Below are 57017 nucleotides of genomic sequence, written 5' to 3'. Positions count from 1 at the left end.
ACGGCATGCCGGTCCTGTCCGATGCGCAGGCGGCGTTTGTCTGCAAGCTAAAAGATGTCGTTCACGTTGGAACGCATGATGTTGTGCTCGGAGAAGTGCTCGAAGCACGGTTCATCGAGTCAATCGCGCCGCTTCTCTACGAAAACGGTCAACTCGTCAGGTCGTCGTCCATCAGTGGATCGGCCGCATAGTAGGTGGCTTTAACCACCAATCACATCACTCATCGAAAGCCCAAGGGCGGCAAGGAGAAAAGCGTGAGCAATATGGCACCCGCAAGAGAAATTCATGGACGTGAAGTCACAGAGCGCTTTGAGCGCGGACTAAAGACCCGGCGCGAAGTCTTGGGGGGGGCCTATGTTGATGCGTCGGTCAGCAAAGCCACCGACTTCAATTGGCCGATGCAAACCCTCGTCACGGAATACTGCTGGGACGCGATTTGGAATCGGCCGGGCCTGGAGCGCAAGCAGCGCAGCATCCTCAATCTCGGGATGATTTCGGCCCTCAATCGTCCGCATGAGCTGAAACTGCATGTTCGCGGAGCAATCAACAACGGTCTTACCAAAGAGGAAATTCGGGAGGTTTTCCTCCAGGTTTCGATTTACTGCGGTGTTCCTGCGGCCATCGACAGCTTCCGCGTGGCAGCGGAAGTTTTCGACGAGATGGGCATCTAGTTATTCAACGCATTTGAGTGGGCTGAGCATCATCCGTTGCCAGCCCGAGGAGGGACTACAGTGACCGCACAAGACGATTTCCGCGCTGCCGGAAACCCAATGTTCAATGATAACAAGCTCAAGCTCGGCGTATTTGGCACGAATTGCTCGAATGCATGCGCGATTACGCTCGCTGAGACAACGTTCGAACCTACCTTCGACCACAACGTCGAGATTGCAAAGAAGCTTGAGGCAGCCGGTTGGGAATGCATGGTGCCGATTGCACGCTGGCGTGGTTTTGGCGGTCCTTCAAACTTCAATGGCGTGAACATGGATACGTTCACCTGGGCGGCCGCTCTCGCGGCGGTCACCACGAAGCTCCAGTTCTTCTCAACGACTCACATTCCGACGCTAAACCCGATTGTTGCAACCAAGATGGCGACAACAATCGATCACATCTCGAAGGGTCGATACGGCCTCAATCTCGTTACCGGCTGGTTCACTCCCGAAATGGAAATGTTCGGAGTTCCTATGATGGAGCACGACACCCGCTATGAATACGCCACTGAATGGATGGATATCGTCGAGACGCTCTGGAAACGCAATGGCGTTACCTTCGAAGGCGAGTTCCTCAAAGTCAAAGACGCCTTCAGTGAACCCAAACCCTACAACAAGGCGGGTCGCCCGCTCCTGATCTGCGCCGGCGCCTCGGGCAAGGGACTGCATTTCACCGCCAAGTTCTGCGACTTCAACTTCGGCTTCATGCAAGACATGGAATCGGGCGCTGCCTGGGTCAAAAAGGTGAAGGACCTGGCGCGTACTGAATATAACCGTGATCTTGGCACATTCACAGCTTGCCCCGTTATCGTTCGCGAAACGGAGAAGGAAGCAAAGGAATACTACGACTACTACGTCAACCAGAAGGGTGACTGGGAGGCATGCGAGAACATCTGTGAAGTTCTGCAGGTGCAATCTCAAAACCATTCTGCCGAAATGTATCAAAAATTCAAGGAACGCTTCGTCGCTGGCTGGGGTGGATACCCGATCGTCGGCAATCCAGAACAAGTCGCCGACAAGCTCGTGGATCTCAGCAATACAGGCGTCAACGGCGCCTTGCTGACAATGGTCGATTACAACGAGGAACTTCCCTTCTTTAACGACCGTGTCATGCCGCTGCTCAAGCAAGCCGGTCTGCGCAACTGAACCAGTCCTCGGGACGGCGATTGCCGTCCCGACACGAACTCTGCCAGATTCTGGCAGGATTTTCGCGGCTGGCGGCCAAAGGGGCCGGCGGTTGAGCGGAACCACAAGGGGAGGAGGCCCTGAATGCTGAAGAAAATCGTTGCAGCGCTTTTTACGCTGTCGAGCCTTTATCACATGAACGGCGTGGCGAAGGCTGACGGCCTCGATTCGTTGCCGCCGGACCAAAAGGCGCTTTACGAGAATATCGATCCCGCCATTCCGCTCGGGGGGACGGTGTACAAAGATTTTGTTCCAAAACGTCCACCGCCGTGGAAAATTGGTTATGCATCCACATATGCCGGTAATACCTGGCGCGCGAACATCCTGGACGAATTCACCAACGTATTGCTTCCGAAATATAAGGAAGCAGGCCTAGTCTCCGATCTTATCGTCACGCAGTCTGACCTCAAAGACGCTGTCCAAATCCAGCAGATGCGGCAGATGGTTGACGACGGTGTTGATGCGATCGTCATTTGCTGCTCGAACATTACCGCACTTAACAAGACCATAGAGTATGCTCATTCGAAAGGCGTGCCAGTCTTCTCAGTCTCGGGCTATGTCACATCACCCTACGCAATCAATGCCACAGAGAATAACACCGACGGTGGCTACAAGGCTGCTGAATGGCTTGCCAAGGAAATCGGTGAAAAAGGCAACGTCCTGATGGTATCGGGCATCCCCGGTTTCGCATCATCGGACAGCTTCGACATCGGCGCGAAGAACGCGTTCGATAAATTCCCCGGTATCAAAATTGTAGGCACGATAGCTGGCAAATGGACCGACCAGGTCGCCCAGGTTGAGGTTCAGAAGTTTCTTGCCACCAATCTTGCTGAGGTTAATGGCATTCTCGTTCAGTCCGCTTCAGAAAACGGTGTCGTGAACGCAGTACAGCAATCCGGCCGCGACATGATGCCTATCGTGCTCGGGGGTGAGGCTTCCGCAGCCTGCTACTGGCGTAAGAACCCTGATTTCATAAGCAAGAGCTTCCATTTCTGGCCGCCGCGGTCTGATGCCCGCCTTGTGTGGGACGTCATGATGCGAACGCTCGAAGGCCAGGGACCAAAGATCCAGTCGATTCTTCGTCCTGCGCTTCCTTACACCATTGATGACGTGAAGGAAGTGCTGAAGGAAGATTGCGATCCCAATTCTACGGATTGGATCGAGCCGAAGAACAACGGCTGGTGGCCTGCAGACGTCGCTGCAAACTACTTCGAACGTCCTGAAGATCCGTTAGCTTGGCGGCCGAAGAAGTAATGAATGTTCTCCGGAAGGAGACCTCCCAGCCTCCCGCGTCGGTTTCTATAATCGGCGCGGGAGGTATCTGCGATTTGATTGGAAATAGTGTGCTGGACTTTCACAGAATTCAACGTTTGCCGCCTTATGTTTTCGAACAGGTCAACCGTTTGAAAGCAAGCGCGCGAGCGGGCGGCGCCGATATCATTGATCTCGGCATGGGAAACCCCGACCTTCCGACTCCCCAATCGATCGTCGACAAGCTGTGCGAGGTCGTGCAGGATCCGCGCACCCACCGTTATTCCTCCTCCAAGGGCATTCCGGGGCTGCGCCGCGCCCAGGCCGCCTATTATGCCCGCCGCTTCGGCGTCAAGCTCAACCCGGATACCCAGGTGGTTGCCACCTTGGGCTCCAAGGAAGGCTTCGCCAACATGGCGCAGGCGATCACCGCGCCCGGCGACGTGATCCTCTGCCCGAACCCGACCTATCCGATCCACGCCTTCGGTTTCCTGATGGCGGGCGGCGTGATCCGCTCGATGTCGGTTGAGCCGGATGAGAGCTTTTTCCCGCCGCTGGAGCGGGCGGTCCGACATTCGATCCCGAAGCCGTTGGCGCTGATCCTCAACTACCCCTCGAACCCGACGGCCCTCGTCGCGACGCTCGATTTCTATAAGGACGTCGTCGCCTTCGCCAAGAAGCATGACATCATCGTGCTTTCCGACCTTGCCTATTCCGAGATCTACTTCGACGGCGCTCCGCCGCCATCGGTTCTCGAAGTGCCTGGTGCAATGGATGTGACCGTCGAATTCACCTCGATGTCGAAGACCTTTTCCATGCCCGGCTGGCGCATGGGCTTTGCCGTCGGCAACGAGCGGCTGATCGCGGCGCTCACCCGCGTCAAGTCCTATCTCGACTACGGCGCCTTCACGCCGATCCAGGTGGCCGCGACCCATGCGCTGAACGGCGACGGTTCCGACATTGCGGAGGTTCGCAACGTCTACAAGCGTCGCCGCGACGTCATGGTCGAAAGCTTCGGCAAGGCCGGCTTCGACGTGCCGCCGCCGGCTGCCACCATGTTCGCCTGGGCGAAGATCCCCGAAAAGTTCCGTCATCTCGGTTCGCTGGAGTTTTCCAAGCTGCTGGTCGAGAAGGCCGACGTCGCCGTTGCACCGGGTATCGGCTTCGGCGAAATGGGCGACGACTACGTCCGTCTGGCGCTCGTCGAGAACGAACACCGCATCCGCCAGGCTGCGCGCAACATCAAACGCTGGCTTAGCGGCGACGAGAAATTTGAAATCAACGTAATGAATCAGTGAAAGGATACCCGATGCCAATCTTCGGATCATGCCAATGCAAAGCCGTTACGTACCAGGTTCAGGAAATTGATGGACCCATGTGGAATTGCTTCTGTCAAACATGCCGGAAGTCCCACGCCGCTGATCACAATACCGCTGCGAAGGTGAAAAGCGAGCACTTCAAGATCCTTACAGGCCAAGATACGCTTCATAGCTTCGAATCGACGCCTGGAAAGCTGCGGTGGTTTTGTTCGGTATGTGGCTCGCACGTTTATGCGGAGCGGCCGGCCAGCCCGGAGCTCAAAGTCGTTAGAGCCGGCACGTTCGATACCGATCCTGGAAGTGTGCCGATGTCAAACGTATGGGTATCGCATGCGAAACCTTGGCTCGCCCATGATCCATCGAAGGCAAGCTCACCAGAGTTCCCGTAAGTGACCGGGATACTACCTGTCGTAACTGAGGTGGAGTCACGGCGACCGTATATCAAGCGGCAACGCCTCATTCCTGTCCAGGAGGTTCTAACGCAAACGTGCTGGGTCGGTAAAAGCGGCAGGGATTGGAGACAATAGGTTCGCTTGCACGGCGAGCCCACCCATTGAGAGAATAAAGTCGTACGAGACAGAAGACTTCTGCGAAGCAATCCAGCCTTCGAGGTTCGGAAATTACGGGTTGTGAGGGCTCAGGACACCGCAGGACTATTTTTGCCCCCACGGGTCCTCAACGACCTCCATTGCGGTGTGAGTGAAAATTGTAAGATTGTCTTATGCGAGAATGTTGGGAGTCCTGTGACATGAAAGTTGTTGTAATAACGGGGAATTTATCGCGCCCCTCGAAAACCCGGGCCGTAGCAGACTTCATGGTGGATCGGGTGCGCGCGTCCGGCAACGAAGCAAGCTGCTGGGACCTTGTCGACCTTCATCCGCACCTTGGGGCAACAGTGTTGCCCTCCAGCGCCGCTGAGATTGTTAAAGCGGCACTCAACGATATTTTGGCTAGTGACGTGCTAGTTGTTGGTAGTCCGGTCTACAAAGCATCTTACACTGGGTTGCTGAAGCATTTATTCGACCTTGTCGACATGAAAGCGCTTAAGGGCCGCTATGTGATCCCTTTTGCAACCGGTAAAGCATCGAGTCACAAGCCGCTCGTCGAAGCCTCGATGGAAGCCTTATTCGACTTTTTCGAAGCGCAAATACATAGCCGTTTCATTTTCGCTCTCGATGAAGATTTTCAGAACGATGCTCTTTCTGAGAACCTGCGCGCGCTTGTCGACAGAGAGCTCGATGCCGCGCGTCGCGCCGTCAGCCCATAATAAGGAGGAGGATTCCATGTCTTTTTCGAGCATAGATGAGGCGATCGAGGCGATCGAAGCGGGCGAGATGGTTATCGTGGTCGACGACGAAAATCGGGAGAATGAAGGCGACCTAGTCGTTGCTGCCGAAAAAATAACAGCTGAGCACATCGCTTTCATGATGAAATATGCGAGAGGCCTTATCTGCGTGCCACTTCCAGCCGAACGTCTCGACAAACTCGAGATCCCCCTGATGGTCACACGTAATTCGGACTCACTGCAGACGGCATTTACCGTTTCCGTCGATTGCAAACACGGCACAACGACAGGGATTTCAGCCGAAGATCGAGCAGCAACCGTCAAGTCGCTCATCGATCCGCAGACGCGGCCGGAAGACCTATCGCGGCCGGGTCACATTTTTCCTTTGCGTGCAAATCGTCTCGGTGTCCTGGGCCGTCCTGGCCACACCGAAGCTGCCGTGGATCTTGCACGACTGGCCGGCCTGGCGCCGGCTGGCGTAATCTGCGAGATCGCCAATGACGACGGAACCATGTCTCGACTGCCAGATCTCGAGAAGTTCGCAATCGAACATGGCCTGCACATAGTAACGATCGACGCTTTGATTGAGTACTGCAGGAGTCGTGATACGAGGGTAAAGCGTTACGCGCAGTCCTTTATGCCAACGCGGTTTGGGGATTTCAAGGCAATTGCTTATCGCGATAGTTTGACGGGAACGGAACACTTAGCTTTGACACTTGGCGAGTTGTGCGAGAAGGAAGACGTTCTGGTACGGGTGCATTCTGAATGTCTGACAGGTGAGGCGTTCCGGTCCATGCGATGCGACTGCGGTCAACAGCTCGAAATGGCTCTTCGGGCGGTCCAGTTAGCGGGCGCTGGTTGCGTGATCTACATGCGTGGGCAAGAGGGGCGTGGCATTGGCTTAGGAAACAAAATTGCGGCTTACGGCCTGCAGGATCATGGTCGTGATACTCTTGAGGCAAATCGGGAACTCGGCTTCGCATCTGATTCCCGCGAATATAACGCAGCGGCGGATATCATCCGCGACCTCGGTATCGGCAGCGTTCGGCTTCTGACCAACAATCTTGCAAAAATAGAGGCGCTGCGAACGTCAGGCGTCATCGTGTCGTCTCGCCAGAGTCTGATCGCCGCATCTAGCGCGTCCAACATCACTTATCTTAAGACAAAGCGCGATCGGTTTGGCCACCTGTTGGACCAGGACACGTCAGCTGAACACGTCGGCCGGAACAACGTCTTTTCAGTGTTTGGCGCGCAGGTGTTCTCTGGACCCCTTGGGTAGCGGAGCCGCCCTCGCCACTTACCTGCCGGTGATTGTAGGGGGCCGCCTTTGACCGGCAGAGTCCTAGAGCTTTTGCGTCGGCCCTGCCAGCACATCATTCGTGCAGGCGTATCGGAGTGATGTGGCCCGCGATTGCATCGAAAGCAGCGTTCGACCATATCTCGTCTTGAGCACGGCTGTTCCGACGGATCGCATTTAATCGCGGTCCGTCTTGTCTTTCGAAAAGTCTCGCAAACTAATGCTTCATGCGAAGGATCGGCTTAATGACTTTGCCGCTCTCGGAATCAGCCATCGCCTCGTTGATCTGGTCGAGGTCATAGAACTGAACCAGTTTGTCGAACGGGAAAAGTCCCTGCTGCCAATACTCGATCAACTGCGGGACGAACTCGGACGGAATGCTTTGTCCTTCGACAACGCCGATCAATGTGCGGCCGAAAAGGAAGTTCCCGATATCGATCGTGCCTTCAGTGCCGAGAGCGGACGAGCCAACGAGACCGCATGTTCCCGGCGTACCAAGGCAGTCGACTGCCTGACGGAAAACTCGTGGCGAACTCGTGCATTCCAAGCTGAAATCAACGCCTGCGGGGACGATCTTCCTGATCGCGGCAACGCTGTCCAATTTGCGGGCATTTATCGTGTGCGTCGCCCCGAGTTCGCGCGAAAGTTCCAGCCGTTCATCGTTCAAGTCGATCACGATGATGGTCGCGCATCCGGCGATTTTCGCGGCCATCGTAGCCGCCATGCCAACCGCACCAGCACCGAACACTGCTATTGACGAGCCGGGCTTCGGCTTGAGGCAATTCAGTACCGCGCCAGCACCGGTCTGAAGCCCGCACCCGAGCGGTCCAATCAACTCGAGTGGAACATCCTTTGCAACCTTCACGGCGTTTCGTTCGCTGGCGATGGCGTAGGTTGCAAATGACGACTGCTCGAAGAAGCAGCCACTAATCTGTTTCCCGTGAGAATCATGGATCGGGCAGGTGCCATCCGGACGAGTGCCGCGGAAATTGCGACCGAAGAAGTCCTCGCAGTAGAAAGGTGTACCGGAAAGGCACTTTTCGCACTTGCCGCAATAGGCGTAGCTCAAAGCAACGTGATCACCGGGCACAAGATCTTTAACTGCGCTCCCGACGGCCTCGACGACGCCAGAGCCTTCGTGTCCCAACACAACAGGTTGAGGTACGTCATATCCCTGGTCCCTGACCACCAGGTCGGTATGACATACCCCCGATGCGACGATGCGGACCAAAATCTCGTCTGCACGAGGTTCCTCAATCCCTATGCACTCCAAGATCAAGGGCTTCGCCTTTTCGCGCGAGACCGCCGCATATGCCTGCTTCATGTAACTGTTCCTCCAAGGCTCACAACGCAATTCGCGCGAACGTACTCATCGTCAGACAATCAGTCAATAATTACTCTGTTAAATTAGATCAGTTCAACCGGAGCAGGGCTGCATTTTTGCAAAGTCACGAGTGAACGCTGATTTGAAGTGATCAAAGGGTTCCGTGCATGTTCGAAAGGGAGCATGCGTCTTGTCCCGCTTTGGGCTGAAAGATCGGCAGACGAAAATTTAGTAGCAACGTGTGAGGCGAGCCGGATGGCGTCGCTTGCCGACGTCGAGCCGGTTCTGAAGGCTATCGACAGCTTCGAGACACCGGTATTGCCAAGTTTAACCGACTACAAACGATGCTACTGCCAGCCAGGCTTAACAGACAGTACCAACCAGGACGTTAGTCTTCTCGATGATCGAGAGGTCCGACGCAATCCGGTATACAGTTGGCGCGGCGGTCGGTGACTCAATAGCGAGCGTATCCTGGATCGTGAGGCGTTCGATGCCCTGCTTTAGTGACCTGATCGTATTCCCGTGGGCCACCACAAGAACCGATTTCCCTCTCAACAAGGGGGGGAACACTTCGCTTATCAAAAAGGGCAGAACCCTCGCGCTTATGTCCCGTATGCTTTCTCCCCCAGGTGGTGGAGTGCTGTACGAGCGGCGCCAAACCTGGACAACATCCTGGCCCCACCGCTCACGTGCCACGTTCTTGTTGATGCCGGTGAGCTGTCCGTAGTCGCGTTCGTTCAACTCGGTTCTCCTGATTGGCTCCAGCAGATCGCCGTTGGTTTCGTTCAAAATCGCTCTGCAAGTGTCAACTGTGCGCAAGAGGGCAGAGCTAAACGCAATATCGAACGAGATGCCGAGGTTCGCGAGCAGTGAGCCGGCTCGCCTGCTCTCAGACCAGCCCTCCTGTGTGAGCGGAACGTCGCTCGTACCCGAGAACTCCCCGCGCGCGTTCCCTTCGCTTTGGCCATGCCGGACAATCACCAGAGTGGACATTCATAACCCTCCCATCGATTTAGCGAACACGAATATTGTCGCACTATCGGACAATCCGTCAAGTGCGACTATGTGCAAGTGAAAACAAAACGATGCCGAAAAAATAAACGTCGAAGTATATATTTATTGACAGATTGTCTGATAGCTCATACCAATGCACTCCGCCGTATTGAGGAGAGTCCGGCACGGCTTGGGAAGGCAAGGCTCTCGCCTTAACAGACAATGCCGCCCAGAGCGGCCGGAGGAGGAATTTTCATGAAGAGACGTACATTTCTACAAGCGAGCGGGGCAATTGCTGTAGCCGGCACGTTCGGAATGCCGGGGATTCTTCGCGCCGACGACGCGATCAGTCTCCTACCTGACACTTGGCCCTCCGAAGGCGCCAACCCAATTGTCGACGCGGGTAAGTTCAAGAAGTCAGGCCCGTGGAAGATCGGACACAGCCACTACGGCCTCGCTGGTTCAACGCATACCTACCAGACGGCGTTTGAAGCCGAATATGAAATAAAAAAGAACAAGGATCGGATCGCTGATTACCAGTTCCGGAGCGCTGATCTCAATGCCTCCAAACAAGTTGCCGATATCGAGGATCTGATCGCCCAGAAGGTCGATGCGATCATCATCGCACCGCTAACCACCGGTTCCGCCGTCGAGGGCATCAAGAAGGCAAAGGCTGCTGGCATTCCAACCGTAGTCTATCTCGGACGCGTCGACACCGAGGAGTTTACGGTTCAGGTCCAGGGCGACGACTTCTATTTCGGGCGCGTGATGGCTCAGTTCCTCGTCGACAAGCTTGGCAACAAGGGCAAGGTATGGGTTCTGCGTGGCGTCGCCGGGCATCCCATCGATGCAGATCGTTATGCAGGCGCCATGGAAGTCTTCAGCAAGTCTGGACTTCAGATCACGTCGACCCAGCACGGAAGCTGGTCTTATGAGGACTCAAAGAAGATCGCCGAAAGCCTGTATCTCTCCGACCCCGATGTCGCGGGCATCTGGACCGATGGAGCCAACATGTCTCTTGGCGTTTTGGATGCCTTGCAGGAGGCTGGCGCCTCAACGATCCCGCCAATCACGGGCGAAGCACTTAACGGCTGGATGCGTCGTTGGAATGACGAAAAACTTTCCTCGATCGGTCCGATTTGCCCACCCGCTCTGTCTACTGCCGCGCTGCGGGCCGCCTTCGCCTTGCTGGATGGGAAGCCGATTCAGCGTAACTGGACGAACCGCCCCAAGCCGATCACCGACGAGACGCTCTCCCAGTTCTATCGCGCAGATCTCACTGATGCGTACTGGGCGCCGACCGAAATGCCGAACGAAAAGCTCCTTGATTATTTCAAGGCTTGATGAACTACGGGCACGATCACTCGTGCCCGTATCCCTGTCGAAGATGGAAATTCCCATGAGCACGCTTGTCGAGATGGTCGGCATCAACAAATCGTTTGGTTTCACGAAAGTCCTTTCGGACGTTCGCTTTTCCCTGGAACGTGGCTCCGTGCACGCTCTGATGGGGGAAAACGGCGCGGGGAAGTCCACCCTGATGCGTATTCTGGCGGGGGTATATCAGCCGGGCGCAGGAAGTGTTCGGCTCCGCGGGGAGGAAGTCAATTTCCGTTCCCCTAAGGAGGCACGGTTGGCGGGAGTGTCGACGGTGTTTCAGGAGTTTACCCTGATCCCCAATCTCACCGTTGCTGAGAACATGTTCCTGGGCCATGAACCTCGTCGCATTGACGGTTCGATCGATAGCGTCGAGGTAGTGAAACGCGCTCGCGCTTTGCTGGCTGACGTATTTCCACAGCTCGACGCAACTGCGATCGTCGAGACACTGACTGTCGCGCAGCAGCAGGCAGTAGAGATCGCGAAGGGACTTACGTCGAACGCGGACGTATTCATCTTCGACGAGCCAACGGCGGCGTTGAACTCGACCGATGTCGCGCATCTTTTCAAGGTTATCCGCGACCTTAAGGCTCAACATAAGGCTGTCGTCTACATCTCTCATCGCATGAATGAAGTCTTCGAACTATGCGACACCATCACCGTCATGAAAGATGGCGCTTGGGTAAGGACTGCAAGAGCGCAGGACTTCAACTTGCAAACGCTGGTAGCGACAATGGTTGGTCGCGAACTTCAGAACTTCTTTCCGCCGCGCTCGCAGGCCACCGGAGCGGCAATGCTGGAGGTTTCGGACTTGCGCCTCGACGACAGCAGCTCGACAGTCACTTTCGTTGTCAGAAAAGGTGAAATCATCGGGCTGGCAGGGCTCGAAGGACAGGGCCAGCGAGAGATAATGCGTGCCATTGTGGGCGTTGAATCGCCAAAGGCCATCGCCGTGTGGCGTGCCGGCCTCGACAACAGCATGCACGTGGTGAATGTAGGGTCAGGGTTCGCTCGCGCGGTCGCATCAGGAATCGGTTTTATCCCTGAAGACAGGAAGCAGGAAGGGCTGTTCCTGCGCCTGCCTATCTACGACAACATCGCGCTGGGAAAACAGCTCAATCGGAATATGGCAAGCGTTGCGTGGCGATCGGTGTCGAGGGTCCGCGAGGTGATCAAGTCGCTACGAGTTGCGGCCGCCGATCCCAATGCGCCCGTAGGTAAACTCTCGGGCGGGAATCAGCAGAAGGTGCTGCTGGGCCGCTGGTTGCTCTCCGGAGTGGACATCCTCGTTATTGAGGAGCCCACGCGCGGCGTCGACGTCGGTGCAAAGGCAGAGATTTACAGATTGCTGCGGGACTTCAGTGATCGTGGCGGTGCGGTCGTGGTTTCGTCGCGCGAGCACGCTGAGCTTATAGGGCTCTGCGACAGCATTTTGGTCGTTCATGACAGGAAGATCGTCGGGCAGATGTCCGCAGAGGGGGCGACCGAGGAAAGAATCCTCGAGACTGCGCTGGGGGCGAGTGCGTCACCGGATCCCCGTGCTGCGGTGCATTGAGGAGGATAACTTATGAATTCATTTGCCAGTCGCCTGAAGCTCCCTTATCGCGCGGGAGCGATCGGGCTTTCCATTGGAACGCTCCTGGTGATGGTTGTCGCCTCGGTAATATTATTGCCGGACTTCATGGATCCGGAGAATTTGTCTAATCTCCTGGCGCAATCGACGGTGCTCGTCATCTCGGCTCTCGGTCAGACGTTCGTCATTCTCACTGGCGGCCTCGACGTGTCGGTTGGGTCCGTCATCAGTCTAACGACGACGATCATGACGCTTGATCTTCCTGAGATAACCCGCGTGCTTATCTGCATCGCGGTGGCGATGGGGTTCGGAGTAGCGAACGGTTACGGTGTCGCGCGCCTCAATGTACATCCAATCATCATGACGCTGACAACAATGGGCATCGGCCAAGGTATCGCGTTGATCATTTTGCCAATCCCAGGTGGGCGCGTTCCGGAGTGGCTTTCCGGCTCGGTAGCCGGATCCATCGGCCCCGTACCTAACTCATTGTTTTGGTTGATCACGGCATCGCTCTTCGCATCCTGGATTCTCTATCGTCGTCCCTTCGGCCTCTACCTCTTCGCTTCCGGCGGCAATGACTTCAACGCACGGATGAACGGTGTTCCCGTCGAGCGCACCATCATCAAAGCGTATGTTCTTTCCGCTCTATTCGCATGCGCTGCGGGGATGTTTCTTGCAGGTCGCCTTGCATCGGGTGATCCTAAGGGCGGCGCTTCATTCGGGATTGAGTCTGTAACGGCTGCAGCATTGGGTGGGGTCCACCTCGCCGGGGGCATCGGAAGCATTGTGGGAACCGTCGTTGGCGCGGCGATCCTCGGGACAGTGAATAATGTGATGAATCTGGCCAACGTCTCTGCATTTCTTCAGTCGGTCGTCAAGGGTGTGTTGCTTCTCGTACTCGTCGTTTCGCAGCGACGCAAAACAATCGGACTTTGAAAGAGATGGACTTCTCGATGACCACATCAGACTCGAAAACTGAAGCACCATCTCGCTCATTGAGGGGTAAGAGCGCCATTTCGTGGATACTCGGGCTACCGCCCGCATACTATGTGCTCGCAATCCTGGTTGCGGTTGCTCCAGCAGTGAGCGCCACGCTCATAAATCCCAACTACTGGTTTGTAATCCTCAAGCAGTCAGCGCCGCTCGGGATCGCGGTGCTCGCCCAGTCGCTTGTCATGCGGGTGCGATCCATCGATCTCTCTGTCAGCGGTATTTTCGCCTTCGCGATCTATCTGGCCAGCTCGGGCCAGCTCAACAACTATCCACCGCTAATGACCGTCCTCATGCCTGTTGTGATTGGGCTAGCTGTGGGGGGTGTAAACGGAATACTCGTAGCATACGTGCGCGCTTCTGCCGTTATCTCCACACTAAGTGTTTCGGCCATTCTGATTGGGATCGTCCAATACATGAGCGCCGGCCGCGCGCCCGGTTCAACGCCAAGCTGGCTTCGAATACTTACGAGCGGCAATATCCACGGCCTTTCCTATTCCGTGGTCCTGTGGATCGTCATCGCCGCCCTGATTTCTATCGCATTTCGCTTTCTCATCGTCGGGCGTTACTTCAGGGCCGTCGGCGACAATCCGAGGGCGGCGGAAACTACAGGAATTCCGTTGGCACGTACGATTTTTGTCTCGCACACGCTCGCGGGCGCCCTGACAGGCATCGCGGCCCTGGTCCAGGTATCCGCGTTGGCGGTCGGCACCATCAAGCCAGGCTTCGACACCTTCATGAATGCGCTCGCCGCCACGATCCTCGGCGGTGTGACGTTCGGCGTCGACCGGGGCGGCGTCGCCGGGCCGTTCGTTGCCGTCGTTGCCTTCAGCTTCCTGTTCGCGATGCTGACCGTCTTCGGCATCCAGGAGCCGGGCAAGCTTATCGTCCAGGGCGTGATCATTGCATTTGCCGCAATCATCTACGGTGCGCGCGCGGGTCGCGTCTAGTCCGTCGGACCGATCAAGTCATTCCCGTAGCAATTGCGGGAGAACGCAGGAGAATATAATGGTGAAGATCACTGCGGCTGTCGCCGTGAAGCCAAAGAGCCCGCTGGAATTCCGTGAACTCGAACTGGCTGACCCCGAAGGCAACGAGATCCTGGTTCGCACGGTTGCGAGCGGGATCTGCCACACGGACTTGCTGCTTCGCGACGGTATTTTTGGCCCGCCGGCACCGGTGATCCCGGGGCACGAAGGCGTCGGCGTCGTCGAGGCGGTCGGACCAGAAGTTCAGAGCCTCAAAGTGGGTGATCACGTCGCACTGAGCCAGAGCTCATGCGGATTCTGCGCCGACTGCCGCCGTTCTCACCCAATGAACTGCCAAAACTATACCCAGTACAATCTTACGGGGCTTCGTCCGAATGGTAAGAAGGCATTGCTCTGCGATGAAGTTGGCATTGGCAGCAATTTCGTGGGCCAGTCGTCCTTTGCGACGCATATCCTTGCGACTGAAAACAATGCAGCGCTTTTGCCGAAAACAGACCTCGACCTTACCGACGCTGCGCCACTCGGGTGCGGCATGGCAACAGGTGCAGGAACAGTGATAAACGCGATGAAGCCGGAAATAGGGTCGACGATAGCCGTTTTCGGCGCAGGTGCTGTCGGCATGGCCGCCGTGATGGCCGCCAAAGTTCGTCGGTGCAGCAAGATTATCATCATAGATCTGAATCAGCAGAGGCTAGACATGGCCATGGGGCTTGGTGCCACACATGCGATCAACGGCAAAGATCCCGACGTAGTCAACCAGATCCATGCGCTGACGGGCGGCGGTGCCGACTTCGCGATCGACGCAGTTGGCATCATTCCGGTTATTCTGAACTCGATCAAGTGCACCCGTGCCGGCGGGCACGTTGTCTTGCTCGGCCTCGACGCGCTCGGGAACGACATTCCCATCCCCCTCGATCTAATGGTGTTCAATCGCAAGATCCAGGGTGCGATCCTTGGTGATCAGATTCCACAGCTGTTCATTCCGCAGATGATGGATCTTAATCAGGCTGGGCTTTTCCCCTTCCAAAAATTGATCACCAAGTATCCCTTCGAGAAGATCAACGAAGCGATCGCGGACGCCGAAGCCGGGCGAGTGATCAAGCCGGTCGTCGTTTTCAACTAGGAGCCAGCGCAAATGACATCGAAGAAGTCAGAGGAACAGCACCTTGTCGTGGAATTCAAAACCACGTCCCAAAATCGAAACCGCGTAAAAGAACTCCTTCAGGAATTCATTGGACCCGCCCGCGAAGAGTCTGGTTGTCTCTACTACGACCTCTACCAGCGGTCGGACGATCCGAACACTTTCATCATCTTAGACGGCTGGCAGAATGAGGCGGCTGTCGTTGGCCATGGCGAACATCCTAATGTCAAGCGGGTGCTGGAGCCTCTTCTTCCACTGTTGGTGAGTCCACCGTCGATTAATGTAAATACCCGTATCAGCGACTGATCGGGCGCAATGGCCATTTCTACGAGGCGCGCGCCCCGAGCGCGCAGGTTTGAGGGAGACGAAATGGATACGCATCGAGTTGTCGTAGTCGGCGGTGGCTTTGCCGGACTCCAGTTAGCGAAGGACCTCGAGTGTCCCGACACTTCCATAACGATCGTCGACAGGCGCAACCATCACCTCTTTCAACCGCTCCTCTACCAAGTTGCCACGACTGTATTGGCAACCTCGGAGATAGCTTGGCCCATCAGAGCATTGTTCAGAGGACGAAAGGATGTATCGACGCTGCTGGGCGAGGTTGTTGGCGTTGATACCGAGGCACGCGTAGTATCGCTCAAGGATGGGAATGCTATTCCCTATGACACGCTCGTTCTCGCGACAGGTGCAAGGCACGCCTATTTTGGCCGGGACGAGTGGGAGCCGTTTGCGCCCGGGCTAAAGGCACTCGAAGACGCGACGACCATCCGGCGGCGGCTTCTTCTCGCGTTTGAGAAGGCCGAATTGGAGGCTGATCCCGAACGGCGGAAGGCAATGCTCACGTTCAGCATAATCGGAGCAGGCCCGACAGGCGTGGAGATGGCTGGGATTATAGCGCAACTGGCCCAACGAACCCTTGTTGAGGAGTTCCGTAGCATCGACACCAGATCGGCGCGCATCCTTCTCATCGAGGCAGGTCCACGTGTCCTACCCGTGTTCCCGGAAGCACTTTCGAGATATGCCGAGCAGTCGCTAATCAAGATGGGCGTCGAAGTGAGAACAGGCATTCCCGTGACGGCATGCAACGAGAACGGCATCGCGATCGGAGATGAGTTCGTTTCAAGCCGGACCGTCATCTGGGCTGCGGGGGTGCAAGCGTCGAACGCCGCCGCCTGGGTCGGTGCTGAAAAGGACAGGGCGGGTAGGGCGGTCGTGCAGCCAGATCTGACTGTTGGCGGTAAGCCCGAGATTTTTATTATTGGAGATACTGCCTCCGTGAAGGCCGCTGATGGAACACCCGTCCCCGGAGTGGCTCCCGCCGCCAAACAGCAAGGCAAATATGTCGCTTCGGTAATTGAAGCACGACGTCTGGGTACACCCACTCCAAGTGCGTTCAGATATAGGCATCTGGGAAACCTGGCTACCATCGGGCCGAATTCGGCTGTTATCGACTTCGGGAAGATCCGGCTCAAGGGCGGAATTGCATGGTGGATTTGGGGGCTTGCCCATATCTACTTCCTGATAGGTACGAGGAGCAGATTGGCAGTTGGACTAAGCTGGCTATGGATCTTTGTTTCCGGCCATCACTCCGCACGTTTGATCACGCAAAAAGAAACCTTAAAGGATGAGGTTTAGTCGCTAGCGCGAGCACGCCCGAGTCTGCTGGGCCGTGAATGGAGACCATCAAAGGCCAGACATTTGGGAATCGGTTGCGAAGCGATGGTTGGCAGCAGGTAACAATTCTGTCGGAGTTCCATATATAACAATGATTGATCTTCGCACTATCAACTTAGGCGACTTCGACTGCGTCGAATTCACGGCGAGGACTGGCCGCGACAAGTCAATTGCCCTGTCCGCCTGTCGTTAGCGATAGGCGGGCCTCATGCTTGAATACCGTTTCGGGAAGGAAGTGATGATGTGGAGAGTTGAGAGTGTCCCCCTCTAAGATTGACCATTTCTCGCTCAAAGGTACCTGCAGCGAGGAACTCGCGGCAGCGCTTTCGAGGCTTTCCCCGCAATCTGAAGCGCATGTACATGGCGATAAGACGATCGCCTACGATGTACATGCGATTACCAATGGTCCGATTGCAGTTATTGCCGCGCACTACGAGGGCGACCTAACGGTCCAGCACCGGGGACCGGCGGAGGCAAACATCATCATGCTTCCACTACATGGGCGATCGGTCGTTACCGTTGACGGCAGACAAATCCCGTCAGAGGGAACGCGGGGCGTTTTCGTGAACAGTATGTCGGCGAGTACGACCCAATTCATTGGGCCCAGGAAACATTTGGGGCTTAGGATCGCCCATGATGAGCTGACGCGCCGTTTGGGATGTCGGCTCAATACGCCAATAAGAGGCAGCCTCGATTTCTCGCCAGAAATCGACCTATCGGTCGGGTTCGGCTCCCTTTTGGTTCAACTGGTACCAGTGCTGTATGCTGGATTACGAGACGGAACCCTCCTTCAATCACCGATAGCACTTCATCACCTCACTGAAACGACGATGGAGCTTTTGATCGAAGCTGCGCAGCATCGCTACTCATCTGAGTTATGCCGCGTTGCTGAATCACCCTTACCCAAGGCCGTTAAGCGGGCGGTCGACTATATGCGTGCCAATATTACTCGGCCGCTATCTCTTGAGGAAATCGCAACGGCTTGTGGCGTAAGCCGACGCACTCTTCAAAGCGGTTTTCGCAACTTTCGGAATACGACCCCTCTGGCATTCCTGCAGCACCTACGGTTGGAATTAGTGCATCAGGAACTGATGACAGGCGAACCTGGCCTCTCGGTCACGCAGGTCGCTCTGAAATGGGGCTTCGTGCATAGAGGCAGATTTTCTGCGGACTATCGCAAGCGCTATGGGGTACTTCCCTCGGAAACATTGCGTATATCATAAGCAGATTGCGCCGACCGAGCTACGATCAGCCGGCACGCTCGACCGTCCTCAAGGCTTGTAGCAACAGCACTCTCCAGAAAAGCCGACTGCCTCGGCCCAAGATCTGTCTTGCAGATGATCCCCTGAACGCGACGATGTTCCGATCTGCGCAACGCAGTTCAAGACCACTACAGGGGTTAATCTTATAGTAATTATGCCGAGGTCATCTCACACATAGCGGTCAATGTCGCAATGTTCTGGACCGCGTCGCTAATGGAAGCCGGTGTAATTTATAGTCGTCTATGAGGAACATATGTCGAGACTGCCGCTATCTCTACTTTTAATGATTTTGGCAATTATCCCGTTGACGGCGTTCGTAATCATCGGAGTATCAACATCACTGGGATATTACCGAGAATACTCTACCTTCCGCAGCGCACAAACAACGCAGCGACTTGGGCGGGAAGGCGGATTCCTCGCCCAAGCTATAGCGGCGGAAGCGTTTGCAGGCGCCGACGTGCGTCGGGCAAAGCAAGCTGCATCGGACAGGGCTTTTACAGCGGTCTTTTCCGCTTACGACTCTTGGAAAAAGGCATTCGACGATCCGGCCATAGAACGGGCGGTACAGATCATTCGTGAAAGGCGGGACAATATCGATAGCTTCCGCCGGCGCGTCGATGACGGAACGGCTAGCGAGGCGGAGGGAGCTGTTGCTTTGCGCCCAGCTGCCCTTGCGGGCTTGGAGCTCGTCCGTCGCACTGGGGCGACTGTCAATGATTTGGATTTAGCACGCCAAATTACCGGTTTTCACGCGCTCATGCAGATCACGGAAGCTAGTTTGCTGGAGATCAGGCCCGGCCGAGCCTACGTCAAAAATTCAGCCATGTCCGTCGATCTATTTTCGTCCCTCTTACAGTCAAAAAATCTAAAGCAGCTTTATGTGCCTGCGATGCAGGAATTTCTCCCCGCCGATCTCGTCAAATCTTATGACGACTTCGAGGCCAGCGCCGCAGGCAAGTTCATCGCGGGCGTTCGCGATCAGATGTATGCAAACCAGCCGGGCGTTTCCTTCCCCCCCGAGACGTTGGATCGATGGAATGAAATCACCCAACAGCGGGCTGCTTTGTTGACCGCACTCATTATGCGCACCGGCGACGAGTTGGACGAGATGGCATTTCAGCGTTACGCCGATCTTCGCAATGCCTTTATCGGCTACTCCGGCGCCACGCTTCTGATCATGTCTACGGTACTCATTTTGTGCATTTCGGTCGTTCGGAGAATTTCAAGCTCCATTCGGACTCTGACAAGCCGAATGAAGGCACTCGCAGAAGGCGATACGTCGGCGCCGGTGCCCTTGACGATCCGACGCGACGAGATCGGGGACATGGCGCGTTGCCTTGAGTTTTTCCGCGGCGCGGCCATACAGAAAAGTAACCTGGAGACATCCGCGGAAGCTGAGCGCATTCGTTCTGACCAAGAGAAGCTGGATATTCAGGTAAGGGCGGAAAAAGAAGCAGAAGAGCGCCTCATCCGAGCGACGACGGCATTGGCAACCGGGTTGAAGCGGATGGCGGATGGAGACTTGATTTATGAGATTGAGGAGCCGTTAGCGCCACAGTTTGAAAGTTTGCGCAGGGATTTCAACGCTTCCATTCGTCAGCTCCGGGACGTGCTTGTTACCGTCGGCCATTCAGTTGAAACGGTCACGAATGGCAGCTCGGGCGTCTCGGCCGCATCTGAAAATCTTTCAAGACTCACGGAGCAGCAGGCGGCTTCGCTCGAGGAAACTGCAGCGGCGTTGGAGGAGATAACCGTCAACGTTGCGTCGACCACGAAGAGGACGGCTGAGGCGCGCGGAGCCGTCCAACAGATGCGAGATCATGCGGAAATGTCCGGTCGGGTTGTACGCGATGCTATCGGCGCCATGAATCGCATTGAAAACTCCTCCAAGCAGATTTCCCAGATCATCAGCGTCATCGACGCGATCGCCTTCCAAACGAACCTCCTGGCGCTGAACGCCGGCGTCGAAGCAGCGCGTGCTGGCGACGCGGGAAAAGGCTTTGCGGTTGTTGCCCAGGAGGTCAGGGAGCTTGCACAGCGCTCAGCGACAGCGGCAAAAGAAATCAAGGATCTCATCGGCAATTCAGCTCTTGCCGTCGACGAAGGCGTAAGGCTCGTGAGTGAAACCGGATCGGGCCTGAGAACGATTGAAGAGCTTGTGCAGGATGTAAATCTTCATATGGACGCAATCGCAACGGCCTCCCAGGAACAATCGTCGGGCCTGCGCGAGATCAACGGCGCGGTTAACCATATGGACCATGCCACTCAAGAAAATGCGAGCATGGTCGCGGAGATGAATACTGCAGGATCGCACCTCGCTCAAGAGAGCCAAAGCCTAGCCGCACTGTTGAAACATTTCCACTTCAAAGACGAGAGCGGGAAGCCACAGAAGGTCACGGGCGAACTTGGGAAGAGCTTCCCGCCCGGTCAGACAATGGTTGACCGCGGAGACTATCCGATGCGCCGTGGTAACCTGGTGCTCGCGCCTTCGAATGATGATTGGCAAGCGTTCTAAATGATATGGGCGGCGTCGCCGACCACATGCAAATACACGTCTTTGATGATTCTGAATGAGAGCGATATCCCGGTGGGGTAGCGGCATGGTACTCCGCCAAATGACTTGTGCGGTCCTAACAAAATGCTGGCTTGACGCATGATTGCTCAGCCACGTGACAAAGCAGGACAGGCACATGAAACACGTACGTCAATCGGAACGCACATCCCGCCCCGAACAGCCTGTGGAAGTGCAGATGGCGACTGATGCTCAAATCGACCAGGGGCGTGGAGCCTTCCGCAACGCGGTCAATGCCAGCCCTCCGCTTGCCACGGGCACGGCCCCGCCATTTTCGGAAGCCTCCGTTGTCCGGCCATCGGACGGTCACGACGCAGATGTCGCAAGTCTGAAGCAACCGTTTGAGAAGGCTTTCCGGGCGAATCCCCGGCATCCTGCGACAAACGTCGACTTGCCATTCAACGCCGAAGAGATGTCCAGTGCCGTCGTACTCGACGCGATCCCGTTACCCGTCTTCTTCAAAAACAGAGATGGGATACACCTTGGTTGCAACAGGGCCTTCGAAAGCTTCTCCGGCCGCTCAAAGGGAGATATTATCGGAAAAACCGTTTTCGATTTGGTGCCCGCACCCATAGCCGAGACGTATGCCGCGTTGGACGAGGCGCTTTTTGCAAATGGCGGTGTTCAGCAATATGAAGCAAAGGCCACCACCGAGAATGGTGGTGTCGTTGATCTTTTACTCAGCAAGACCGCAATCACTGATATCGCTGGTAACAGGATCGGCTTGGTTGGCGCGATGTTGGACATCACAGAGCGAAAACGTGCGGAGCATGATCTCAAAGAGGCTCTTGAATTCGCAGAGGGAATTATTGCCGCCATTCCTGACGTTCTGTTCGAGGTAAATGCCGACGGTCGCTACCTGCAGGTCTGGGCAAGGAATCAGGAGATCCTGGCGCAGCGAAAAGAAGTGCTGCTCGGCAAGCTTGTCCGCGATGTGCTCCCTCCAGATCAGGCCGACATCGCTATGCTGGCTCTTGAAGAAGCCGATGAAACCGGCGCCTCCTACGGTCGTTGTGTCCGTATAGCCCTACCAAACGGCGAATCCCGTTGGTTTGAACTGTCGGTCGCAAGGCGACCAAGCAGCAATCACTCAACCGTCACTTTTCTGGTGTTATCTCGCGATATTACCGAACGAAAGCACGCCGAGGGCACGACTATTGAAGCTCGGGCTCGCCTCCTAAGTGTCCTGCAGACCATTCCGGATATGGTATGGCTGAAAGACGTAACAGGCAAATATCTGTTGTGCAATCATGCCTTCGAAGAATTGGTCGGCAAGGCAGAAGCGGAAATCGTCGGGAAAACGGATTATGACCTGTTTACTCCCGAACTCGCCCAATTTTTTCGTGACAAGGATGAGGAGGCCATGCAAGCCGGCCGTATTCTCATCAATGAGGAACGGTTTACCGCTCACGAGGACGGTCGATCAACGCTTTTGGAGACTCGTAAGGTTCCGGTATTCACGGGGGGAAAGCTGATGGGGATCCTCGGCGTCGCCCGCGATATCACCGAACTGGACACGTCCCGTAAGAAAATCCATCAGATGGCATTCTACGATTCTCTGACCGGCCTGCCTAACCGGACACTTTTCAATGAACGGCTACGCGAGATGATCGGGGACGCGGCTTCGGCGGGCCAGCGAGCCGGGGTGATGCTGATCGACATGGACCATTTCAAAGCGATCAATGACACTATGGGACATCCCGTTGGTGACGAGTTGCTGCGGCAGGTGGCGACACGCATGAAAAAAGGCGTCCGTGCCAGCGACACCGTGGCGAGACTCGGTGGAGATGAATTTGCAGTCTTGCTGCCCAATGTTCAGGACAATGACGATTTGGCTCAAATTGCCAGCAGAATGCTTGCCGCATTCGGCGAACGCTTCATGCTTTCCGACAGGGAGATCTTTGTATCCTGCAGCATCGGGATATCGGTATTTCCAAATGACGGCGACGCTCCCGACGATTTGGTGAAATATGCGGATTCTGCGATGTATTTGGCGAAGCGCTCGGGGCGTAGCAACTTCCGCTTCTACTCAAAGGATCTCACGATTGGGGCTGAAAAGCGCCTAGCGCTAGAATCAGACCTACGCCTAGCTTTGAAACATGAGCAACTTGAACTCCATTATCAGCCAAAGGTCCTATTGGACAACGGAAAGGTGATCGGTTCAGAAGCACTGCTACGATGGCATCATCCGAAGATGGGAATGATCCCTCCGGGAGAATTCATAGGTGTCGCCGAGGAAACGGGATTGATCATCGATCTTGGACGATGGGTGCTGCATGAGGCGTGTTGCACGGCTGCCGTCATGAATGCAGATGGACTGCCCCCGCACAAGATTGCGATAAATTTGTCTCCTAAGCAGTTTCAATGCCCGCGTTTGTCGCAAACGGTGGCGGACGTATTGCAGGAAACCGGTTGTCGTGCGGAGTGGATCGAGGTTGAAATAACTGAGAGTCTCCTGCTCCATAACTGCGAGGGCGTTTCGACGACACTCTCTCAATTGCATGCGAGCGGAATTTCCATAGCGATCGATGATTTCGGCACCGGCTACTCATCTCTGAGCTATTTGGCTAACTTTCCCATTGATACCCTCAAAATTGACCGGTCATTCATCAATCGATCCGACAAGCGAAGTAGAGAACTGGTCAAGGCAATTCTCTCAATTGCGCGCTGCCTAGGGCAAAATGTAGTCGCTGAGGGCGTGGAGACGGTCGATCAAGAAAAATTCTTGGCTGAAAGCGGCTGCGCTGTGGCACAGGGGTTCTACTATAGCAAGCCCATCCCGAAGTCCGAACTTCTCGCTGCAAACGCAGTGCCCGAGTTCTCTCGCGGTGATTCCCATCTTACGCCGATGCCCGCAGAGGAAGGGGTGGCACTCATGCGCTTGCCTCCCGCATCTGTTGGGACCCGAACCGCGTGAAGCCTACGGCTAACAGCGCGCAGGATCCACGCCACCTGCGGCGCTGTTTATACCGCACTCATCCAACGGAAGCCCAAACTACTCTGGGCGATTGGATAAAACGCGGACCAATAGGAACTACTTAAAACTTCAGGTGCTTTGATGTTCCGAAATATGCAGGCCCTGTACCGAATTGCGCGACGAAACATACGTTGACGTGTTTTCGCTTTCGATTGCCATTGCAAAGACTTGCCCAGTACAATCTACTATTCTGCGTCAATATCGTCAAAAGCATAACCGTGCAAAAGCTCATCCCATTTCCCCATCCGAATAGAAATTCTGCGGATTTGAAAAGTTCAACTGCGAATTCGAATGGCTCCGGACATTTCGACATCATCCAATCGCTGAAATCGGAACTTCACGATTTGGCTAGTGCCGTAAATCAGTTGGAGGCGCTATGTGAGTCATACCGATCCCAAGCTGATACGTGCTCGCAACCTGACTGAACGACTGAGCGTCCGCGCTTGTCATCGTATTCCCTATGACCCTCTCTGGGCGTGGCGGCCAGTGGTTCGTTGAATCTTGCCAAACGTTCCCGGATCCCACCACTTCCCGAACACGGGAGCTTCAATTCGATCAACTCGAAACTTTCGGCCATTTGAACGGGTGGCGGAAAAAAACGCCAGCGATTGCGCCGTGATTTCGTAATGGTTCTGCCTATTTGCTGAAGGCGGTCGGCCGATTGGAATGCTCCATCAGACCTCAACTTACCGGCAGCAAGGACTGCAGGTTCGATAGCTTCTTTTCGTGGATGAGGATATACGGATCCTCGAACTCTACCCGCATCTTGTCCTGGTTGGCGACGAAGTAGGGGCTGAGGTACGGGTCGAATTGCATGCGCGCGAAGACTACGAGTTTGGTCTCGGCGGTCTTGGCTTCCTCGACGAAATGGCACTCTCGTTGCTAACCTTCTCCATTGCGTCGACGAGGAACGGCCGCGCAAGGTCGATGCCACGCTTCGGGTCCATCGATTCATCCCGGACGCTCCCGCCTTGCGTAATAGACTGGATTTTTCATTTCTGCCTGGGTTTCAAACCTGTCTCGCCGTGGTGTTGCTGCATCCCGTCCTGCCCCGGCTTTTGGTCCTGCCAGGCTCGCGCTGCCCGCAACGGCTTTGCCGTCCTTCACTTCGTTGCGGCCCTGCGGGTGCTGGCCGCACTTGCAGCCTGGCTTTTGGACCGCCGTAGCAGGTCGCGATGGCCGCGACCTCGAACGGAGGTTCAGAGATGAACAGGCAGCAATCCAATCAACGATCCGATATCTACAGCCGCATCACCACCAAGATCATCGCCGATCTCAAACAGGGCGTCCGTCCATGGACCAAGCCATGGACGACGGGAGGCTGGACAGCCGAGGTCAGCCGGCCACTGCGCCACAATGGCCAACCCTACACCGGCATCAATGCTCTGCTCCTCTGGTCTGAAGCCATCGCCCGCGGCTTTGCATCACCAAGGTGGATGACGTTTCGCCAGGCAATCGAGCTCGGCGGCGCCGTCCGCAGGGGCGAAACCGGCACGACCGTCGTCTTCGCCAGCTCTTTCATCCGCGCCGAGACGACGGAGACAGGCGCCGAAATCGAACGCGACATCCCCTTCCTCAAAACCTACACCGTGTTCAACACCGACCAGATCACCGGCCTTGATGGCCTTGCCCATTCCATCGCGCCTGACCAGGATTGGATGAGCCGCATCGGTGCTGCCGGCCGCTTCTTTGCCAATACCGGCGCCCTGATCCGCCATGGAGGATCGGCGGCCTATTATGCTGCTGCCCGTGACTACATCCAGATGCCGTGCTTCGACGCCTTCCGGGACGATGCATCCTATGTCGCCGTTCTCAGTCACGAGATGACGCACTGGACCGCTGCACCGCGAAGGCTCGATCGGGATCTCAGCCGCTATGCGAAAGACAGGAGCGAACGCGCCCGCGAAGAGCTCATTGCCTTATCTTGACAGTCTGCACTAACTCTTGGCTTCATGCTCAGGTTGATGCACTCGCTGACGGAGGCGCTTTCCAGGCCGGACGCAGCGCTCCCAAATAGCTGGCGGAGGCCGGCCTGGAGAGTGCCGGGCAAGTTGAACTCCTTCGTTGATTCTGGGCTCCCCGGATGGGGGTCCGGGGGAAGGTTGAGCAACTTGTGGACAATGTAATCGCAGCTTTGAGTATCACCATTCAGGAGCGCAGATCATCGGCGGGGCTTGATGCCTATGTCCCGATGATCCTCTGCGATGGGGCGCTATACGATCCTGATCTGGATCGCTTTTTCCGCGACCTCCCTCTCAACGGCGTTCGCTCCCGCCATTCTCTTCGTGCCTATGGCTACGACGTTCTCGTCTGGGTTCGTTTTCTTTCGGAAGCCTGCGCGAAGACGATATGGCAAGCCGACCGGCATGATGTTCTTGCCTATCACCGCGTCCAGCGCCGCGCCGACGCTGGACAACGCATCTCCGCTGCCTCGTGGAACCGCGCCGTCGCCTGCCTCGACCGGCTATATCGCTGGGGTGTGCAGGAAGGACTGATCGCGGAAGCACCCTTCACGCATCGCTCGGTCTGGAGGCAGGGGTACGCTGGGCGGCGGTCGCAGGTGGCAGCGCGGAACGATGCCTATGAGCCCGCCGCGCGTCGAACCGACGTCAGTTTCGTCACGCTCGATGACTACCGACGGTTTCGGGACGTCGGCCTCAAAACGCTTTTGCCTGACGGCCACGTACGCCCTGGCGCCCGAGATCGCAACGGTATCCGCAATGCGCTGTTCGCCGATCTCCTGGTGACGACAGGTCTTCGGCTGGAAGAAGCATCATCCCTCTTCACCTCCGATCTCGGTTTCGGCGATCAGCGTCCGGGCCGTCAGGTCTGGCTGGATTTGGCGGATGCCCAGACCAAGGGTGATCGCGGTCGACAGATCCTCGTTCCCGCTCGACTGCTCCAGCAGGTGCGCGCCTATGTCGGTGTCGAACGTGCTCATGCCGTCACGAAGTTCCAGCAACGCTCTGCGTGGCGGTCGATCGACCGACCGATCTTCGTTCATCGGGATCGGCATGCTGCCCGGCTGCGGTTGCTTGATGGCGGCGATATCGCACTCGACCTGCTCGATCCGGAGGAACGCGGTCGGATCATTGTCTGCGACAGCGACGGCACGCCGAGCGAACCGGCGATATTATGGCTTTCGGAGATCGGCTTACCGGTGCAGCCGAACTCCTGGGAAGTCGCTTTCGCCCGTGCCTCCAGCCGGTGCAGATCCTTCGGTTTCGATATCAGCATCAGCCCGCACCAACTCCGTCACACCTTCGCCGTTCACATGCTGGCGATGCTCATTCAGCATCGCCTCCGCGATGCTGCCTTGCCTGCCGGGCCGATGGAGGGATATCGGCAAGTTCTTGGCGATCCTCTCCAGCAGGTGCAACGGCTTCTGGGCCATGCCAGCCTGACGACAACATATATTTACCTGGACCACATCGCGACGCGCTCCGATACCGTCGATGCGGCTGTCGAAGAACTCCTGGGACTGCTCCCCTCGGAGGCCACGCTATGAGGGGGCGCCCACGCAAGGGAACTGCGGTTCGTTTTGCGCCAGCCGATGGCGTTGTTCTTCCACACGCCAGCGATCCGGTGCTGGGTCTGCGCTTCAACATCGAGGCGCGGTATGGCGGGTCCGTCGAAGTTGATCTTGTCGGCGAGCATCCTAGACCCTTCGCCCTCGCGTTTGCAGGGGCTCTGCGCCGGCAGTCCGAGCTTGGTGGTCCGCTCGGCGCGCGGAGCACGATCAAGCAACACCTCCAGGCCTATCTCCGCTTTTTCGCATATCTGCGCGAGCATTCCACGGTAAAGACGCCCGCCGATCTGCGCGCAGATGATATCGATGGGTATGAGGATTTCCTCGCATTCGTCGGGATGACCCCGATCCACCGACACACTGTTCTCGCCAAAGCCATCCTCGCCCTGCGCTCGATAGACGCCGACCAGCCAAGGCTTCTGGATGAAGGTGTTCGTCGTCGCCTCAGCTACACTAGCTCACAATCCGCCGGCCGATCCCGACCGCGTGATGCCTATAGCCCGTTCGTTGCAAGGCAGCTTCGCGACGCTGCCCGTGGCGATATCGCCAGGATATTCCGGCGGATCGGGAAGCCGCTGGATGAAGACGACAACTATCCCAACCTTCGCAGAGTGACCGACGAGGCCAATGCCCGGATCGTCGCGTCCGGCAGGCTCAGCAGCGCAGACCCCGCCTTCAAAAGCCTCTATTTCATGAGGCTGCGGCGTGGTCTTCCGGTCTCGACCCTGGCCGAGGATCTACATGCAGGTTTCCATCTGCGTGCAATGGATATTCCTCCTCTGCTGACCTTCCTGTCACTGGAGACCGGCCTTGAGATCGAGTGCTGCAAGGCATTGACGGTCGACTGCCTTCAGAATCCCGGACCCGGCACGATCGAGATCGCCTATGTGAAGCGGCGGGCCCGCGGCGCTGAGCACAAGCACATCCGCGTCCGTGACGGTGGGATCGGAACACCGGGCGGTCTGATCCGCAAGCTGATCGAGGCAACGGCATTCACACGGCAGTTCGTGCCGAGCGAGAATCTTTGGCTCTATTATTATACCGGGCCTACGCAGCTCCGGGCGGGTATCGAGCATCCACATGAGCTCGTCGACCGATGGACCGCAGGCCATGGGATCGTCGATGACAATGGTGAACCTCTTCGTCTCGTTCTTTCCAGGCTGCGCAAGACCCACAAGGCGCTCTGGTATCTGAAGACCGAGGGTCATATGACCCGTTTCGCAGTCGGACATACGCCGGAGATCGCCGCTCGCCACTACGCGGATATCCCCTCGCTGCGACCGCTGCACGAAGCCACCATTGCCGAGGCATTCTCAGAAGTCGCGGCCGCTGCAGGTCCGATCGTTGTGGCGCCCGCCCGGGAAGATTCCTGGCGGCAATGCGATGCGACGCCGGAAGCGCGCGAGAACCGAGACGGTATCCTCAGTGGCGAGCAGGACGTTTGGCTGGCGGCATGCTCCGGGTTTGACCGCAGCCCGTTCGGAGACTCAGGCGAGCCTTGCCCGCAACCGTTCTGGGGCTGTCTCGAATGCCGTAACGCTGTCATCACCGCGCGCAAGCTGCCGGCTATCGTCGCGTTCCTGCGGTTTATCGAAGAGCAGCGGGCGGGTCTCTCCGCGGCGGATTGGGCCATGAAGTTTGGGCGTGCCCATGCTCGCATTGCCGGGCAGGTTCTGCCGGCATTCCCCGACAGTGTGGTTGCCGCAGCCCGTCGCGAGGCAGAAGTGCATCCCCTCTATCTCCCTCCGGAGGCCCGCCAATGAGGGGACTATCGTCAGCAGCCCGGCAACACGATCTGCGCCCGGTTCTCGCGACCGCTCCGTTGAAGCCTGGTTTCGATCGGGACGCTCTGTCGCGCTACAGTGATCCGAGCTGGGATCTCGGCCCGGCCGTGTTTCGGGAGAGCGCCCGTCGCTGTCATGTCACCGTGCATCTCGGGTCTGTCGGGGATACGAGCGTCCGCGAGGCGTTGCGCGAACTCCTCTATGCCCGGCTGAACGTCGATCTGCCGGGTCACCGCAAGATACTTCCTCCCGGCAGTGTCCGGCAGGCGTTCAACCGAGCGCGGCGCTTCTTCGATTTCGTGCGTGATGAACTCGGTGCTGTCGATCTTCACCTGGTCGATCAGCCACTCCTGGACCGATATGCCCGCCATCTCAGTGCCGATCGGGCCCGTCGGCCCGTCATTGTCGCGCAATTACTGGAAGTACCTGCCGATCTCTTCCTTTATCGCGACCATCTGCCCTCCGGAGGACTGCGGTTTCAACCTTGGTCCGGAAGATCACCTGCGCGTGTCGCGGGCTATCGTCACATCTGCGAGAACCGAACGCCGCGCATTCCCGAGACAATCATCTCACCGTTGCTGGCTTGGTCGATCCGGTATGTCACCGAGTTCGCCGCCGATATCTTCGCAGCCCGCGAGGAGATGGACCACCTCGAAGCTCACTGCACCTCACTCATCGAGCAGGACAGCGTTCTCGAACGTAATGACCGGCGGCGCCAGCAGCGTAAGCGGCTTGAGGATTATTTCGGGCGGCTGCGCAGTGAAGGTCGCGGGGTGCCGGTCTGGGGCACTGCCCATAACGGCATGTTTCTCCGGCATCCCGAGACAGGAGAGCTGTCGCCACCCGTCAACGCCCACCTGCTTCACCTGCACATCGGTATCGACACGCTGGCCGAGCCGAAGATGCACATTCAACTCACGAACGGCGCTCCACGCCAGATCAGAGCTGCGGTGCTCGAGCTCGGTGTCGAGACTGGCGGCATGGATACACCCATCTCCATTCTTCCAGAGACCGGCAAGCCCTGGCGGTCTCGCTTCGATGCCAAGACCCTGGCGGCGGAAGAGCGCATGCTGCAATCAGCGGCCTATATTCTCTGTGCTTATCTGACCGGCATGCGAGATTGCGAAGTCCAGGCGATGCAGCGTGGATGCGTTTCTCTGACGCGCAGCGACGACGGCGTGATCATGCGCCATCGCGTGCAATCCGTCGCCTATAAGGGCAAGTCTGCCCAGGGTGAACCTGCCGAGTGGGTCACCATCGAGCCCGTTGCCAGAGCTGTCGAGGTTCTGGAACGCTTGTCTTTTCGGGTCGCTTCCGCCCGCGGCCTGATGACGCTCTGGCCCGTTCTGATCGCAAGGCCTGTTTGCAAGGACCACCTCTCGGCTGAGATCGTCCGCCAGCTCAACCGATTCCGAGATCACCTCAACGACCTGTTCGGAACACCCGACGAGCCAGCGGTCCCGAGCGGACCAGGTGGACAACCCTGGCGTATTACGACGCGGCAGTTCAGACGAACGATCGCATGGCACATCGCCAATCGTCCCTTCGGCACCATCGCCGAAATGATCCAGTACAAGCATGCCTCCGTCGCCGCTTTCGAAGGATATGCCGGCTCCAGCCGTTCCGGTTTCAGGGCGGAAGTCGAGAACCAGCGTAGCCTCGGCCAGCTCGACGACCTGTTGATCTATTTCGACGAGCGGCAGGCCGGAGCCAGGCTGTCGGGGCCTGCGGCGGTGCGGATCGCGAAGACGCTCGACAGCGTATCGGATGATCTCGGGCCGCTTCCGGCCATGATCGCTGATCGCGCCCGACTGCGCACCATGCTCGCGAGCCTCGCGCGGACCCTTCATGTCGGCGTGCTGGCCGATTGCTTCTTCGATCCCGGCATGGCCATGTGCCTGAAGCAGGCCACCAACAACGACAACAAATCGCCGCTAACAGCACTTTGCCAGCCAACGCGCTGTCCAAACGCCTGCATCACCGCTCGGCACCTGCCAGCATGGAAACGTATGGCTGACGATACTCGAAGCTTGTTGAAAGAGAAAAGGCTGTCAAAATTGCAACGGGAAGTACTAAGAAGTGAGCTTGGTCGCATACAGGCAGTTCTGGAGGGAGGGGGGCAATGACAGATTATATTATCCGTGCGTCATTACACGACGAGGCGAATGAGGGGTGGGTCTGGGTCGAAGATTTCCCGTCCCGAAGTTTGATAAAAATAATCCATCAGACAAATGATCGGAGCGTCGTTTGTCAGACCAGAAAGTTCGATAAGAACTTCTTGGATCGCTACAATGCCGAGGGTGCTGGCCGTATAGAGATCAACGAGCTGAAGCAAAACACCATCGTGATGTCTGGGTGGTATCGAGATGCCTTGGGAGGCTTTGGCACTACCGACAAGGATAACGAAACTGGCAAGGTAACACTCAATTTATGCCCGCTCGGGTGCTGGAAACCCTGGTACCAGATGCGTGCTGCGTCACATCATCCAGATATCGTCGTGAGGTTAGGGGTTCGTCTCGGTGCTATAGGAATCTGGGCGGGATTACTTAGCATTTGGCTGGGTCTGCTATCAATCGTTCAGCCCGGCGGATGTGCCAAACCGATAGCAGGGGTCAGCGGTCTTGTCGTGCTGCTCCTAGCGGGCTTCTTCCTAGTTGCTGCATGCTGGCCACCGAACACATCGCCAAGAGGCCGCCATGAGTGAACGAATTGCAATCCTCGGATGGGGCTCTTTGCTATGGGACGGGCGCCCAGATTTCGATAATTGGCATGGGCCGTGGCAATTCGACGGGCCGGTCTTGAAGATCGAGTTCTCACGTATTTCGTCGTCTCGCCTCGGAGCATTGACGCTTGTGCTGGATCCGATGAATGGCTCCGATAACCAGGTTGCCTATTGTCAAAGCTTGAGAAGTGACCTGTCGGAGGCTGTGGAGGATCTCCGCATCCGAGAAGGCACAAGCCTTGCCAATATTGGTTATATCCATCGGGATGGCCGCACACGATCGCGAGATGATGGGTCGGGCTCCATAATTAACGCTTGGGCGGTCACGAGAGCGTTCGATGCCGTCGTCTGGACCAATTTGCAGAGCAATTTCACGCAGAAGACCGGCAAGCCGTTTTCAATATCCGCTGCTGCGGAGCACATTCGATCGATTTCAGAAGATGGGCGCCGCGCGACGCTCGAATATGTCGCCAAGGCTCCAGATTTCATTGACACCCCTTTTCGCCGGTACTGCGCCACGTCCTGAACATCGTATTTTTCGGTTGACTGTCAGGATATATCGCCGAACTCGGCAGCTGCTTTCTCTGCGCCGATCTTGGTATCGTCCCCGAGCTCGAACCACGCCCCGACCATGCAAGCTATCTCGATGACTGGCTCAAGGTTCTCGGCAGCGACAAGCGTGCCATCTTTTCAGCGGCAGCTCATGCCCAGCGCGCGGTCGACTATCTGCATGACTTGCAGCCGGACCTCAACGAGGAGGAGGCGGCGTGAGCCGTCTCCTTCTTAGCCACCCGGACGCCGCCCACTGCCGCGACCCGACGGCCGCAAGCTCCTATCCCGCGAACCGGCGTCTAAAATCGTCAGGCATTGACCTCGCGCAGCTAGTGGGGCGTGTTCACCGGCATATTGAAGTGACGCGCGAAGTATTCCGACGGCGTCGTCATGCGGCCCGTGGTGAGAACCAGCGCATCCCCTCGACCGTCGATGCTGAAAATCACGCGACTGTGCAGGCTTGCAACCTCCTCCGGCAGATCCTCCCTTAGCATCGCGATGGCGGAAGCCATCGTCCGCCGAGGGCGAACGAGAACGATGTCCCGCGCGAACGAGTCGTCGTGCGTAGCATCGAGAGAAGCGTTGATGACAGCGGGTCGTCGGATGATCTATTTGGAACTAGCAAAAAATATTGCTTTGATAAATTTGCGCTGACAGCTTTGGCCGCGGCCTCAACACGAGCGGGTGCCTGCAGCCGCTGGCGCGCATTGGAAAGATGGAGGCGGACGGTTTGAATGGATAAGTTTCAGTCTCCTATGGATAGCACCGTCACTATCGCCGTCGGATAAAAGCTGCAAACAACGTCTTTCCTGTTTCGTCAGATCCTGCCTGGGATTAGCGATCTCTCCGTCCAAACGCGTTGGACCCGTTCATGAAATCTGTTTTCGCTTGGCGCGTAATGCCGGATAGACACTGGAGAGCCAACCATCGGCGCCCTCACCGGTAGGTCATGTTCCAGCCGAGTTCGCCGGTGCGCAACGCGCTCCATATGCTGAGCGGCGACGGAGATAGGGAACGCACGGGCGGGGGCAGTCGGTCCCGCCTCCCTTGACGGCCGCTATGCTGAGGCTCCTGCGGCTGCCCTTGTTCCGCCCTTAGCGTGGCGAGAATTCCCGAAATCCGCCTCACGGCGCCGCTATGCTGATTTCTCCGATACTCTTCATTGTTTGATTGCAACCCGCCTGCGGACGGGTTGCCTGATCGTCCCTGATGACTACCGGCAGCCATGCGATCGGGCTGGCGGATGATTCGCATCTCACTCCATTAAAGCCGAAGATCAGTCAGTTTAACCCCGCCTCCTGGCTGGCGCGGAAAGAGCTCAGCTTGCTCAGGAGGTCCTGAGAGATCTCGAATTGCCGCGCCGTCCCCCGGCCCATGGCGTTCTTCCCCATCGTCTCCACCAGCATTCCCCGCTTTACCAAAAGGTCGACCGTCTCCTTCACACCGCTGCGTGTTAGCTCGGTAATCTCAATTATATTAGAGAGGGTTAGCTTCTGATGGGCCTGAGTCATCGTATAGAGGATCGTCATCATGCCGATCTGCTTCAGCCTCGCCTGCGGGGTCTCGTCCTCCAGCGGATGGTCGAGGATCTCATGGAGAATGAGTCCCGAGAAGGCAAGGTTGTGCCATTGCGTTTTAATCGCGCTTGTCATGTCATTTAACTATGTTATATACGACAGTATAAACGCGGGCAGGCAGATTGAGTCTCCCGAAACGCAATAGGGCGCCATCGTCTCGAAGGATCCTGTTCATGAAAAGCCTTCTCCTGAATTCACTGCTTACGGTCTGCTTCGTTGCGCCACCCTATCTTATTTTCGGCAGTAACGCGCGGGCCGAGGATTGGGGATGCCAGGTTATCCTATGCCTTTCCAATCCCGGCGGGCCGACGCAATATGCAGAATGCCGGCCGCCGATCCAGAAGCTGTGGCGGGAGCTTGCCGAGGGGCACTCATTCCCGACCTGTAGCGGCGTCGGTTTTCAGAGTTCGCGGCCTGGCTATGAGCCCTATTATTGCGATGCGGGGTACAAGCTCACGACTGATAGCGGTCGCGGCGGTCGGCAAGCAACCTGCGTATCGACATCGCCGCAGCCGGTCAGCAACAGCCTCTGCTGGGATGGGAACGACTATACTTCCCGCGACAATTCGGTCCTGTCGCCACATTGGCAGCGCGTGGACGGGCACCGCCAGTGCATGGGCTATCCGATAACGCGCCCGAATGTGCGATCGCAGCCGCGCTATGTCGATGTCACCATCGACGGCGCCGGTAAACAGCGCGTTTGGTATTGACCGATGGGTGCTGCATTCGTCGAAATCGCGCAAACCTGTGCGCCGATGGTTCAGGTGCAGACGCTGGCCGGCGTTGTCAGCCTCGAGAGCCGGTTTCAGCCCTTCGCCATCCGCATCAACACGGGCCCGCCGCTGGCCACCCAACCCGCATCGAAGGCCGAAGCGATCGAGGTTGCCACGTCCCTGATTGGCGATCGCCAGGATATCCAGATCGGCCTTGGCGGCATTGGCATCGAGCACCTTCAGAAACTGAATCTATCCGTCGCCGACGCCTTCGATCCCTGCCGGAACCTCAAGGCCACGGCCACGCTTCTCGACGGATACTACCGCGCCGCATTACGCGCGGGGGATCCGGCTCAGGCCGAAAGGGTGATGCTCCAGTCCTATTATGGCCGCGATGATCCATCCCTCGGCGCCATGGTCAAATATGACGAGCAGGTACGCCAGGAAGCAAAGCAGTTATCGCCGACGCTTGCCTCGCTCACCATTGGCGAACGCGGTGACCAGGCCGGGGCTGGCGGGCAGCCACAGGATGAGGTGGTACCAGCACTTCCCGAACCGCCTTTACAACCCTCCCAAACCGTCGAGGCCGCATCCTGGGATGTGTTCAGCTCAGGGCGGCAATCCTCGATTCTCGTTTTCCAGAATGATCGATCGGAGCAAAGTGAATGATCTCCAAAGCCAGTCTTCGCCCCCTTGCCTCATCCACGCTGATGGCGGCCGCCATTGTCATCTGCCTGGTCGAGCCAGCCTTCGCCCAGGCCGCCGGCATCGAAACCGTGCTGCAGAACATCGTCGACATGCTGACCGGCAATATCGCCCGTCTGCTGGCGGTCATCGCCGTCATCATCATCTGCATTGCCTGGATGTTTGGCTACATGGATTTGAGGCGAGCCGGCTTTTGGATTATCGGGATCGGCGGCATTTTCGGCGCCACCGAGCTGGTCAACACCATCGTCGGGAATTGAGCGCTATGGTGAGCATTCCGAGTCTCGAAGACGACACGTTGTTTCTCGCCTGCACGCGCCCGGCAATGATCGCGGGTGTGACGATGGAGGCGATGGGCGTCAACATCATGCTGACGACCATCCTTTACATCACCGCGGGATCAATCGCCTACGCGCTGGTCGGCATCGTCTTCCATGTCTTGTTTCGCGCGCTCGTCAAGCACGACCACAATATGTTTCGGATCCTGATTGCGTGGATCGAAACCCGTGGCCGCTCCCGCAATGCCTCCTATTGGGGCGGCGCCACGCTCTCGCCTCTGACGCTCACCCGGCGTTATGACGAAAGGGATCTCAGCTTTGTCTAACATTGCGACGCTCCGGTCGCGCGAGCTCGGGCCGGAGACCTTCATTCCTTATGTCAGGCATGTCGACGAGACGACCATTGCGCTCGAATCCCGAGCGTTGATGACGATGATCGCTCTCGACGGCGTTTCTTTCGAGACATCAGACGTCAGGGACCTCAACGGCCTGCACCGAAGCCTGAACACGCTCTATCGCAATATCGCCGACGAGCGGCTGGCGCTCTGGACGCATGTCGTGCGCCGCCGCGACAATGCCTATCCCGAGGGACGCTTCGCCAATCCCTTCTCCGACGGTTTGAACGCGAGATATCGGGAGCGGATGGTGAGGGAAGACCTGTTTCGCAACGATCTCTACCTCACCCTTGTCTGGCATCCCGGCCGGGATCCTGCCGAAAAGGCGGCCAAGCTTCTCTCCCGACTGCGCAAGGCCCGCCGATCCGATACAGAGCTCGACGGGCAGGCTCTGAAGCATCTGCGTGACCGTGTGGCGGATGTCGTCGCCGGCCTGCAGCGCTTCGAGCCGCGGCTGCTCACCCTCCACGAACATGACGGGATCCTTTTCTCCGAGTCGAGCGAAGTGCTCCACCAGATCATCGGCGGCCGGCGGGAACCGATTCCGTTGACGGAGGGACGAATTTCTTCGGCGATTTATTCCGACCGGGTCATTTTCGGGCGCGAGACCGTCGAGATCCGTCACGAGGCCGACAGCCGCTATGCCGGCATGTTCGGCTTTAAGGAATATCCGGCGACCACGCGCAGCGGCATGCTCGATGCTATCCTGACCGCACCTTTCGAGCTCATCCTGACGCAGTCCTTCGCCTTCACCTCAAAGCCCGATGCTCGAACAATCATGGGCCGCAAGCAGAACCAGATGGTCAGCGCCGGCGACAAGGCGGCTTCGCAGATCGAGGAACTCGGCGAGGCGATGGACGATCTCGAATCCAATCGCTTCGTCCTCGGAGAGCATCACCTTGCGCTTGCCGTCTTCGCGCCCTCGGTCAAGGAACTGACCGATCACATGGCGAAGGCGCGCGCCTACCTCACCAGCGGCGGCGCGGTCGTCGCCCGCGAGGATCTCGGCCTCGAGGCCGCTTGGTGGGCGCAATTGCCGGGCAATTTCCGCTATCGGGCGCGCTCGGGCGCGCTCACGTCGCGCAACTTTGCAGCCCTTGCTCCCTATCATTCCTATCCGGCGGGTAAGAAGGACGGCAACGAGTGGGGACCGGCGGTCGCCATGCTCAAGACCGCCTCGGGTTCGCCCTTTTATTTCAATTTCCATCACGGCGACCTCGGCAACACTTTCGTCTGCGGCCCGTCGGGTGCGGGCAAGACGGTGCTGTTGAACTTCATGCTGTCGCAGCTCGAAAAGCACGATCCGCATATGGTCTTTTTCGACAAGGACCGCGGCGCGGATCTCTTCGTACGCGCGGCCGGCGGCACCTATCTGCCGCTGAGGAATGGTGTCGCCACCGGCTGCGCGCCGTTGAAAGCACTGGAATTCACTGCGGAAAACAAAATATTCCTCACCGGTTGGATCGCCAAGCTGGTCCGATCCGGATCTGGCGAACTATCGATCACCGAGTTGCGCGACATCGCCTCGGCGGTCGACGGGGTGGCGGACCTGCCGGTGGAGCGTCGCTCCATCGGCGCCCTGCGCACCTTCCTCAACAACACCGATCCCGAGGGCATTGCCGCACGTCTGCGACGCTGGGAGAGGGGCGGGCCGCTTGGTTGGGTCTTCGACAACGAAGCCGACGATATCGGCATTGGCGCCAGGTTCATCGGCTACAACATGACCGATTTCCTCGACAACGAGGAAATCCGCACGCCGTTGATGGCTTACCTGTTCTATCGCATCGAGCAACTGATAGACGGGCGTCGCATCATCATCGTCATCGACGAGTTCTGGAAGGCGCTGCAGGACGAAGGCTTTCGTGATCTCGCCCAGAACAAGCTCAAGACGATCCGCAAGCAGAACGGTCTCATGCTGTTTGCGACCCAGAGCCCGCGCGACGCCATCGTATCGCCGATCGCCCACACGATCATCGAGCAGTGCCCGACCCAGATCTTTCTTCCGAACCCGCGCGGCGACCGCGCCGACTATGTCGACGGCTTCAAGCTGACTGAGCGCGAATTCGAGCTCGTCTCACGCGAACTCTCCGTCGAAACCCGCCGGTTCATCGTCAAGCAGGGGCACAACAGCGTTGTCGCCGAGCTGAACCTCAACGGCTTCGACGACGAACTTGCCATCCTCTCCGGCCGGACGGCCAATGTCGAGCTTGCCGATACTATCCGTTTGGAGATCGGCGAGGGACGGGAGGATTGGCTTGCCGTGTTTCATCAGAGGAGGAAGACAGGATGATCCGAACAGGAACGATGCGGCCATTGTTCGTATCGGCCGCTCTTTTAGCGTCGGCGATGCTGGCGTCGGCCCAGGGCATCCCGGTCATCGATCAGACATCGATCGCCAAGCAGATCGAGAGCATCACGCAGCTGAAGTCCCAGCTCGACGCCTTGAACCAGCAGCTCCAGCAAGCCCAGCAGCTCTACGGCTCGCTGAACAAGATCACCAACATGGCCGACGTCGCCAACCTGCTGAACGATCCGTCGATCCGCGAGGCGCTTCCCCAGGACTTCAACGCGATCGAGGGCCTGTTCCAAGGTTCCGGCAGCGGCGTCTTCGGCAGTTCCGCTTCGAAATTCCGCCAGGACAACTCCAGCTATCGCACCGATGCCGATGATTTCTATGCGCAGGAACTGTCGCGCATCCAGAACCAGAACGCCGGGCAGATGAGCCTCGGCCAGCAGATCTACGATGCGGCGACCAAGCGCATCGACGGCATCGATGAGCTTCGCCAGAAAATCTCCAGTGCTGCCGACGCCAAGGACATCGCCGATCTGCAGGCCCGCCTCCAGGCCGAGACCGCCTTCCTGCAAACCGATGTCCTGCGCATGCAGGGCCTGCAGATGGTCCAGCAGGCCCAGGTGCAGGTCGACGACCAACGCAAGGCCGAGGACTGGCGCAAGCGCATGGACACGATGGGAGCGGCGCTCAAATGAGGTGGTTTCTTTCCGGCACGGCCATGCTTTTTCTGGCGGCCTGCTCCCCACAGGCGGATAAGATTTACACCGTCGATGAGCTTATGGCCGACGATGCTCTGCTCGCTAGGATTATCGGCGAATGCCGTAACAATCCCGGAGAACTCCGCGATACGCCCAATTGCCGCAACGCCGAGGCCGCCGACGGCAAGCTGCGGCTGGAGCGGATGGGCAAATCGTTGGGAGGCTGACGATGTATCAGGTCTTCAGCTTCGTCGATGGGCAGTTCAAGGCACCGCTCGAGAACTTCATTTCCTCCGGCACGTCAAATATTGCCAGCTGGGTCAGCGGCCCGCTGACGGCGGCACTCACGCTCTATGTCGTGCTCTACGGCTATCTCGTTCTGCGCGGCTCCGTGCAGGAACCGATACTCGAATTCGCCTTCCGCGCAATGAAGCTCGCCATCATCGTCATGCTGGTGAGGAATGCCGGCGACTATCAGACCTACGTCACCAATATCTTTTTCGATGCGCTGCCGCGCGAAATCTCGCAGGCGCTGAACTCCGGCACGGCGCCGAGCGCATCGACCTTCGACAGCCTGCTCGATAAGGGCCAGAAATGCGCCTATGAGATCTGGTCGCGCGCCTCCTGGCCGGTCGATATCGTCACCGGCATCGGCGGCATGATGGTCATCGGTGCGAGCTTCATCGTGGCCGCGATCGGCTATATCGTTTCGCTCTATGCCCGGCTGGCGCTCGCCATCGTTCTGGCCATCGGACCGATCTTCGTCGCGCTTGCGATGTTCCAGTCGACCCGCCGGTTCACCGAATCCTGGATCGGCCAGCTCGTCAATTTCGTCATCCTTCAGGTTCTGGTCGTTGCCATCGGTTCGCTGCTGATCACTTGCATCGACACGACGTTTGCGGCGATCGAAGGCTATAGCGACGTCCTGATGCGGCCGATCGCGCTCTGCGCCATCTGCCTTGCCGCTCTTTATGTCTTCTACCAACTGCCCGGCATTGCTTCAGCTCTTGCGGCGGGCGGGGCGTCGCTCACCTATGGCTACGGCGCTGCCCGCGATGCGCACGAAAGCACGCTCTCCTGGGCGACATCCCACACAGTCAGAGCGGTCGGCCGCGGCGCGCGTTCCGTCGGCCGCCGCCTGACGCCAGGCCGGACCGAATGACGCCCCCAACGCTTCAGATAATCGAACAGGTTTTTTTGGATGCTCCGTATCGTTTTATCGCTTTTGCTGACCGCTGGTCTCGTAGGCTGCGGTTCGATTTCCCACCCGCTGCCCAAATGTGACGGTTATTCCCGCCGGCCGCTGAACCGCGCCATGTGGCAGTGGGAGGATGGCGGAGGTAGGCAGCAGCCGACGACCGGGGCTGTTCCCGCGGAGCCGACCAGTCACGCGGCCGCCTATGTGCCGGAACCATCTTCAGCCACACCGGCCGCTTTCGCGCATTTCGATGTCGCGGGCTCCTACCGTCCATGCGAGGGCGAATGACATGGTGACCACGAATAACCTCAAAAGTTACTTCGACAAAGCCCGCCGGTTCGATCAGGACCGGATGATCCAGGTCGAGCGTTCCGCCCGCATCGCCTGGTTCGTCGCTGCTTGCGCCGGCACGGTTGCTGCCGTTTCCGTCTTTGCCGTTGCCGGCCTCACTCCTTTGAAAACCGTCGAGCCCTTCGTCGTGCGGGTCGATAATTCCACCGGTATCGTCGATGTGGTCTCGGCGCTGACATCCACCGCCGGCACCTACGACGAGGCCGTCACCAAATATTTCGCGGCCAAATATGTCCGCGCCCGCGAGGGCTACGTCTGGAGCGAGGGCGAGGAGAATTTCCGCACCGTCGCCTTGCTGTCGACGCAGCCGGAACAGACTCGATTTGCCGCAGTCTACCGCGGCAGCAATCCCGATTCCCCGCAGAACATTTATGGCCGCAGCGCCACGTCGCGGATCAACATTGTTTCCATCTCGCTGATCAACGCCAATGTGGCATCCGTCCGCTATATGAGGACCGTGAGCCGCGGTGACGAGGTGCGCACCACGCACTGGGTTACGACCCTGACCTTCTCCTATGCCAACGCTCCGATGTCCTCGACCGACCGGTTGACCAATCCGCTCGGCTTCGTCGTCAGCGAATATCGCGCCGATCCGGAGGCCATCAATTGAGACCGCACTTTCTCCTTCCGCTCATCCTGGCCACCGGGTTTTCGTCTGCAGCGCTCGCCCTCGAGACGCCGCGCGGCGCCGCGCAGGACAGCCGCATCCGTTTCGTCGTCTACCAGCCCTATAACATCACCAAAGTCGTCGGCACACTGCGGTCTTCGGTGCAAATCGAATTCGCCGCCGACGAGGAAGTCGCTCATGTGGCGCTTGGCAACAGCGTTGCTTGGGAAGTGGCGCCGGCCGGCAACATCCTGTTCCTGAAGCCCAGGGAAAATCAGCCGGTGACGAATATCTCGGTCGTGACGACACGACGGGACGGCTCGACCCGCAGCTATCAGATGGAACTCACCGTTCGCGACGGCAGCGTCGAAGCCGGGCAGAACACCTATTTCTATGTGAAATACCGCTATCCCGCTGATGAGGCGGAGCGGCGCCGCCAGGAAGCAGCTGCGCGCGCGCAGGCGGCACAGGCCGGCGAGGCCGATCGCGTGCTTGCCCTTCACGAAGCTTATGGACCGCGCAACTGGCGTTATTCGGCGCAAGGGACCCAGGCGCTCGAACCGCAAACGGTCTATGACAACGGCAAGGTCACCACCTTCACCTTTGCCGGCAACCAGGAAATGCCGGCGATCTATATGGAAAATTCCGACGGCAGCGAAAGCCTGGTTCCGAAGTCAGTCGACGGCAATCTCGTCCTCGTTCACGCGATCAGCCGCAAGTTCATACTGCGCCGTGGCGGCGACGGGCTTTGCGTCTTCAACGAAGCCTACGATCGCGTCGGCACCAATCCCGAGACCAACACGACGTCACCATCGGTCGAGCGCGTCGTCAAAGTGCCGCCCGGCGCGGCGCAATAGGAGGTGACATGGCCGAGGAAGAGATTACCCAGATTCCGGGCGAGCGCGCCGAGACGTCGGCCGGTGGCCGGCTCGACAATAACCCGATCCTCAAACGCGGCGCTATCGCCTTGGCGATCGTCGTCTTTGTCGCCTTCGCTCTCTGGTCGATGCGAGGCCAGGACAAACCGTCAGACGGTGCCCAGCCGGAGCGGGTGGTCATCCGGCAGACATCGGATTTCGAACCGGCCAAGGAACCGGTCCAGCCTGTAGCGCCTCTTCCGCAGGTCCAACTGCCGACGCCCGCTGTCACAGAACAAGCGCCCACGGACGACGATAAGCTGCTCGACGCTGCCCGGCGTGCGCCGGTCATCGCCTATGGCGGCGAGAAATCGCCGGCGACGCGGCGGCAGGATCAGGATGCGGCGACGGATCAGGCTTCGAACTACGTGCCGCTCGGCGCCAATCCCGGTGGCTTCGCCTCGCAGGGCGAAAACGAAGATCAGCGCTTCAACCGCTTGCTGACGCCGACGCAATTGCAGGGATCGCGTGCAGGGACGTTGGGCAATCGCGATTTCATCGTCGCAATGGGGACATCCATTCCTTGCGTTCTCGAGACCGCGCTCTCCTCCGATCAGCCGGGGTTCACGAGCTGCGTCATCAACCGGGACGTTCTTTCAGATAACGGCCGCGTTGTGCTGATGGAAAAAGGTACGCAGGTCGTCGGCGAATATCGCGGCGGCATTCGCCGCGGGCAAAAGCGCGTGTTCGTTCTCTGGAACCGGGCGAAGACGCCGAAAGGCGTGATCATCACGCTGGCATCGCCGGCAACCGATGCGCTTGGCCGGGCGGGCATCGACGGCTATGTGGACACCCATTGGTGGGAGCGTTTTGGCAGCGCAATGCTCCTGTCGATCGTCGGTGATGCCAGTTCCTATGCCAGCAGCCGGCTGCAGGACAGCGACGTCGAAGCGCAAAACACCACCAGTGCCGGTCAGCAGGCCGCGGCGATCGCCGTCGAGCAGTCGATCAACATTCCCCCGACCCTGATGAAACATCAGGGCGAGCTCGTTTCGATCTTCGTGGCGCGCGATCTCGATTTCTCCAGCGTCTATCGGCTTCGCGTGACGGAGCCCCGCAATCGCGTCTATGACCGCGCCGTGCTTGGGGATTTCAGCCCCTCCTCGAAGCTCGTGACAAAATAGGTTCTGCATGACTGAAGCTGCCGACGCCGGCGTCGTGCGCGAACTGCTTTCGCCACTATCACGCTTCCTACGCGACAAGACGCTCTATGAGGTCATCGTCAACCGGCCGGGACAGGTCGTCACAGAGGGTAGGGACGGATGGCAGACCTATGAGATGCCCGAACTTTCTTTCGACCGGCTGATGCGTCTCGCCCGCTCCGTCGCGAGCTTCTCCAATCAGTCGATCGACGAGACGCGACCGATCCTGTCGGCGACCTTGCCGGACGATGAGCGAATTCAGATCGTCATCCCGCCGGCAACGACGAAGGGAACCGTCAGCATCACCATCCGTAAGCCATCCTCCGTGTCGTTGACCCTGGAGGATCTCGATCATGGGGGATTGTTCGCCGATGTTGTGCCGGCCCAAGACGACGGGCGACGATCAGACCATAGGCTGTTGGAATACTATCGCATCGGTGCCTACAAGGCGTTTCTCCGGGAGGCGGTGTTTGCAAGAAAGAACATCATCATCTCCGGCGCCACCGGGTCGGGAAAAACAACTCTATCGAAAGCGCTGATCCGCCACATTCCGCAAAGCGAGCGGATTATTTCGATCGAAGACACTCCGGAACTGGTGGTCCCGCAGCCCAACCACGTTCGACTGTTCTATTCCAAAGGCGGCCAGGGATTGTCTAAAGTCGATGCGAAGGATCTGCTGGAATCCTGCTTGCGCATGCGGCCCGACCGCATCCTACTTCAGGAGCTGCGGGACGGCACGGCCTTCTACTACATCCGCAATGTCAACTCCGGCCATCCTGGCTCCATCACCACGGTCCATGCCGACTCGGCCCGCCTCGCCTTTGAGCAGCTGACTTTGCTGGTCAAGGAGTCGGAGGGAGGTGCGGACCTCGAACGGCACGACATCCGCGAGATGTTGACGATCGCGGTCGACATCATCATCCAATGCAAGCGGATCGACGGCCGGTTTCGGGTGAGCGAGATCTACTATCGAGACGCCGCGACTGACCTCGGCCGCTCTTCGTCGGATCGAGCTTAACGGGTTGCGTCCGGGCCTCTAACGATTCTGTCGGTCTCGACCGTCAGTCCAATTGTGCGGCCTTCTCACGCAGGACCACTGAAAACGCGCGGAGCCCCTGATGGTCCAGTGCATCAATGAATTCGTCAACCGCCGGCACCGTCTTGCGTAAATTCAACCGGGCGCGCCTGATGCTGTCGATCAATGCGCTCGAAAAGATGGAATGGAGGCCCACGAGGAAATTGTCTGGCGATACGCAGGCCACCCCATGAGGCCGAAGGTCCGCGGCTGGAAATCTTTGAGATTCCACGTGACAATCACAGAAGCCTTTCCGGCGATGGCTGCAGCTAAAACATGACGATCATCCGGATCCGGTAGCGAGAGGTCGGGGATGAGAAATTGGTGGTTACCGACATCTGCATCGGGCAAAACCTCTTTCATCCGATCACGGGTCGCTTCCAGACGTGAGATGGGTATCTCGGGGGAGCCGATGGCCAGATTGCGAATCCACTCGGCGTGGATGTCGTCGGTCCAGCGTGCGTCGACGAGACCGTCGAAGCCACATTGGACCAAGACATTGCGCAAATGGAAAGGGTAGAGGACGCAGGCATCATAGACCGCGACAGGCGGCTTAGAGGCCATGATTGACGATGAGATCCTCTGTGTCCTCGGCCAGCGCGTCGAGGCTTTTCTGGCGAGCATCGAGCTTGGCCTTGAGCGCGAGAACATCCTTCAATTTGGCTCGGCGGTGCTTGCCGACATAGCGGAAGGGCAGATCGCCGCGATCCATGCGCAGCACCACGAGAGGACGTGAGATGCCGAGGATGGTGGAGGCGTCGGTCGGGCTCAATTCCTGATCTTCCGTGAGCACGGCAACACGCTTGCCGCGCAACAGATGATCGAGGAGTGCTTCGACAGGCGCGAGAGCCGAGGCTGGGAGAGAAAGGGTTTGAAGTTGTCCACTTTGACGGCGAATCCGTAGTTCCAGTTGGTCGCCCTCCGCCAGATTTGGCATAGGCGCGACGGCCTTGCGGTCGCGATCCGACAATTTGGTAAATTGAAGAACATGGCTGGTCATGGCGAACACCTCTGACCATGTATATAGGGCAAGTCGCTCATAACTGCAATAACTGAAATATCTTCCCCTTCCATCTCCGATTTCTGGGTGCCATAGGAGCGCGCGGCGAACGAGCTCGACCCGCCAACTTCAAGCGTGGGTTACCGCCAACGGCAAGCGCTCCGCTTTCGATGTGATCGTGCAATGCAAAAGGGCCGCCTCTGGGCCGATTTGACCGGGATATAGCTTCACGCAGTCGAGATCGCCCGGGCGTTGGTTTCCTTTTAGGGCGTCTACGTCGCTGACCAAGGAGGCTGGTGTGGATCATGGCAGTCGCGGCATTTCGCCGTCGGCCACACGCCAGATCCACGGCGTCATCTCGGCTCTCGCGGCGATCATCTCATTCAGTGCAACGTCATAGTCTTCGTCGGCCTTCGTCGGAACGATGAACATGGCGATCGGCGCTGGCTTTGCCTCCGGTAAGGTCACGGAGGCAATCGGCTGGTCGCGCGAAAGATCGAACCGGAGTCCTTTCACGCTCCTTCGCTTCAGGCTTGAGAGCCGCTCCAGGAGACGCTGTTCATGGATGGTTTCGAACGGGATCCAGTTCTCGTTGACCACCATCAGCGCCACTTCCTCGACCGAAGCTATCCCCGCTCCCGAAATGCCGAACGTGGCGATGACGATGAGATGAAACCCCTCGTTGGATCGCCACAGTTCCAGTTCGGTTTCATATCGGGCATTCAACCGTTTCCACGCCCCCTCATCGAGCATGAAGGGGAAAGGCAGGTGGCGCACCAGCATCTTCTGGCCATCGCGCGCTGAGGAAAATTCCTTTACCTCTCCGACGGTCATCATCAGTTTCCGCGGACCGGGACCGGTTAACTGGGCGCCGGCCAACATAGCCGCACGCCGCGCTGAAATCCCCTCTTTGTCGTCCTGATGAAAGACTTCCGGGACAAACAAGATATCGCTGAGAGGGCCGCCGCGGACGATCATCTGCTTTGCCGCGTTCACCAGACTGCTGCGCACGCGCCCCCAGCCGCGTTTCCCGGCCCATAGCGAGGTCCATTCCGTCAGCTCCCCCATGTCCCAGAGATAGTGGAGCATCGCCCTGAGCGAGAGCTTCTTGGGCTCGCTTCGCACAATCTCCGACGGCTCCGAAGGCGATGTCGACGTCGATCGGCCCCCTCGTTTCGACAGCGAAAAATCGAGTTTCAGCGTTGCCGCACCGGTCGCCGCGTCGATTTGGATGGCGTTGCCGATCAACGGCCCGAGGCCGGATAGCTCATACGGCGGGTCGTAAGACGAGCAGCCGGGATCATGCTGCCGGCCTGAGAGCGGCATGCGTTTGATCAGGAATTGGCCATCCATCCGGGCAATGTACATCGGCACCGGCGGTTGCCGGCACTGGCAAAGTGGCCTGAGCTTCTGTTGGTAAGCGCGTTCGAGCTGCGGCAGAAACTCTGGAGAACTGTCGTCGAACGCCTGGTTGCCGATCAAAAACTGTCGCACGTCGTTCCTCCCTTGCCTGACCAAAGGCTGATCGAACCGTAAAAGGAAGGCGTAGCACGAGCTTCGCGGACTTTACTAGCGCAAAATAGTTAGTATGTAAATGTTACGGCCGCTGGGGCCGATTTCAACGCCATAGGCAGGAAAGAAGATACGTGCATTCCAGCCTCCAAAAATTAAAATTAACGATCATGATAATTAGAAGTCAACGGTGCGTTGATTAGACGTCAGCCCGTCAAAGTGTAGAGACTGCGCCAGCATAAAGTGAGTTCTAATCGCGTGCTACCCAGCCCTTCGAGCCGGCCGGCGCTGAACCGCCAATCACCTTGCCGCCTTCCGACTGCCCGCTGGCTGCCGGCGTCTCTACATCGCAGCTGACGCCGATGCGGCCGGCCGGCACGTATCGAGGGATTGAGCTGCCGCGCCCAGGCGCTGGGGATCCTGCCGCTAGTGCTTGCCCCGGAGCTCGGCGACTTCAACGAGGATCTGCGCCGGCTCAGCCCGGAACGGCTCATCGCTAATCTCAGGGCGCAGCTCGTTCTGGGAAACGCTCTGGCCTTTCTGCCCGCATGATCGAGCCGGACGGGGAAGGTGAGGGCGTGAGGGCCTACAGGATGGCCGGTCTCTGCCGGTCGCCGCACGGGTAGGCGCCCGCCCGCGGGCCTGCCGAGAGGCGACCCTTACCATGCGGCGGGCGGGCCTTCAGCGGGTCGCTCAGGTTTCTTCCCCTGGCTTCCCGCCGCAATGACGACATGCTCTCGGTCATGCCGGCTGGCGTCGTCATCTTCCCCGGCTCCGGCATTGCCGGCAATCTGGCCGACAAGGCCCGCCGACTTGGCATCTCCGTTTGGCAAGCGGCGGGAGATGGCGCGTAAGCGCCATCTGTCCATACGGCTGAAGGAGATGCTTGTATTTCGTAAAAATTGTGTACACATTTGCCGTTGAAACGGAGCTTCGCCATGACCCAATCTCGGCAGCAGATACCATCTCCCCGCCGTGTCGGCGTGCGGGAATTTCGCGGCAACCTGACGTCTTTCCTCAAGCAGGTCGAAGACGGCCAGCGGTTCGTCCTGACGTCGCATCACAAGGTTGTCGCCGAAATCGGCCCGCCGTCAGCCGGCGTCGTCATGCGGAAACCAGGCGCGCTGCGCGGAAAGATCAAAGTTGCCGATGACTTCGATGGTCTGCCGGCGGATGTTTTGAAGTCCATGGAAGACGGGACGTGAGGCTGCTGCTCGATACACATGCCTTGCTGTGGTGGCTGAACGACGACGAGAAGCTAGGGAACCATGCGCGTCGCCATCGGCGATCCCGAGAATGATGTCCTCGTCAGTGCTGTCTCGCTTTGGGAAATCACTGTGAAGCTGCGCATCGGCAAACTTGATGCCGATATCGAAGAGATTGTTGCGATTTTGCCGGATCAAGGTTTCGACCGGCTGGATATCTCGGACGCGCATCTTATCGCTCTCGCTGCTCTTCCACTTCATCACCGCGATCCTTTCGATCATCTGCTCATGGCGCAAGCCGTGGCGGAGGGAGCGTATTTGGTTTCGGACGATCAAAATGTCGCGCTTTATGGCATTCCGTTTGTGACTTGCTCCGATCCTGTTGCCTTGTGATCTCACCGAGCTTGGCTCCGCGGATGAAGCCGGCTCAGATCGTTCCGGTTGCGTGTTTGCCAATGGCGATGTACCTGGCGACCCATCGGCGGCTCAGGTGCTTGGGAGCGGGCACGTTTGGGGAAGATCACTCATTCGACACCCGCGTGAACAGCTTCACCCGGGATTGGAGCACGGTCTGCAGACGGCAATGCGGTGCCGCGGCGACCTCGCCGATCAGCAGAAATGCTATCGAGGTGCTCACAGCCTGCCGCAGCCGGGAGCGGGCGAGGGATTATGTTGATCGACATGCGGGCGAAGCGTCCGTGGAGTGCGCGGCCAATATCCCCCAGTGCTTGGACCGGGGGGCCATGATGGTTTGTCGCAGCCTTCGATTGCCCCGAACCATTCCCGTTTTATGTCGCTCGTATAGACGACCGCCTGCTTTTGCGGCCAACCCCTGAAGGGGTAAGACTCGCCCGAAATTTTTGCAAAATTCGATTTCGGTTCGCTTGTCCTGGTGGAAAATAGAATTTTGCAAAATTTTCAGGCGAGCTGACCGCAGCAGGTCGGCCGTCTCTTCGTGCGCCATCGGGAATGGTCCCGAGCAACCGGAGACAACAACCATGGCCACCACGATCGCAACGCTCACGCAGAAGACCGACGGCATCCTCGAAGGCGTCTTCGCCACGATCCGGGTCAACGCCCCGATCGCCATCGTCCCAAATGCCAGCAAGGCAAGCGAAGAAGCGCCCGACTACCGCGTCATTCACCGCAAGACGGGCTTCGAGATCGGCGCCGCCTGGAACCGCATCGCGCGGCAGACCGGCGAGGAATACCTCTCAGTGAAGCTTGAGGCCCCCGAGATCGGTGTGATCTTCGGCAATCTCGCACCGGCACCCGGCGGCGATCCGAGCAAGAAGGTGATCCTCTGGAACAGCCCGAACTGAAGAACAAAGCGAGCGGCCCCGAGCAATCGGGGCCGGCTTCGTCGTATCTCAAGTTTTGCGCGCAATAGCGGGATTGAAAGCGGGCATCGAGCCCGCTTTCAATCCTCCTGTCGTGCCACACGAGACCAAGGACCCTGTCTGCCCAGATACTTGAAGTCTGCCGTGAGGCTCGTGCCGCCTCAAGGACTTCGCGGCCCCTCCAATTTTCAGCCGGCGCCCTGAAGGGCACCGTCAGAAAATCGGTTCCTCCGCTCGCCGGCTCCGCCGGTCGCTGACGCGATCCTTGACCCGGCCCGATCCTCACGACCCCGGGCGTCATCTTTCACATTTCAGGAGATGACGACGATGACGATTGCACTCGAAATTCAGGTTGAGGAACTGCGGGCCGAGCTCAGAAACGCCGATCCGGCTGAGCGCCGCCAGATCGAAGCGGAGCTGGAGATCGCTCGGGCCGAACTGAGGGTAGCGATCGCCGAGCAGGAGGGCGCCATCGACGCCGCGCCACCCTTCTGAGGGCGGCGTTTGCCTCCTCGCCTGGGCCGGCGCGCCGGATCGACCGGCGCGTCGACCCGAAGCTGCGCTTCACGCCGATAATCACCGGCAAGGACCAGGAAGACTTCCGCGGACAGCGCGGACCATGGGTTCCCGTCCGGCATTTGTGTTCGGCCTATAGCCGCGCGCCCGTTTTGATCGGAGAAGTTCGAGGAACATACGGACTGCATCCTCCTCTCTGTCGAAGTGATGCACCATGGCTTGTCCGATCGTTCCGATGCGTCCCCATCGCCGCGTCAGGCAAGGTGTGCCGAACAACGTCGGTTCGATTGCGAGCGCGTAGAAGCGCGCCATGTTTTTCGTCGCGTCCGTGCGTTCGATGTAGAGCTGATAGGGTTGAGTGAGCATGACGGAGAGTCGCCTCTTCCAGCTTTTGCGTCTAACGACACTTATGAATCGATCGGCCCACACCGATTCATTTTTGTGATGATCGTCGAAGCCGAAGATCATGGATTTGGGCGAGCCGGCCAATCGCCGGCCGGGTGCTATTCGCTCCGCTCACGGAGCCCGAACACCGTCTGCGCCTCCGGTCACGCCCCCTCTCGCGGAATGACGTGAGCGAATTGCCCAGCCGCGGGGCGGGGTTCTATCCTCGACACCTGCTGCCGGCTCACGCCGGAAACGGTCGCGTCCCCTTCGGGTCCGCGGGTCTCTTCTCTCTCTGACGTCCAATTTTACTCCAGCAAATCCGGCGTCAAGGACGGCGCGTCTCCCCCAATTTTTCCGCTGCTGCGTTTCACTGCGCTCTGGAAAAATCGGTTCCCCCGCTTGCGAGCCGCGTTCCGCGGTCCTTGACCCCTCTTTGCAACAGAGTGGCCGATCTCCGTCATCAAGATGAAGGAGATCACATTGTGACAACCGATCAGAACCTCATGCTCTACACCAAGCTTGCCGGCTTCCGGCTCGGGGTCCTGGCAAACCGCTTCGGCTGCGACAGCGATTTTTCGCGAGAGCTTCACGATCGCCTGGTTGAGGGGCTCGACGCGGCAATCGATCGGATCCGCGTCATCATGGAATTGGAACGAAGTGTTCTCATCGGGGAGGATGAATTCGCCGAATATCAGCTGGAGGGCGAGATCGAGATTTTCGGGCGCTTCACTATCAATCTGCTGGACGAACTCGAATTGATTACGACACGCGTGAATTCCGCGTCAACGGCGGCGATTGGATGAGCGCTTGGGCTGCCGACGACACTGGCGTCGATATCAACTATCCTGAGCTCGTTGCGCTGATTGCGGACGAACTCGGCTCGCTGGCGCCGATCATCAAGGATATCACGTTGGCAACTCGCATCCCGGTCTATGCGGGGCGCGCCGTTTGGTCATGGTGGTAGCAGCACCATCTCACATACTGAGAGGCGACAGACGAGGTTGCCTCTCAGTTGCCGATGGCCCTCAAGTGGGCCGAGGAAGGACGGCTGCGAAGTTTCACAACAATCGCAGTAATGTTGTAAATGCTGTAAATCCCAGCGATAGCAACAAGGAAGCCCATATGCCGAAGCCAAGCGGGACGTATTCAACCAGTGACCTCCCACGTAAATCCAGCGACATCATCGCCGAGGCGCTGCGTCATCCGGTGACGATCACCCAGCGGAACAAACCCCGGCTGGTTCTCCTCAATATCGAAGATTATCAGCAACTGATCAGGCAGGCAGACCGACGCACCGTCGGCACTATCGAAACGATGCCCGACGAGCTTTTTGCCGAACTCGAAAACGCCGTCGACGCCTATGCCGGCGAGGACGAGGTGGGCCGCTCATAAAACCACGATCATAGCACGGGTTTGACGAAACGATTGACCTTAGCTGCCTCATCCATCTCCTTTCGCCGGAAGTAGATCGCCCGACCGCAGCGGATCGGACTATGCCCCTGGACGATGATGATCTGCTCGTCCTTCCTCATCGACTGGGTGATCTCGTGCGGCATGATCAGCGGCCGGCGCTGGAAGTTGACGTTCTCGGATCTCCTGGATGCATTGTTCTTCGTGTCCCAGCCGATGTTGCGGGAACTGCCCTTCACCTCCACCGTCATCTCGCCACATTGCGCAGAGACGTTGCGCGCCGTGTCAAGCGCTTTGATCGCTGCGTAAGAGGCGAAAGCGCAGCCATCGATCCATGACGTCGCGCCATCCTTCCCGAAATGCCGCTCCAACTGCCCGACCGATTGGTACATCAACATCATCGAGATGCCGTACTTGCGGCCGCGGTCGCGCGCCTCCTCGAGCACGCGCATGTAGCCAAGAAGATCGACCTCATCGAGCATGAACAGCGCCCGGCGCTGGAAGGCGCCGTCGGCCTGCACCATGGCGTTGATGAGCGAGCCGATGATCACACGAGCGATGCCCGGATAGGAGCGCAGGATCGATGCGGAGATGTTGAGGAAGACGTCCTTCTTGCCCGAAACGATATCACTCGATTTGAAGGCATTGCCGCAGACGAGCGCGGCATAGCTGTCGAGCGACAGCCACTGGGTATCCTTCGATGCTGTGGAATAGACGCCCGAAAACGTCTGCTCGGTCATGTTGGTGAAGACGCCGAGCGTTTCGCGGATGAAGGCCGAACCGGAATGCTCCTGAATGTCGCGCAGCATAGCGAGCACCGAGGGCTCCGGTTCGGAAACGATCTGGCGGAGACTGCGCAAGCTTCGCCGGCCCTCATATTCGGGCGAGAGCATCACATGGGCGAGCAGACCGGTCAGGAGGTTGTGCGCCTGGTTCTGGAAGTAGGATCCCGTCGAGCTTTCGAAGCGAAGGCTTTCCGACAGCAGCATATGCGCAATGCCGACGATGTCCTCTTCCTTTTGCTTGGATGCTTCGATCCCGTCGAGCACGTTGAAGCCCATGATCGGGTTCGTCGGATCGAGCACCATGACCTCGCGCTTGAGGGCGCCGGCTCGGTGTTCGGCCACCATTGGTGCGACCTCGGTGGAGGGATCGAGGCAGATCAACGGCCCGCTATAGCGCAGCGCCGTCGGGACGACGTTGCTGGTGGTCTTGTATCCGCCCGATCCTGCGAAAAACAGCATGTGGGTGGAATCGAAGTCCTGTTTGTAGGTCAGCAACGAGGCCTTGCCGCCTTGCCCCCAAGTCGCCGGATCGTTCGGATCGAAGGGCAGCTCATGGACGATTTCCTGGTCGACCCGGTAGCGCTCGCCGACGACGATCTCGCCATCGGGTGGAAAGAGCTTTGCAGCCGCGGACATCGAAAGCCAACCCGCGTCCCCGAAGATACCGCGCCTGGCGCGCGTCACCGGTTCGGACACGACGGTCGAGATGCGCGCGGCGACCGCCACGGCCATGAAGCCCATCAGCGCGCCGATGACGGCCACGAGATCCAGATAGGAAAGTGCCCGGCTCCATGAGACCGCGCCGCTCTCCACGGATGGGGCGAGCCGGCCATATTCGCGCAGTGCGTAGAAACCGGCCACAGCCAGAAAGCTGACGAGGCTCACTATGGCCACCGGCCTTCGCCGGTGCAGTGGCAGAGCCAATACCGTCAACAGCCCCGCGAGCGGCCCGAACAGAAGCGCCGGCAGGGGTGCGAAGCGCAGGAACCAATATTCCGTCTTGCCTGACATGACAGCGGCGAGTTCCTGCCACCGCCAGCCGACGACATAGGCACCAAAAGCAGTGCCGGCGATCGGCGCCAGAACGAGTAACAGGCTCGGGCGCGGTTTCCTTAGCGGGGTCATTCGGCCGCCTCCGCGATGCGTAGCGAACCGCCGTCGAGCTTGGAGATCTTGAACGCCTCCTCGCCGATATCGCGCAAGCGCCGATGCTCCGATGAACCCGGGGCGATCCTTGCCAATTCGAGAAAGCCGCCTAGTAGGAACGCCCGGTCGGCCTTTGAAATTCCCGCCTTGACGACGAGGCCGCCGAGCAAAAACTTTTCGCGCGCCTTGTGCCTACGATCAGCCGTCATGAGAAACCTCCGCCGGCGTTCCAGCGACGCCAGCTGCTGGTCGACGCGGCGAAACAGATGCGCCATCAGTCCCCTTCTTCTCTCCTTTGCGAAATCGCGCCGCGATCTCCTCGACGAGGCGATCGACCTCCTCGTCGGTGATCTCCATTTCCGCCAGGCCCGACTTCGTCGCGGCCCGCGCAAAGCGCTCGGCGGACTTGGCGATCATCGCGCGCCTGCGCTCGCGCAGCTTTTCGATCTGGGTGTCTATGTCGGTGATCGATGATTTTGTGGCCATCGGTGATTCATCCTTCCTGAAAATAACCTCAGCGGACAGATTATACTAACTAGAATAAAATAGTTAAATGGGCTATTTTCCATCAAGTCGAAAACGTCGCAGCCGGAATTCCGGCCGATGGCCGTGTTCCGGAAAAGCGGCATCGGCCCTTCGGTCCGATCTGTTCGAGGGCGCAATATACGTCGCTGTCGCGACGTGCTTGGGCCAGTCTGGAGACACCGGTGGCGATCATGTTCGTCAGAGCGCAGGTGATCAGCAGGGGATCGGGACGCAGCATCGTCTCGGCTGCCGCCTATCGCCATCGCGCCCGGATGATGGACGAGCAGGCCGGCACGTCGTTCAGCTACAGGGGCGGGGCGTCGGAGCTCATGCATGAGGAACTGGCGCTGCCGGGGCAGATACCCACCTGGCTCAGGGAGGCGATTGCCGGGCAACTCGTCGCCAAGGCGAGCGAGGCGCTGTGGAATGCGGTCGACGCTTTCGAGACGCGGGCGGATGCACAGCTCGCCCGCGAACTGATCATCGCGCTGCCGGAGGAGCTGACGCGGGCCGAGAATATCACGCTGGTGCGCGAATTCATCCGCGACAATCTCATCTCGAAAGGAATGATCGCCGACTGGGTCTATCACGACAAGGAGGGCAACCCGCACATCCACCTGATGACGACGCTCCGGCCGCTGACGGAGGAGGGGTTCGGGGCAAAGAAGGTTCCAGTGCTTGGTGAGGACGGCAAGCCGCTGCGTGTCGTCACGCCGGACCGCCCGAACGGCAAGATCGTCTACAAAGTCTGGGCGGGCGACAAGGAAACGATGAAGGCGTGGAAGATCGCCTGGGCGGAAACGGCCAACCGGCACTTGGCCCTTGCTGGGCATGACATCCGCCTCGACGGTCGCTCCTATGCCGAACAGGGCCTCGACGGCATCGCGCAAAAACATCTCGGGCCGGAGAAGGCGGCGCTGGCGAGGAAGGGCAGGGAGCTCCACTTCGCGCCGGCTGATCTCGCCCGGCGCCAGGAGATGGCCGATCGGCTGCTTTCAGAGCCGGAGCTTTTGCTGAAGCAGCTCGGCAATGAACGCTCTACCTTCGACGAGCGCGACATCGCCAGGGCGCTGCATCGTTATGTCGACGATCCCACCGATTTTGCCAACATCCGCGCCAGGCTGATGGCGTCGGACCAGCTGGTCATACTGAAGCCGCAGGAGATCGAGGCAGAGACAGGAAAGGTGTCGGAGCCCGCGATGTTTACGACGCGGGAGATGCTGCGCATCGAATACGACATGGCGCAGTCGGCGCGGGTTTTGTCGGAGCGCCGCGGCTTCGGTGTTTCCGAGCGGATTGTGACGGTGGCGATTGAACGCGTGGAGAGCATCGAGAGCGGCGATCCTAAGAATCCGTTTCGGCTCGATGCAGAGCAGGTCGATGCTGTCCGTCATGTCACCGGTGACGGTGACATTGCCGCTATTGTAGGCCTTGCCGGCGCCGGCAAATCGACGCTGCTTGCTGCCGCACGTCTTGCCTGGGAGAGCGAGGGACACCGGGTGATCGGTGCAGCCCTTGCCGGCAAGGCCGCGGAAGGGCTGCAAGACAGTTCCGGCATCAAGTCGCGGACGCTTGCCTCCTGGGAACTGGCCTGGGCCAATGGGCGCGACACGCTCCATCGCGGTGATGTGCTGGTGATCGACGAGGCCGGCATGGTGGCCTCGCAGCAGATGGCCCGTGTGCTGAAGATTGCCGAGGAGGCTGAGGTAAAGGTCGTGCTGGTCGGCGACGCGATGCAGTTGCAGCCGATCCAGGCCGGTGCTGCCTTCCGGGCAATTACCGAACGCATCGGCTTTGCAGAGCTTGCCGGCGTGCGCCGCCAGCGTGAGGCCTGGGCACGTAATGCCTCGCGGCTGTTTGCCCGCGGCGAGGTCGAGAAAGGCCTCGACGCCTATGCCCGGCATGGCCATCTGGTCGAGGCAGGGTCACGCGAGGAAACGATCGATCGCATCGTCTCCGACTGGGCTGCTGCGCGCAGAGAGGCAATAGAGCGATCAACGTCTGAGGGCGGGGATGGCCGCCTTCGCGGTGATGAACTGCTGGTGCTGGCCCACACCAACGACGATGTTCGCAAGTTGAACGAGGCGCTGCGATCGGTGATGACGCAGGAGGGAGCGCTCAGTGAAAGCCGCAGCTTCCGGAGCGAGCGGGGCGTACGGGAATTTGCCGCCGGCGATCGGATCATCTTCCTGGAGAACGCCCGCTTCCTTGAGCCGCGCGCCAAGCACTCCGGGCCACAGTATGTGAAGAACGGCATGCTCGGCACCGTTGTTTCCACCGGCGACAAGCGTGGAGATCCGCTGCTTTCGGTTCTGCTCGACAACGGCCGCAAGCTCGTCTTCAGCGAAGACAGCTATCGCCATGTCGATCACGGCTATGCCGCAACGATCCACAAATCGCAGGGTGCTACCGTCGATCGCACCTTCGTGCTGGCAACCGGGATGATGGACCAGCATCTGACCTATGTGTCGATGACGAGGCATCGCGACCGCGTCGATCTTTATGCGGCCAAAGAAGATTTTGCGGCAAAACCTGAATGGGGACGCAAGCCGCGTGTCGATCATGCCGCGGGTGTGACCGGCGAGCTTGTCGAAACCGGCGAAGCCAAATTCCGGCCCGATGACGAGGATGCCGACGACAGCCCTTATGCCGACGTCAGGGCCGACGGCGGAACCGTCTATCGGCTTTGGGGCGTGAGCCTGCCGAAGGCACTCGAGGAGGCCGGCATCCAGGAAGGCGACA

General features: G+C 58.5%; 54 protein-coding genes and 6 pseudogenes (2 of these 60 cut by a window edge). 47 read left to right on the top strand and 13 right to left on the bottom strand.

Going from position 1 to position 57017, the window contains the following annotated elements:
- The 8 genes from EFR00_RS28235 to EFR00_RS28200 all read left to right on the top strand — a co-directional run.
- A protein-coding gene (locus EFR00_RS28235; RefSeq protein ID WP_008534378.1) for a flavin reductase family protein crosses the window boundary here: on the top strand, positions 1-191 show its end. 319 nt of this gene lie to the left of the window's left edge; 191 of the gene's 510 nt are visible here — the last part of the coding sequence; the start codon falls outside the window, past its left edge; it ends in the stop codon at positions 189-191.
- A gap of 72 nt (positions 192-263) precedes the next feature.
- Positions 264-671: a carboxymuconolactone decarboxylase family protein gene (locus tag EFR00_RS28230; RefSeq protein ID WP_008534380.1), complete on the top strand. Its 408-nt coding sequence runs from the start codon at positions 264-266 to the stop codon at positions 669-671.
- 60 nt (positions 672-731) lie between these two features.
- Positions 732-1853 carry an LLM class flavin-dependent oxidoreductase gene (locus EFR00_RS28225; RefSeq protein ID WP_011053356.1) on the top strand — a complete coding sequence of 374 codons (1122 nt, stop codon included), beginning with the start codon at positions 732-734 and terminating at the stop codon, positions 1851-1853.
- 123 nt (positions 1854-1976) lie between these two features.
- Complete coding sequence (locus EFR00_RS28220) at positions 1977-3146, top strand: ABC transporter substrate-binding protein (protein ID WP_008534383.1); 1170 nt, start codon at positions 1977-1979, stop codon at positions 3144-3146.
- A complete protein-coding gene (locus EFR00_RS28215) occupies positions 3146-4441 on the top strand; it encodes an LL-diaminopimelate aminotransferase (RefSeq protein ID WP_011053357.1) in 1296 nt (431 codons plus the stop codon). The genes EFR00_RS28220 and EFR00_RS28215 overlap by 1 nt, the downstream gene beginning before the upstream one ends.
- Positions 4442-4452: 11 nt before the next feature.
- On the top strand, positions 4453-4851 hold the full coding sequence (locus tag EFR00_RS28210) for a GFA family protein (RefSeq protein ID WP_008534386.1): 399 nt from the start codon (positions 4453-4455) through the stop codon (positions 4849-4851).
- A gap of 359 nt (positions 4852-5210) precedes the next feature.
- Entirely contained in the window at positions 5211-5729 is a 519-nt protein-coding gene (locus EFR00_RS28205) for an NAD(P)H-dependent oxidoreductase (protein ID WP_004671524.1), read from the top strand.
- A gap of 16 nt (positions 5730-5745) precedes the next feature.
- Positions 5746-7026: a bifunctional 3,4-dihydroxy-2-butanone-4-phosphate synthase/GTP cyclohydrolase II gene (locus EFR00_RS28200; RefSeq protein WP_082935757.1), complete on the top strand. Its 1281-nt coding sequence runs from the start codon at positions 5746-5748 to the stop codon at positions 7024-7026.
- 235 nt (positions 7027-7261) lie between these two features.
- Here the strand turns inward: EFR00_RS28200 and EFR00_RS28195 are convergent, their stop codons facing one another.
- Positions 7262-8368, bottom strand: coding sequence for an NAD(P)-dependent alcohol dehydrogenase (locus EFR00_RS28195; RefSeq protein ID WP_037145482.1), 1107 nt, complete (start codon positions 8366-8368; stop codon positions 7262-7264).
- Between the two features lie 363 nt (positions 8369-8731).
- A complete protein-coding gene (locus EFR00_RS28190) occupies positions 8732-9361 on the bottom strand; it encodes a 2,3-bisphosphoglycerate-dependent phosphoglycerate mutase (RefSeq protein ID WP_064842555.1) in 630 nt (209 codons plus the stop codon).
- Positions 9362-9616: 255 nt separating this feature from the next.
- Here EFR00_RS28190 and EFR00_RS28185 point away from each other — a divergent pair, with 255 nt between their 5' ends.
- The 10 genes from EFR00_RS28185 (at position 9617) to EFR00_RS28140 (ending at position 23853) form a co-directional block, all read left to right on the top strand.
- Entirely contained in the window at positions 9617-10705 is a 1089-nt protein-coding gene (locus EFR00_RS28185; protein ID WP_004671515.1) for a substrate-binding domain-containing protein, read from the top strand.
- 55 nt (positions 10706-10760) lie between these two features.
- Positions 10761-12290, top strand: a complete 1530-nt coding sequence (locus tag EFR00_RS28180; protein ID WP_170964873.1) for a sugar ABC transporter ATP-binding protein — start codon at positions 10761-10763, stop codon at positions 12288-12290.
- Between the two features lie 12 nt (positions 12291-12302).
- Complete coding sequence (locus EFR00_RS28175; RefSeq protein ID WP_004671512.1) at positions 12303-13244, top strand: ABC transporter permease; 942 nt, start codon at positions 12303-12305, stop codon at positions 13242-13244.
- Between the two features lie 5 nt (positions 13245-13249).
- Entirely contained in the window at positions 13250-14248 is a 999-nt protein-coding gene (locus EFR00_RS28170; RefSeq protein WP_026188838.1) for an ABC transporter permease, read from the top strand.
- A 58-nt stretch (positions 14249-14306) separates the two neighbouring features.
- Entirely contained in the window at positions 14307-15410 is a 1104-nt protein-coding gene (locus EFR00_RS28165; RefSeq protein WP_004671507.1) for an NAD(P)-dependent alcohol dehydrogenase, read from the top strand.
- A gap of 12 nt (positions 15411-15422) precedes the next feature.
- Complete coding sequence (locus EFR00_RS28160; protein WP_004671505.1) at positions 15423-15734, top strand: putative quinol monooxygenase; 312 nt, start codon at positions 15423-15425, stop codon at positions 15732-15734.
- Between the two features lie 63 nt (positions 15735-15797).
- Positions 15798-17063, top strand: a complete 1266-nt coding sequence (locus tag EFR00_RS28155; protein WP_077991326.1) for an NAD(P)/FAD-dependent oxidoreductase — start codon at positions 15798-15800, stop codon at positions 17061-17063.
- Between the two features lie 296 nt (positions 17064-17359).
- Positions 17360-18325, top strand: coding sequence for a helix-turn-helix transcriptional regulator (locus EFR00_RS28150; RefSeq protein WP_008534397.1), 966 nt, complete (start codon positions 17360-17362; stop codon positions 18323-18325).
- 292 nt (positions 18326-18617) lie between these two features.
- Complete coding sequence (locus EFR00_RS28145; protein ID WP_077991327.1) at positions 18618-20879, top strand: methyl-accepting chemotaxis protein; 2262 nt, start codon at positions 18618-18620, stop codon at positions 20877-20879.
- A 175-nt stretch (positions 20880-21054) separates the two neighbouring features.
- Positions 21055-23853 carry a sensor domain-containing protein gene (locus EFR00_RS28140; protein ID WP_077991329.1) on the top strand — a complete coding sequence of 933 codons (2799 nt, stop codon included), beginning with the start codon at positions 21055-21057 and terminating at the stop codon, positions 23851-23853.
- A 747-nt stretch (positions 23854-24600) separates the two neighbouring features.
- On the opposite strand, the pseudogene groEL reads toward EFR00_RS28140, so the two are convergent.
- Positions 24601-24824, bottom strand: a pseudogene (gene groEL / locus EFR00_RS33745) (chaperonin GroEL); the annotation flags it as partial.
- Positions 24825-25118: 294 nt separating this feature from the next.
- Here groEL and EFR00_RS28130 point away from each other — a divergent pair.
- From EFR00_RS28130 to EFR00_RS28100, 7 genes and pseudogenes are all read left to right on the top strand, one after another.
- Positions 25119-25832: pseudogene (locus EFR00_RS28130) on the top strand (ArdC family protein); the annotation flags it as partial.
- A gap of 164 nt (positions 25833-25996) precedes the next feature.
- On the top strand, positions 25997-27421 hold the full coding sequence (locus EFR00_RS28125) for a tyrosine-type recombinase/integrase (RefSeq protein ID WP_077991331.1): 1425 nt from the start codon (positions 25997-25999) through the stop codon (positions 27419-27421).
- A 77-nt stretch (positions 27422-27498) separates the two neighbouring features.
- Positions 27499-29205: a hypothetical protein gene (locus EFR00_RS28120; RefSeq protein ID WP_245435278.1), complete on the top strand. Its 1707-nt coding sequence runs from the start codon at positions 27499-27501 to the stop codon at positions 29203-29205.
- A 59-nt stretch (positions 29206-29264) separates the two neighbouring features.
- On the top strand, positions 29265-31352 hold the full coding sequence (locus tag EFR00_RS28115; protein ID WP_425350911.1) for an integrase: 2088 nt from the start codon (positions 29265-29267) through the stop codon (positions 31350-31352).
- Positions 31349-31930 (top strand): hypothetical protein, encoded by a 582-nt coding sequence (locus EFR00_RS28110; protein WP_077991337.1) that lies wholly within the window; start codon positions 31349-31351, stop codon positions 31928-31930. Before EFR00_RS28115 ends, EFR00_RS28110 begins: the two co-directional genes overlap by 4 nt.
- Positions 31923-32474: a hypothetical protein gene (locus EFR00_RS28105; RefSeq protein ID WP_077991339.1), complete on the top strand. Its 552-nt coding sequence runs from the start codon at positions 31923-31925 to the stop codon at positions 32472-32474. The genes EFR00_RS28110 and EFR00_RS28105 overlap by 8 nt, the downstream gene beginning before the upstream one ends.
- Positions 32475-32506: 32 nt before the next feature.
- A pseudogene (locus tag EFR00_RS28100) lies at positions 32507-32719 on the top strand (zincin-like metallopeptidase domain-containing protein); the annotation flags it as partial.
- Positions 32720-32829: 110 nt separating this feature from the next.
- Here EFR00_RS28100 and EFR00_RS28095 read toward each other — a convergent pair.
- Positions 32830-33012, bottom strand: a complete 183-nt coding sequence (locus EFR00_RS28095) for a hypothetical protein (RefSeq protein ID WP_016737443.1) — start codon at positions 33010-33012, stop codon at positions 32830-32832.
- Positions 33013-33780: 768 nt separating this feature from the next.
- A complete protein-coding gene (locus tag EFR00_RS28090) occupies positions 33781-34152 on the bottom strand; it encodes a hypothetical protein (RefSeq protein ID WP_004673403.1) in 372 nt (123 codons plus the stop codon).
- 98 nt (positions 34153-34250) lie between these two features.
- Here EFR00_RS28090 and EFR00_RS28085 point away from each other — a divergent pair, with 98 nt between their 5' ends.
- Genes EFR00_RS28085 through virB11 form a run of 13 tightly spaced genes read left to right on the top strand, consistent with a single transcriptional unit; the run spans position 34251 to position 44392 of the window.
- Positions 34251-34787, top strand: coding sequence for a hypothetical protein (locus EFR00_RS28085; RefSeq protein ID WP_077991342.1), 537 nt, complete (start codon positions 34251-34253; stop codon positions 34785-34787).
- A gap of 3 nt (positions 34788-34790) precedes the next feature.
- Entirely contained in the window at positions 34791-35459 is a 669-nt protein-coding gene (locus EFR00_RS28080; RefSeq protein ID WP_077991344.1) for a lysozyme family protein, read from the top strand.
- Positions 35456-35755, top strand: coding sequence for a TrbC/VirB2 family protein (locus tag EFR00_RS28075; RefSeq protein ID WP_077991346.1), 300 nt, complete (start codon positions 35456-35458; stop codon positions 35753-35755). Before EFR00_RS28080 ends, EFR00_RS28075 begins: the two co-directional genes overlap by 4 nt.
- 5 nt (positions 35756-35760) lie before the next feature.
- Positions 35761-36099 (top strand): VirB3 family type IV secretion system protein, encoded by a 339-nt coding sequence (locus tag EFR00_RS28070; RefSeq protein WP_077991347.1) that lies wholly within the window; start codon positions 35761-35763, stop codon positions 36097-36099.
- The gene (locus tag EFR00_RS28065; RefSeq protein WP_077991348.1) at positions 36092-38458 is read left to right on the top strand and encodes a VirB4 family type IV secretion/conjugal transfer ATPase; all 2367 of its coding nucleotides are present in this window, start codon (positions 36092-36094) and stop codon (positions 38456-38458) included. The genes EFR00_RS28070 and EFR00_RS28065 overlap by 8 nt, the downstream gene beginning before the upstream one ends.
- A complete protein-coding gene (gene virB5, locus EFR00_RS28060) occupies positions 38455-39156 on the top strand; it encodes a P-type DNA transfer protein VirB5 (protein WP_077991351.1) in 702 nt (233 codons plus the stop codon). The genes EFR00_RS28065 and virB5 overlap by 4 nt, the downstream gene beginning before the upstream one ends.
- Positions 39153-39386, top strand: coding sequence for an EexN family lipoprotein (locus tag EFR00_RS28055; RefSeq protein ID WP_007636178.1), 234 nt, complete (start codon positions 39153-39155; stop codon positions 39384-39386). The genes virB5 and EFR00_RS28055 overlap by 4 nt, the downstream gene beginning before the upstream one ends.
- A 2-nt stretch (positions 39387-39388) precedes the next feature.
- The gene (locus tag EFR00_RS28050) at positions 39389-40321 is read left to right on the top strand and encodes a TrbL/VirB6 family protein (protein ID WP_077991353.1); all 933 of its coding nucleotides are present in this window, start codon (positions 39389-39391) and stop codon (positions 40319-40321) included.
- 39 nt (positions 40322-40360) lie between these two features.
- A complete protein-coding gene (locus EFR00_RS33740) occupies positions 40361-40645 on the top strand; it encodes a hypothetical protein (RefSeq protein WP_077991355.1) in 285 nt (94 codons plus the stop codon).
- Position 40646: 1 nt separating this feature from the next.
- Complete coding sequence (locus EFR00_RS28040; protein ID WP_077991356.1) at positions 40647-41318, top strand: VirB8 family type IV secretion system protein; 672 nt, start codon at positions 40647-40649, stop codon at positions 41316-41318.
- Positions 41315-42172, top strand: a complete 858-nt coding sequence (gene virB9, locus EFR00_RS28035; protein WP_077991357.1) for a P-type conjugative transfer protein VirB9 — start codon at positions 41315-41317, stop codon at positions 42170-42172. The genes EFR00_RS28040 and virB9 overlap by 4 nt, the downstream gene beginning before the upstream one ends.
- An 8-nt stretch (positions 42173-42180) precedes the next feature.
- Complete coding sequence (gene virB10 / locus EFR00_RS28030) at positions 42181-43356, top strand: type IV secretion system protein VirB10 (protein ID WP_077991358.1); 1176 nt, start codon at positions 42181-42183, stop codon at positions 43354-43356.
- 7 nt (positions 43357-43363) lie between these two features.
- Positions 43364-44392 carry a P-type DNA transfer ATPase VirB11 gene (gene virB11, locus EFR00_RS28025; RefSeq protein WP_077991360.1) on the top strand — a complete coding sequence of 343 codons (1029 nt, stop codon included), beginning with the start codon at positions 43364-43366 and terminating at the stop codon, positions 44390-44392.
- Between the two features lie 43 nt (positions 44393-44435).
- On the opposite strand, the gene EFR00_RS34380 is transcribed toward virB11, so the two are convergent.
- The 4 genes from EFR00_RS34380 to EFR00_RS28010 all read right to left on the bottom strand — a co-directional run bounded on the left by EFR00_RS34380 (position 44436) and on the right by EFR00_RS28010 (position 46943).
- Positions 44436-44606 carry a VapC50 family PIN domain-containing toxin gene (locus EFR00_RS34380; protein WP_465165668.1) on the bottom strand — a complete coding sequence of 57 codons (171 nt, stop codon included), beginning with the start codon at positions 44604-44606 and terminating at the stop codon, positions 44436-44438.
- Positions 44573-45013, bottom strand: coding sequence for a PIN domain-containing protein (locus tag EFR00_RS28020; RefSeq protein WP_245304432.1), 441 nt, complete (start codon positions 45011-45013; stop codon positions 44573-44575). The genes EFR00_RS34380 and EFR00_RS28020 overlap by 34 nt, the downstream gene beginning before the upstream one ends.
- A complete protein-coding gene (locus EFR00_RS28015; RefSeq protein ID WP_077991362.1) occupies positions 45003-45449 on the bottom strand; it encodes a MerR family transcriptional regulator in 447 nt (148 codons plus the stop codon). Before EFR00_RS28015 ends, EFR00_RS28020 begins: the two co-directional genes overlap by 11 nt.
- Positions 45450-45752: 303 nt before the next feature.
- A complete protein-coding gene (locus EFR00_RS28010) occupies positions 45753-46943 on the bottom strand; it encodes a DUF1173 domain-containing protein (protein ID WP_077991364.1) in 1191 nt (396 codons plus the stop codon).
- A gap of 310 nt (positions 46944-47253) precedes the next feature.
- Here EFR00_RS28010 and EFR00_RS28005 point away from each other — a divergent pair.
- From EFR00_RS28005 to EFR00_RS33190, 6 genes and pseudogenes are all read left to right on the top strand, one after another.
- A pseudogene (locus tag EFR00_RS28005) lies at positions 47254-47513 on the top strand (toprim domain-containing protein); the annotation flags it as partial.
- 179 nt (positions 47514-47692) lie between these two features.
- A complete protein-coding gene (locus tag EFR00_RS33975; protein WP_258719717.1) occupies positions 47693-47815 on the top strand; it encodes a hypothetical protein in 123 nt (40 codons plus the stop codon).
- Between the two features lie 84 nt (positions 47816-47899).
- Positions 47900-48166, top strand: a complete 267-nt coding sequence (locus tag EFR00_RS28000) for a type II toxin-antitoxin system Phd/YefM family antitoxin (RefSeq protein WP_004676093.1) — start codon at positions 47900-47902, stop codon at positions 48164-48166.
- Positions 48163-48559 (top strand): annotated as a pseudogene (locus EFR00_RS27990) (type II toxin-antitoxin system VapC family toxin). The gene EFR00_RS28000 and the pseudogene EFR00_RS27990 overlap by 4 nt, the downstream one beginning before the upstream one ends.
- Positions 48560-49164: 605 nt before the next feature.
- Positions 49165-49488, top strand: a complete 324-nt coding sequence (locus EFR00_RS27980) for a DUF736 domain-containing protein (protein ID WP_004676095.1) — start codon at positions 49165-49167, stop codon at positions 49486-49488.
- 345 nt (positions 49489-49833) lie between these two features.
- Entirely contained in the window at positions 49834-50001 is a 168-nt protein-coding gene (locus EFR00_RS33190; RefSeq protein WP_004676096.1) for a hypothetical protein, read from the top strand.
- 81 nt (positions 50002-50082) lie between these two features.
- Here the strand turns inward: EFR00_RS33190 and EFR00_RS27975 are convergent, their stop codons facing one another.
- Positions 50083-50388 carry a WGR domain-containing protein gene (locus EFR00_RS27975; protein WP_012489498.1) on the bottom strand — a complete coding sequence of 102 codons (306 nt, stop codon included), beginning with the start codon at positions 50386-50388 and terminating at the stop codon, positions 50083-50085.
- 503 nt (positions 50389-50891) lie between these two features.
- Here EFR00_RS27975 and EFR00_RS27965 point away from each other — a divergent pair.
- Positions 50892-51373, top strand: a pseudogene (locus EFR00_RS27965) (hypothetical protein).
- A gap of 158 nt (positions 51374-51531) precedes the next feature.
- Positions 51532-51801, top strand: a complete 270-nt coding sequence (locus EFR00_RS27960; RefSeq protein ID WP_077991365.1) for a type II toxin-antitoxin system prevent-host-death family antitoxin — start codon at positions 51532-51534, stop codon at positions 51799-51801.
- Positions 51802-51809: 8 nt separating this feature from the next.
- Here the strand turns inward: EFR00_RS27960 and traG are convergent, their stop codons facing one another.
- The 3 genes from traG to EFR00_RS27945 are packed head-to-tail and all read right to left on the bottom strand — an operon-like array spanning position 51810 to position 54236.
- On the bottom strand, positions 51810-53729 hold the full coding sequence (gene traG, locus EFR00_RS27955) for a Ti-type conjugative transfer system protein TraG (RefSeq protein ID WP_077991366.1): 1920 nt from the start codon (positions 53727-53729) through the stop codon (positions 51810-51812).
- Positions 53726-53959, bottom strand: a complete 234-nt coding sequence (locus tag EFR00_RS27950) for a conjugal transfer protein TraD (RefSeq protein ID WP_077991367.1) — start codon at positions 53957-53959, stop codon at positions 53726-53728. Before EFR00_RS27950 ends, traG begins: the two co-directional genes overlap by 4 nt.
- Positions 53949-54236 (bottom strand): TraC family protein, encoded by a 288-nt coding sequence (locus tag EFR00_RS27945; protein ID WP_077991368.1) that lies wholly within the window; start codon positions 54234-54236, stop codon positions 53949-53951. The genes EFR00_RS27950 and EFR00_RS27945 overlap by 11 nt, the downstream gene beginning before the upstream one ends.
- A 221-nt stretch (positions 54237-54457) precedes the next feature.
- Between EFR00_RS27945 and traA the strand changes: the two genes are divergently transcribed.
- On the top strand, positions 54458-57017 hold the 5' portion of the coding sequence (traA, locus tag EFR00_RS27940) for a Ti-type conjugative transfer relaxase TraA (RefSeq protein WP_077991369.1). 2138 nt of this gene lie beyond the right edge of the window; the window shows 2560 of its 4698 coding nt (coding positions 1-2560); its start codon is at positions 54458-54460; its stop codon lies beyond the right edge, outside the window.

Source organism: Rhizobium sophoriradicis (assembly GCF_003939025.1).
GTDB lineage: Bacteria > Pseudomonadota > Alphaproteobacteria > Rhizobiales > Rhizobiaceae > Rhizobium > Rhizobium sophoriradicis.
Note: the sequence above shows the minus strand (reverse complement) of the source record. Positions and strands in the feature narration are given on the sequence as shown.

Coding starts and splice junctions, on each gene's coding strand:
- EFR00_RS28230 (WP_008534380.1), top strand. CDS start 264: ATGGCACCCGCAAGAGAAATTCATGGACGTGAAGTCACAGAGCGCTTT.
- EFR00_RS28220 (WP_008534383.1), top strand. CDS start 1,977: ATGCTGAAGAAAATCGTTGCAGCGCTTTTTACGCTGTCGAGCCTTTAT.
- EFR00_RS28215 (WP_011053357.1), top strand. CDS start 3,146: ATGAATGTTCTCCGGAAGGAGACCTCCCAGCCTCCCGCGTCGGTTTCT.
- EFR00_RS28210 (WP_008534386.1), top strand. CDS start 4,453: ATGCCAATCTTCGGATCATGCCAATGCAAAGCCGTTACGTACCAGGTT.
- EFR00_RS28205 (WP_004671524.1), top strand. CDS start 5,211: ATGAAAGTTGTTGTAATAACGGGGAATTTATCGCGCCCCTCGAAAACC.
- EFR00_RS28200 (WP_082935757.1), top strand. CDS start 5,746: ATGTCTTTTTCGAGCATAGATGAGGCGATCGAGGCGATCGAAGCGGGC.
- EFR00_RS28195 (WP_037145482.1), bottom strand. CDS start 8,368: ATGAAGCAGGCATATGCGGCGGTCTCGCGCGAAAAGGCGAAGCCCTTG.
- EFR00_RS28190 (WP_064842555.1), bottom strand. CDS start 9,361: ATGTCCACTCTGGTGATTGTCCGGCATGGCCAAAGCGAAGGGAACGCG.
- EFR00_RS28185 (WP_004671515.1), top strand. CDS start 9,617: ATGAAGAGACGTACATTTCTACAAGCGAGCGGGGCAATTGCTGTAGCC.
- EFR00_RS28180 (WP_170964873.1), top strand. CDS start 10,761: ATGAGCACGCTTGTCGAGATGGTCGGCATCAACAAATCGTTTGGTTTC.
- EFR00_RS28175 (WP_004671512.1), top strand. CDS start 12,303: ATGAATTCATTTGCCAGTCGCCTGAAGCTCCCTTATCGCGCGGGAGCG.
- EFR00_RS28170 (WP_026188838.1), top strand. CDS start 13,250: ATGGACTTCTCGATGACCACATCAGACTCGAAAACTGAAGCACCATCT.
- EFR00_RS28165 (WP_004671507.1), top strand. CDS start 14,307: ATGGTGAAGATCACTGCGGCTGTCGCCGTGAAGCCAAAGAGCCCGCTG.
- EFR00_RS28160 (WP_004671505.1), top strand. CDS start 15,423: ATGACATCGAAGAAGTCAGAGGAACAGCACCTTGTCGTGGAATTCAAA.
- EFR00_RS28155 (WP_077991326.1), top strand. CDS start 15,798: ATGGATACGCATCGAGTTGTCGTAGTCGGCGGTGGCTTTGCCGGACTC.
- EFR00_RS28145 (WP_077991327.1), top strand. CDS start 18,618: ATGTCGAGACTGCCGCTATCTCTACTTTTAATGATTTTGGCAATTATC.
- EFR00_RS28140 (WP_077991329.1), top strand. CDS start 21,055: ATGAAACACGTACGTCAATCGGAACGCACATCCCGCCCCGAACAGCCT.
- EFR00_RS28125 (WP_077991331.1), top strand. CDS start 25,997: ATGGGGGTCCGGGGGAAGGTTGAGCAACTTGTGGACAATGTAATCGCA.
- EFR00_RS28110 (WP_077991337.1), top strand. CDS start 31,349: ATGACAGATTATATTATCCGTGCGTCATTACACGACGAGGCGAATGAG.
- EFR00_RS28105 (WP_077991339.1), top strand. CDS start 31,923: ATGAGTGAACGAATTGCAATCCTCGGATGGGGCTCTTTGCTATGGGAC.
- EFR00_RS28095 (WP_016737443.1), bottom strand. CDS start 33,012: ATGGCTTCCGCCATCGCGATGCTAAGGGAGGATCTGCCGGAGGAGGTT.
- EFR00_RS28090 (WP_004673403.1), bottom strand. CDS start 34,152: ATGACAAGCGCGATTAAAACGCAATGGCACAACCTTGCCTTCTCGGGA.
- EFR00_RS28085 (WP_077991342.1), top strand. CDS start 34,251: ATGAAAAGCCTTCTCCTGAATTCACTGCTTACGGTCTGCTTCGTTGCG.
- EFR00_RS28080 (WP_077991344.1), top strand. CDS start 34,791: ATGGGTGCTGCATTCGTCGAAATCGCGCAAACCTGTGCGCCGATGGTT.
- EFR00_RS28075 (WP_077991346.1), top strand. CDS start 35,456: ATGATCTCCAAAGCCAGTCTTCGCCCCCTTGCCTCATCCACGCTGATG.
- EFR00_RS28070 (WP_077991347.1), top strand. CDS start 35,761: ATGGTGAGCATTCCGAGTCTCGAAGACGACACGTTGTTTCTCGCCTGC.
- virB5 (WP_077991351.1), top strand. CDS start 38,455: ATGATCCGAACAGGAACGATGCGGCCATTGTTCGTATCGGCCGCTCTT.
- EFR00_RS28055 (WP_007636178.1), top strand. CDS start 39,153: ATGAGGTGGTTTCTTTCCGGCACGGCCATGCTTTTTCTGGCGGCCTGC.
- EFR00_RS28050 (WP_077991353.1), top strand. CDS start 39,389: ATGTATCAGGTCTTCAGCTTCGTCGATGGGCAGTTCAAGGCACCGCTC.
- EFR00_RS33740 (WP_077991355.1), top strand. CDS start 40,361: ATGCTCCGTATCGTTTTATCGCTTTTGCTGACCGCTGGTCTCGTAGGC.
- EFR00_RS28040 (WP_077991356.1), top strand. CDS start 40,647: ATGGTGACCACGAATAACCTCAAAAGTTACTTCGACAAAGCCCGCCGG.
- virB10 (WP_077991358.1), top strand. CDS start 42,181: ATGGCCGAGGAAGAGATTACCCAGATTCCGGGCGAGCGCGCCGAGACG.
- virB11 (WP_077991360.1), top strand. CDS start 43,364: ATGACTGAAGCTGCCGACGCCGGCGTCGTGCGCGAACTGCTTTCGCCA.
- EFR00_RS28020 (WP_245304432.1), bottom strand. CDS start 45,013: ATGGCCTCTAAGCCGCCTGTCGCGGTCTATGATGCCTGCGTCCTCTAC.
- EFR00_RS28015 (WP_077991362.1), bottom strand. CDS start 45,449: ATGACCAGCCATGTTCTTCAATTTACCAAATTGTCGGATCGCGACCGC.
- EFR00_RS33975 (WP_258719717.1), top strand. CDS start 47,693: ATGCTCTCGGTCATGCCGGCTGGCGTCGTCATCTTCCCCGGCTCCGGC.
- EFR00_RS28000 (WP_004676093.1), top strand. CDS start 47,900: ATGACCCAATCTCGGCAGCAGATACCATCTCCCCGCCGTGTCGGCGTG.
- EFR00_RS27980 (WP_004676095.1), top strand. CDS start 49,165: ATGGCCACCACGATCGCAACGCTCACGCAGAAGACCGACGGCATCCTC.
- EFR00_RS33190 (WP_004676096.1), top strand. CDS start 49,834: ATGACGATTGCACTCGAAATTCAGGTTGAGGAACTGCGGGCCGAGCTC.
- EFR00_RS27975 (WP_012489498.1), bottom strand. CDS start 50,388: ATGCTCACTCAACCCTATCAGCTCTACATCGAACGCACGGACGCGACG.
- EFR00_RS27960 (WP_077991365.1), top strand. CDS start 51,532: ATGCCGAAGCCAAGCGGGACGTATTCAACCAGTGACCTCCCACGTAAA.
- traG (WP_077991366.1), bottom strand. CDS start 53,729: ATGACCCCGCTAAGGAAACCGCGCCCGAGCCTGTTACTCGTTCTGGCG.
- EFR00_RS27950 (WP_077991367.1), bottom strand. CDS start 53,959: ATGACGGCTGATCGTAGGCACAAGGCGCGCGAAAAGTTTTTGCTCGGC.
- EFR00_RS27945 (WP_077991368.1), bottom strand. CDS start 54,236: ATGGCCACAAAATCATCGATCACCGACATAGACACCCAGATCGAAAAG.